Annotated in this window: 54 protein-coding genes and 1 rRNA gene; 50 read left to right on the top strand and 5 right to left on the bottom strand. The window is 37.7% G+C overall.

The window, feature by feature from the left end:
* Positions 1–41 precede the first annotated feature (41 nt).
* The 16 genes from mraZ (at position 42) to NFR44_RS02625 (ending at position 16,134) form a co-directional block, all read left to right on the top strand.
* Positions 42–476 (top strand): division/cell wall cluster transcriptional repressor MraZ, encoded by a 435-nt coding sequence (mraZ, locus tag NFR44_RS02700; RefSeq protein WP_503827358.1) that lies wholly within the window; start codon positions 42–44, stop codon positions 474–476.
* A gap of 49 nt (positions 477–525) precedes the next feature.
* The gene (rsmH, locus tag NFR44_RS02695; protein WP_251440932.1) at positions 526–1,458 is read left to right on the top strand and encodes a 16S rRNA (cytosine(1402)-N(4))-methyltransferase RsmH; all 933 of its coding nucleotides are present in this window, start codon (positions 526–528) and stop codon (positions 1,456–1,458) included.
* A gap of 22 nt (positions 1,459–1,480) precedes the next feature.
* Positions 1,481–1,897, top strand: a complete 417-nt coding sequence (gene ftsL / locus NFR44_RS02690; RefSeq protein WP_251440930.1) for a cell division protein FtsL — start codon at positions 1,481–1,483, stop codon at positions 1,895–1,897.
* A 61-nt stretch (positions 1,898–1,958) separates the two neighbouring features.
* Positions 1,959–3,443: a UDP-N-acetylmuramoyl-L-alanyl-D-glutamate--2,6-diaminopimelate ligase gene (locus NFR44_RS02685; RefSeq protein ID WP_251440929.1), complete on the top strand. Its 1,485-nt coding sequence runs from the start codon at positions 1,959–1,961 to the stop codon at positions 3,441–3,443.
* 2 nt (positions 3,444–3,445) lie between these two features.
* Positions 3,446–4,822: a UDP-N-acetylmuramoyl-tripeptide--D-alanyl-D-alanine ligase gene (locus NFR44_RS02680; RefSeq protein ID WP_251440927.1), complete on the top strand. Its 1,377-nt coding sequence runs from the start codon at positions 3,446–3,448 to the stop codon at positions 4,820–4,822.
* 205 nt (positions 4,823–5,027) lie between these two features.
* The gene (gene mraY, locus NFR44_RS02675; protein ID WP_251440925.1) at positions 5,028–5,990 is read left to right on the top strand and encodes a phospho-N-acetylmuramoyl-pentapeptide-transferase; all 963 of its coding nucleotides are present in this window, start codon (positions 5,028–5,030) and stop codon (positions 5,988–5,990) included.
* A gap of 12 nt (positions 5,991–6,002) precedes the next feature.
* Positions 6,003–7,400: a UDP-N-acetylmuramoyl-L-alanine--D-glutamate ligase gene (murD, locus tag NFR44_RS02670; protein ID WP_251440923.1), complete on the top strand. Its 1,398-nt coding sequence runs from the start codon at positions 6,003–6,005 to the stop codon at positions 7,398–7,400.
* A complete protein-coding gene (murG, locus tag NFR44_RS02665; RefSeq protein ID WP_251440920.1) occupies positions 7,397–8,503 on the top strand; it encodes an undecaprenyldiphospho-muramoylpentapeptide beta-N-acetylglucosaminyltransferase in 1,107 nt (368 codons plus the stop codon). Before murD ends, murG begins: the two co-directional genes overlap by 4 nt.
* A 21-nt stretch (positions 8,504–8,524) precedes the next feature.
* A complete protein-coding gene (gene murC, locus NFR44_RS02660; RefSeq protein ID WP_251440918.1) occupies positions 8,525–9,898 on the top strand; it encodes a UDP-N-acetylmuramate--L-alanine ligase in 1,374 nt (457 codons plus the stop codon).
* 2 nt (positions 9,899–9,900) lie between these two features.
* The gene (locus NFR44_RS02655; protein WP_251440915.1) at positions 9,901–10,833 is read left to right on the top strand and encodes a D-alanine--D-alanine ligase family protein; all 933 of its coding nucleotides are present in this window, start codon (positions 9,901–9,903) and stop codon (positions 10,831–10,833) included.
* 20 nt (positions 10,834–10,853) lie between these two features.
* Positions 10,854–11,816, top strand: a complete 963-nt coding sequence (locus NFR44_RS02650; protein ID WP_251440911.1) for a cell division protein FtsQ/DivIB — start codon at positions 10,854–10,856, stop codon at positions 11,814–11,816.
* 21 nt (positions 11,817–11,837) lie between these two features.
* Positions 11,838–12,533 (top strand): DUF881 domain-containing protein, encoded by a 696-nt coding sequence (locus NFR44_RS02645; protein ID WP_251440908.1) that lies wholly within the window; start codon positions 11,838–11,840, stop codon positions 12,531–12,533.
* On the top strand, positions 12,533–12,877 hold the full coding sequence (locus NFR44_RS02640; RefSeq protein ID WP_251440906.1) for a small basic family protein: 345 nt from the start codon (positions 12,533–12,535) through the stop codon (positions 12,875–12,877). Before NFR44_RS02645 ends, NFR44_RS02640 begins: the two co-directional genes overlap by 1 nt.
* Positions 12,878–13,021: 144 nt before the next feature.
* On the top strand, positions 13,022–14,026 hold the full coding sequence (gene ftsZ / locus NFR44_RS02635) for a cell division protein FtsZ (protein WP_251440903.1): 1,005 nt from the start codon (positions 13,022–13,024) through the stop codon (positions 14,024–14,026).
* A gap of 41 nt (positions 14,027–14,067) precedes the next feature.
* Positions 14,068–14,646 carry an outer membrane beta-barrel protein gene (locus NFR44_RS02630; RefSeq protein WP_251440900.1) on the top strand — a complete coding sequence of 193 codons (579 nt, stop codon included), beginning with the start codon at positions 14,068–14,070 and terminating at the stop codon, positions 14,644–14,646.
* Positions 14,647–14,883: 237 nt separating this feature from the next.
* Entirely contained in the window at positions 14,884–16,134 is a 1,251-nt protein-coding gene (locus tag NFR44_RS02625) for a pyridoxal phosphate-dependent aminotransferase (protein ID WP_251440897.1), read from the top strand.
* 156 nt (positions 16,135–16,290) lie between these two features.
* Here NFR44_RS02625 and NFR44_RS02620 read toward each other — a convergent pair whose 3' ends face one another.
* Positions 16,291–16,530 (bottom strand): DUF896 domain-containing protein, encoded by a 240-nt coding sequence (locus NFR44_RS02620; protein ID WP_251440895.1) that lies wholly within the window; start codon positions 16,528–16,530, stop codon positions 16,291–16,293.
* Positions 16,531–16,872: 342 nt separating this feature from the next.
* Between NFR44_RS02620 and nth the strand changes: the two genes are divergently transcribed.
* The 14 genes from nth (at position 16,873) to NFR44_RS02550 (ending at position 28,242) form a co-directional block, all read left to right on the top strand.
* On the top strand, positions 16,873–17,511 hold the full coding sequence (gene nth / locus NFR44_RS02615) for an endonuclease III (RefSeq protein WP_251440893.1): 639 nt from the start codon (positions 16,873–16,875) through the stop codon (positions 17,509–17,511).
* Positions 17,512–17,513: 2 nt separating this feature from the next.
* Positions 17,514–18,995 (top strand): hypothetical protein, encoded by a 1,482-nt coding sequence (locus NFR44_RS02610; protein WP_251440890.1) that lies wholly within the window; start codon positions 17,514–17,516, stop codon positions 18,993–18,995.
* A 50-nt stretch (positions 18,996–19,045) separates the two neighbouring features.
* Positions 19,046–19,351, top strand: a complete 306-nt coding sequence (locus tag NFR44_RS02605) for a YdbC family protein (RefSeq protein ID WP_251440888.1) — start codon at positions 19,046–19,048, stop codon at positions 19,349–19,351.
* A 99-nt stretch (positions 19,352–19,450) separates the two neighbouring features.
* Positions 19,451–19,648, top strand: coding sequence for a 50S ribosomal protein L31 (gene rpmE, locus NFR44_RS02600; protein WP_115309447.1), 198 nt, complete (start codon positions 19,451–19,453; stop codon positions 19,646–19,648).
* Positions 19,649–19,780: 132 nt separating this feature from the next.
* Positions 19,781–20,611, top strand: coding sequence for a DUF1385 domain-containing protein (locus NFR44_RS02595; RefSeq protein ID WP_371875174.1), 831 nt, complete (start codon positions 19,781–19,783; stop codon positions 20,609–20,611).
* Positions 20,612–20,744: 133 nt separating this feature from the next.
* Positions 20,745–21,830, top strand: coding sequence for a peptide chain release factor 1 (gene prfA / locus NFR44_RS02590; RefSeq protein WP_251440883.1), 1,086 nt, complete (start codon positions 20,745–20,747; stop codon positions 21,828–21,830).
* Complete coding sequence (prmC, locus tag NFR44_RS02585) at positions 21,823–22,704, top strand: peptide chain release factor N(5)-glutamine methyltransferase (RefSeq protein ID WP_251440881.1); 882 nt, start codon at positions 21,823–21,825, stop codon at positions 22,702–22,704. The genes prfA and prmC overlap by 8 nt, the downstream gene beginning before the upstream one ends.
* A 1-nt stretch (position 22,705) precedes the next feature.
* Positions 22,706–23,824 (top strand): L-threonylcarbamoyladenylate synthase, encoded by a 1,119-nt coding sequence (locus tag NFR44_RS02580; protein ID WP_251440879.1) that lies wholly within the window; start codon positions 22,706–22,708, stop codon positions 23,822–23,824.
* 37 nt (positions 23,825–23,861) lie between these two features.
* Complete coding sequence (locus NFR44_RS02575; protein ID WP_251440877.1) at positions 23,862–24,299, top strand: low molecular weight protein arginine phosphatase; 438 nt, start codon at positions 23,862–23,864, stop codon at positions 24,297–24,299.
* A gap of 223 nt (positions 24,300–24,522) precedes the next feature.
* On the top strand, positions 24,523–24,960 hold the full coding sequence (gene rpiB / locus NFR44_RS02570; protein ID WP_251440874.1) for a ribose 5-phosphate isomerase B: 438 nt from the start codon (positions 24,523–24,525) through the stop codon (positions 24,958–24,960).
* Positions 24,961–25,029: 69 nt separating this feature from the next.
* On the top strand, positions 25,030–26,271 hold the full coding sequence (gene glyA, locus NFR44_RS02565) for a serine hydroxymethyltransferase (protein ID WP_251440872.1): 1,242 nt from the start codon (positions 25,030–25,032) through the stop codon (positions 26,269–26,271).
* 129 nt (positions 26,272–26,400) lie between these two features.
* Positions 26,401–27,027 carry a uracil phosphoribosyltransferase gene (upp, locus tag NFR44_RS02560; RefSeq protein WP_251440869.1) on the top strand — a complete coding sequence of 209 codons (627 nt, stop codon included), beginning with the start codon at positions 26,401–26,403 and terminating at the stop codon, positions 27,025–27,027.
* A 132-nt stretch (positions 27,028–27,159) separates the two neighbouring features.
* A complete protein-coding gene (locus NFR44_RS02555) occupies positions 27,160–27,753 on the top strand; it encodes a lactate utilization protein (RefSeq protein WP_251440867.1) in 594 nt (197 codons plus the stop codon).
* A gap of 204 nt (positions 27,754–27,957) precedes the next feature.
* The gene (locus tag NFR44_RS02550) at positions 27,958–28,242 is read left to right on the top strand and encodes a PepSY domain-containing protein (protein ID WP_251440864.1); all 285 of its coding nucleotides are present in this window, start codon (positions 27,958–27,960) and stop codon (positions 28,240–28,242) included.
* Positions 28,243–28,350: 108 nt separating this feature from the next.
* Here the strand turns inward: NFR44_RS02550 and NFR44_RS02545 are convergent, their stop codons facing one another.
* Both NFR44_RS02545 and NFR44_RS02540 read right to left on the bottom strand, forming a co-directional pair.
* Positions 28,351–28,824, bottom strand: coding sequence for a YjiG family protein (locus NFR44_RS02545; RefSeq protein WP_251440860.1), 474 nt, complete (start codon positions 28,822–28,824; stop codon positions 28,351–28,353).
* Complete coding sequence (locus NFR44_RS02540) at positions 28,811–29,488, bottom strand: nucleoside recognition domain-containing protein (protein WP_251440857.1); 678 nt, start codon at positions 29,486–29,488, stop codon at positions 28,811–28,813. Before NFR44_RS02540 ends, NFR44_RS02545 begins: the two co-directional genes overlap by 14 nt.
* Before the next feature lie 209 nt (positions 29,489–29,697).
* On the opposite strand from NFR44_RS02540, the gene NFR44_RS02535 reads away from it, so the two are divergent.
* The 15 genes from NFR44_RS02535 to NFR44_RS02465 all read left to right on the top strand — a co-directional run bounded on the left by NFR44_RS02535 (position 29,698) and on the right by NFR44_RS02465 (position 50,824).
* Positions 29,698–30,807: an amidohydrolase gene (locus NFR44_RS02535; RefSeq protein WP_251440855.1), complete on the top strand. Its 1,110-nt coding sequence runs from the start codon at positions 29,698–29,700 to the stop codon at positions 30,805–30,807.
* A gap of 395 nt (positions 30,808–31,202) precedes the next feature.
* Positions 31,203–31,676 carry a carboxymuconolactone decarboxylase family protein gene (locus NFR44_RS02530; protein ID WP_251440852.1) on the top strand — a complete coding sequence of 158 codons (474 nt, stop codon included), beginning with the start codon at positions 31,203–31,205 and terminating at the stop codon, positions 31,674–31,676.
* Between the two features lie 523 nt (positions 31,677–32,199).
* The gene (locus tag NFR44_RS02525) at positions 32,200–33,225 is read left to right on the top strand and encodes a sugar-binding transcriptional regulator (RefSeq protein WP_251440850.1); all 1,026 of its coding nucleotides are present in this window, start codon (positions 32,200–32,202) and stop codon (positions 33,223–33,225) included.
* A 79-nt stretch (positions 33,226–33,304) separates the two neighbouring features.
* Positions 33,305–34,312, top strand: coding sequence for a type I glyceraldehyde-3-phosphate dehydrogenase (gap, locus tag NFR44_RS02520; protein WP_251440848.1), 1,008 nt, complete (start codon positions 33,305–33,307; stop codon positions 34,310–34,312).
* Positions 34,313–34,405: 93 nt separating this feature from the next.
* Positions 34,406–35,584 (top strand): phosphoglycerate kinase, encoded by a 1,179-nt coding sequence (locus NFR44_RS02515; RefSeq protein ID WP_277612529.1) that lies wholly within the window; start codon positions 34,406–34,408, stop codon positions 35,582–35,584.
* 10 nt (positions 35,585–35,594) lie between these two features.
* Entirely contained in the window at positions 35,595–36,347 is a 753-nt protein-coding gene (gene tpiA / locus NFR44_RS02510) for a triose-phosphate isomerase (RefSeq protein WP_251440844.1), read from the top strand.
* 82 nt (positions 36,348–36,429) lie between these two features.
* Complete coding sequence (gpmI, locus tag NFR44_RS02505) at positions 36,430–37,965, top strand: 2,3-bisphosphoglycerate-independent phosphoglycerate mutase (RefSeq protein ID WP_251440841.1); 1,536 nt, start codon at positions 36,430–36,432, stop codon at positions 37,963–37,965.
* Between the two features lie 51 nt (positions 37,966–38,016).
* Entirely contained in the window at positions 38,017–39,303 is a 1,287-nt protein-coding gene (eno, locus tag NFR44_RS02500; RefSeq protein ID WP_251440840.1) for a phosphopyruvate hydratase, read from the top strand.
* A gap of 239 nt (positions 39,304–39,542) precedes the next feature.
* Entirely contained in the window at positions 39,543–40,118 is a 576-nt protein-coding gene (locus NFR44_RS02495; protein ID WP_251440837.1) for an RNA methyltransferase, read from the top strand.
* 33 nt (positions 40,119–40,151) lie between these two features.
* Positions 40,152–40,886: a YebC/PmpR family DNA-binding transcriptional regulator gene (locus NFR44_RS02490; protein ID WP_251440834.1), complete on the top strand. Its 735-nt coding sequence runs from the start codon at positions 40,152–40,154 to the stop codon at positions 40,884–40,886.
* A gap of 493 nt (positions 40,887–41,379) precedes the next feature.
* On the top strand, positions 41,380–44,415 hold the full coding sequence (locus tag NFR44_RS02485) for an ATP-binding protein (protein ID WP_251440830.1): 3,036 nt from the start codon (positions 41,380–41,382) through the stop codon (positions 44,413–44,415).
* 310 nt (positions 44,416–44,725) lie between these two features.
* On the top strand, positions 44,726–46,030 hold the full coding sequence (locus NFR44_RS02480) for a Na+/H+ antiporter family protein (protein ID WP_251440828.1): 1,305 nt from the start codon (positions 44,726–44,728) through the stop codon (positions 46,028–46,030).
* 36 nt (positions 46,031–46,066) lie between these two features.
* Positions 46,067–47,620, top strand: coding sequence for a histidine ammonia-lyase (hutH, locus tag NFR44_RS02475; RefSeq protein WP_251440826.1), 1,554 nt, complete (start codon positions 46,067–46,069; stop codon positions 47,618–47,620).
* A gap of 265 nt (positions 47,621–47,885) precedes the next feature.
* Positions 47,886–49,403, top strand: a complete 1,518-nt coding sequence (locus NFR44_RS02470; RefSeq protein WP_251440822.1) for a dihydrolipoyl dehydrogenase family protein — start codon at positions 47,886–47,888, stop codon at positions 49,401–49,403.
* Between the two features lie 230 nt (positions 49,404–49,633).
* Positions 49,634–50,824, top strand: coding sequence for a cation diffusion facilitator family transporter (locus NFR44_RS02465; protein WP_251440819.1), 1,191 nt, complete (start codon positions 49,634–49,636; stop codon positions 50,822–50,824).
* Positions 50,825–50,969: 145 nt separating this feature from the next.
* Here NFR44_RS02465 and sstT read toward each other — a convergent pair whose 3' ends face one another.
* The gene (gene sstT / locus NFR44_RS02460; RefSeq protein WP_251440816.1) at positions 50,970–52,229 is read right to left on the bottom strand and encodes a serine/threonine transporter SstT; all 1,260 of its coding nucleotides are present in this window, start codon (positions 52,227–52,229) and stop codon (positions 50,970–50,972) included.
* A 282-nt stretch (positions 52,230–52,511) separates the two neighbouring features.
* Here sstT and NFR44_RS02455 point away from each other — a divergent pair, with 282 nt between their 5' ends.
* Complete coding sequence (locus NFR44_RS02455) at positions 52,512–53,261, top strand: class I SAM-dependent methyltransferase (protein ID WP_371875172.1); 750 nt, start codon at positions 52,512–52,514, stop codon at positions 53,259–53,261.
* Between the two features lie 152 nt (positions 53,262–53,413).
* Here NFR44_RS02455 and NFR44_RS02450 read toward each other — a convergent pair whose 3' ends face one another.
* The gene (locus NFR44_RS02450) at positions 53,414–54,160 is read right to left on the bottom strand and encodes an SIMPL domain-containing protein (RefSeq protein WP_251440813.1); all 747 of its coding nucleotides are present in this window, start codon (positions 54,158–54,160) and stop codon (positions 53,414–53,416) included.
* Positions 54,161–54,645: 485 nt separating this feature from the next.
* Between NFR44_RS02450 and NFR44_RS02445 the strand changes: the two genes are divergently transcribed.
* From NFR44_RS02445 to NFR44_RS02430, 4 genes are all read left to right on the top strand, one after another.
* Positions 54,646–55,032: a hypothetical protein gene (locus NFR44_RS02445; protein WP_251440810.1), complete on the top strand. Its 387-nt coding sequence runs from the start codon at positions 54,646–54,648 to the stop codon at positions 55,030–55,032.
* Positions 55,033–55,251: 219 nt separating this feature from the next.
* Positions 55,252–56,001, top strand: a complete 750-nt coding sequence (locus NFR44_RS02440) for an NADPH-dependent oxidoreductase (RefSeq protein WP_251440807.1) — start codon at positions 55,252–55,254, stop codon at positions 55,999–56,001.
* A 93-nt stretch (positions 56,002–56,094) separates the two neighbouring features.
* On the top strand, positions 56,095–56,967 hold the full coding sequence (locus tag NFR44_RS02435; protein WP_251440805.1) for an NAD(P)/FAD-dependent oxidoreductase: 873 nt from the start codon (positions 56,095–56,097) through the stop codon (positions 56,965–56,967).
* Between the two features lie 590 nt (positions 56,968–57,557).
* Positions 57,558–57,671: ribosomal RNA gene (locus NFR44_RS02430) — 16S ribosomal RNA — on the top strand; the annotation flags it as partial.

Raw genomic sequence — 57,671 nt, 5'->3', positions numbered from 1 at the left:
GTGGTGAATAAGATAGGGAACGTGTAAAAGGAGGTGAGACAATGATGTTCATGGGTGAATATTCACATACCATTGATACAAAAGGGCGATTAATTATTCCAGCTAAATTGCGTGAGCAATTAGGGGAGTCCTGTATTATGACCAAGAGCCTTGATAATTGTCTCGCCATTTATACGTACGAAACCTTTGAAGCCAAAGCAACTCAATTAGCGGCTCAATCTAATGGCAAGGCTAGTGTACGGGGTTTAAAACGTTCTATTTTTGCAAATGCAAATGAACTAGAGTTTGATAAACAAGGACGTATCTTAGTGCCTGCTAGCTTACGTAACTATGCGTTCTTAAAAAAAGAAGCTGTGGTTATCGGCGCTGGTGATCATGTAGAAATTTGGAGTCGTGAACATTGGGATGCTTATTCAGCAGATATGGATGCCAATATGGAAGCTTTAACTGAAAATATGGAAGGACTTATTTTCTAAAAGTTATAAGTTTTCAACAAAGTTTAGTTAGTAAAAGAAGGGAGGCCCTATGGAATTTCATCATGTCAGCGTGTTGCTTGACGAGACGGTACAAGCTGTTATTACGGATCCCCATGGGGTCTATGTAGATTGTACGCTTGGTGGTGCCGGTCATGCACACGCATTAGGTGAACAATTAGCTGAAGATGGATTACTTATTGGTCTGGACCAAGATGAAGTAGCCTTAGCTACAGCTACAGAGCGTTTGCAAGATTTGTCTTGTCAGGTTATGACTATTCCAACAAATTTTCGCCATTTAAAACAAGCTCTTACAGAGCGAGGCATTACAGCTGTTGATGGATTTATCTTTGACTTGGGCGTATCAAGCTATCAATTAGATACAGCTGAGCGAGGGTTTTCCTATATGCAGGATGGTCCTTTAGATATGCGGATGGATCAGCATAGTGACTTAACGGCCGCTAAGGTAGTTAACAGCTATAGTGAAGCTGATTTATACCGAATTATTCGTGATTATGGCGAAGAACGTTGGGCTAAACGAATTGCTCAATTTATTGTAGCTGCTCGAGAAGAAAGTCCGATTGAAACGACTGGTGAATTGACAACTATCATTAAGCAGGCGATTCCAGCTGGTGCTCGTCGTGAAGGTCCACATCCAGCTAAGCGGACATTTCAAGCGATTCGTATTGAAGTGAATCAAGAGTTAGCTATTTTACAAGATAGTTTTAAAGATGCTGTTGAATTATTAAAACCAGGTGGCCATATTGGTGTAATTACCTTCCATTCGTTAGAAGATAGAATTACTAAGCAAACTTTTAAAGAGTTGAGTACGGGCTGTGTTTGCCCGCCAGGTTTACCTGTGTGTGTGTGTCATCACAAGGCTAGTGTTAAAGCGCGCAATAAAGCGATTGAGCCTAGTGAAGAAGAAGTGGCTATTAATCCGAGATCTCGTAGTGCTAAATTACGGGTAGCTCAAAAGGTATAGATAGATTGTGGGGGTTGATTGTATGTTAGCGAGAAAAACAGTTGGTGTGAGAGTGGCTCAACCGACAGCGAGACCGTATATACCGACACGTGGGCGTTCAGCTAAACGAGCTGGCGTATTTAGTAATGCATCGCCAGAATTAAAGCAAGCGATGTTATTGGTTGGTATGCTTTGTGCTATTTGTTTTTCCATAGTTGGGGCTGAAGCAATAAAAGCAGGTGCTGGCTATCAATTGGTGAGTCTGCAAAAAGAGATGGTTCAACTTTCAAGAGATAACGATGAATTGAATTTAGAGGTGGCAGAATTAAAATCACCTACAAGAATTCAACAGATTGCGCAAGATAAATTGGGAATGGTTTTGCCCGATGCTTTTGTGTACAATAGCAAAGGTACTACTGTAGAACGAGATGTGAATGTAACACAGCACATCATGGAGTAACTACGGTATGAGGCAGCTCCGTAGGTGAGCTGCTTTCCTTGTTTGAAGTGGAGGTATTATTGTGAAAACAGTTCAAGAAATTATAGATGTAATTAAAGAGGTGACCGTTACAGGGCCCACTGATGTGGCTGTTTCACATATAACAGCTGATTCTCGGGAAGTTAAGCCTGGCAGTTTGTTTATTTGTTTGACTGGCGCCCATGTTAATGGTCATGATTATATAGCAAAAGCGATTGAAGCCGGTGCAGTGGCCTTACTGGTTTCACAGCCTGTAGCGGTGCCTGCCCATATAGCAGTTTTAACAGTAGGGGATACTCGTATTGCCATGCAACAATGTGTGCCATTTTTTTATGACTATCCAGGTTGTAAAATGCGCATGATTGGCGTAACGGGGACTAATGGAAAAACGACAACAACTCATATTATTGGCCATATTTTAAAGGCCCAAGGTTATAAAGTAGGGATTATTGGTACTGTTCATGTAATGATTGGCGATAAAACATATCCCATTCACAACACAACTCCCGATGTTGTAGATTTACAACATATTTTGGCGCGCATGGTAGCTGAAGGGGTAACTCATTGTATTATGGAAGTATCCTCTCATGCGTTAGCTTTAGGTCGTGTAGCTGGTGTAGAATACGATACGGCTGTATTTACTAACTTAACACAGGACCATTTAGATTTTCATAAGACTTTTGAAAACTATTTAGCGGCAAAGTGCAAGTTGTTTGAACAGGTAAGTATGTCTAAGCAGCATAAAACTAATAAAGGGGCGGTTATTAATATTGACGATCCTTATGGTAAACAAGTGATGGCCAAAAATTCAGCGCCGCTTATTACATATGGCACGAAGGGGCAGGGGACTTTAGAAGGTGAAAATCTTACAATTACCTCTAAAACGTCTGCTTATGATGTAGTGTACCAAGGGAAGTCATATCCTATTCATATGAGAATTACTGGGCTTTTCAATGTGTATAACACATTAGCCGCTATGGGGGCTTGCTTATTTGAAGGCATTTCCATGGAAGCTATTATTGAGGCCCTAAGTGATTTCACAGCTGTTCCAGGGCGCTTTGAATTAGTAGAAGAAGGACAACCGTTTGCAGTCGTAGTAGACTATGCACATACACCTGATGGTTTGGAAAATATTTTAGAAACGGCGCAAAAGATTGTTGACAATAAGATACTAGTTGTCTTTGGTTGTGGTGGTGACCGAGATGCTACTAAGCGACCTATCATGGGGCGTATAGCAGCGCAATATGGTGATAAAATTTTTGTAACGTCTGACAATCCTCGTACGGAAGATCCTAATCAGATTGTTGAGCAGGTAGCCGTAGGGGTAAAAGAAGCACTTCGACCAGATTCATCGTATGAAATTATTGTAGATCGACGTACTGCTATTCATGAAGCTATTAAGCAAGCTGAAGCTGGCGATGTAGTTATTATTGCTGGTAAAGGACATGAAGATTATCAGATTTTGAAAGATAAAACGATTCATTTTGATGATAGAGAAGTAGCACGCGAAGCATTGAAGGAGAGATAAGGATGGCAGAATTTACGCTCCAGGAGGTGTTAACCGTTACAGGTGGTACCTATGCTGGTGATTCAAAAAAACAAACAATGTTTACGAATGTGTCAACCGATACGCGTACCATTGAAGAAGGCTCTTTGTTTGTAGCTTTAACCGGTGATACCTTTGATGGCCATGACTTCTTAGAACAGGCCAAATCTAAGGGAGCGTTAGGTGCTTTAGTTGGGAAAGGACGAGGGATTAGTGATTTAATCTGCATCGAAGTAGATTCCCCCTTGTTAGCGTACCAACAACTAGCAAATTATCATCGCCGTCGCTTTGTGATTCCTGTAGTAGCTGTTACTGGTTCATCTGGTAAGACTACGACAAAAGAAATGATTGCTACTGTATTAGAAGCTAAATTTAAAGTGCTTAAAACTGAAAAGAATTTTAATAATGAAATTGGCTTACCAAAAACGCTGTTACAATTGACAGAAGAACATGAGGCCTGCGTGGTTGAAATGGGGATGCGAGGCCTAGGCCAAATTGATGAATTAGCTCGTATTGCTGAACCAACTGTAGGCGTTATTACAAATGTAGGTAATAGTCATATTGAATTGTTAGGTTCTCGAGAAAATATAGGCAAAGCTAAAAGTGAATTAATTCGTCATATTCCGCCAGAGGGAACAGCTATTTTAAATGAAGATGATGAATTAGTGCGACAAATGGCAACTTTAACGGAAGGTAAGACTATCTTTTACGGTATCAAAGAGAATGCTACCGTATCTGGTTTTCAGTTGCGCTATAAAAAAGATGGTATTAAATTTACTTGCCGTTGTTTTGATGAAGTATTTGATATATTTTTACCTATGATTGGGGATCATAATGTGTACGATGCGTTAGCCGCTGTTGCTGTAGGTCGTGCATTAGGCGTATCTTCACAAAAAATTACTAAAGCATTGGGTAGCTTTACTGGCATTCCTATGCGTCAAGAAATAGTTTCTTTTGGAGATATTGTGGCCCTTAATGATGCTTATAATGCGAATCCAGCCTCTATGGCAGAGTCTATTAAAGCTATGGGGCAATTAGAAGGTAAGCGAAAAATTGCTATGCTAGGGGATATGCTTGAATTAGGGGATTATACCGAAGCGAACCATCGTGAGATTGGGCGCTTATTAGTAGCTGAAGGTTATGACCAAGTATATACTTTTGGGGAAGCTGCCAAATTTATTGCACGGGAAGCTAAAACAGCAGGTATTCGGGTAGCTAAAATTTGTGATAGCCATTTAGATATGGTAAATACATACTGGGATGAACGAGCTAAAGGTGACGTAATTTTAGTGAAAGGATCACGAGGCTTACGAATGGAGCGCGTAGTTTCTGAATTAAGGGATAGAGAGTCTTTGAAATAGAGACGATTGTGCATAAAACATAAATAGTAAACGATATTTTTCAAAAAGGTCGAAATCTATTTGCATTACAGCCATAGATGTACTACCATAGATAACGGCCTTTATTTTTTACAGTCCCTTAGCGACTTAGAGGCTATGTTAGTTATGTATCTTGCAAGCCTTTGTTAGGAGGCTTTACACTTATCTTTAAGGAGCGATTGTTAGAATGACCATGCAATTATTGTTTGCGTTTATTACAACTTTAGTAATAACGTTAGTATTAGGAAAAGTAGGAATCCCTTTGTTACGCCGTTTACATGCGCAGCAGAGCATTCGTGAAGATGGACCACAGGCGCATTTAGCTAAGGCTGGGACCCCGACTATGGGTGGTCTTTTTATGCTGGCGGCTATGGTGATTAGCGTATTGATATTTTCACCATTTCATATGGCTACTTGGGTATTATTATTTTTGACATTAGGGCATGGTTTACTGGGTTTCTTAGATGATTTTATTAAATCAGTAAAAAAACGCAATTTAGGGCTTACAGCTAAACAGAAGTTTTTAGGCCAGATTATTATGTCAGCTATTTTCTGTTATATTGCTACCGAAATATTAGTGATTCCTACAACGGTGTGGATTCCTTTAACTGATATTACTGTTGACTTAGGTTGGTTCTACTATGTGTTAGTATTTATGATTATTGTAGGCACGACTAATGCTGTTAATTTGACTGATGGCTTAGATGGCTTAGCTTCTGGAACTTCAGCAGCGGCAGCCATTGCGTATACAGTCATTGGTATGTTGGCCTTTCAAACGAGTGTCGCCTTCTTTGGTATAATTCTTTGTGGTGCTGTATTAGGATTCTTATATTTTAATGCAAATCCAGCCAAGGTATTCATGGGCGATACTGGTTCCTTAGCGTTAGGCGGTGCTTTTGCAGGCATGGCAATCTTAACTAAGACAGAATTATTATTAGTAATTATTGGTGGGATTTTTGTTATGGAAGCACTGTCCGTAATTATTCAAGTGGCTTCTTTTAAAACACGAGGGGTACGCGTGTTTAAGATGAGTCCGATTCATCACCATTTTGAATTATCTGGGTGGAGCGAACAAAAAGTAGTATCTCGTTTCTGGCTTGGTAGCTGTGCATTTGCTGTTATTGGTTTATTGATGTATACATTGCGATAGGTAGGCGTTATTATGGAGTACAAGGGAAAACGAATTTTAGTACTGGGAGCAGGGCGCAGTGGGATTGGCGCGGCCCATGTACTCGGCCTATTAGGGGCTCAAGTGGTGTTAAATGATTATAAAGACGTGACTTTAACGGCTGCTGAAACAACGCTGTTAGCGCAAGGTCATGTAACCATTATTACAGGGCGTCAAGATGAAGATTTATTGGCTAATGTAGATCGCATTGTTGTGTCCCCAGGGATTGCATTGACGATTCCTATTTTGGTGGCTGCTAAACAACGAGGCATAGATATTGTAGGCGAAGTAGAAGTGGCCTATGATATTTCCAAAGCACCTATTTTAGGGGTAACTGGCACAAATGGCAAAACTACAACAACTACCTTATTAGGTGAAGTTATGGCGCAAACGGGCAAACCAATTAAAGTTGGTGGCAATATAGGAGCCTCTTTGAGTGAAGCTGCTTATGAAATTTCGGCTGATGGGTATTTAATCGCTGAATTATCTAGTTATCAGTTAGAAACAGTGAAGACTTTTAAGCCTGTAGGTGCGTTAGTGTTAAATATTACACCAGACCATTTACAACGGCATAAAACTATGGAAGCATATCAAGCGGCGAAAGAACAAATTTTTATGCATCAAACGGCGAGTGATTGTACGGTGCTTAATGTGGATGATCCCTTAGTAGCTAGTATGCAAACACGTGTACCGGGCAAAGTACTTTGCATCAGTCAGAACCATAGTGTGACGGATGGAGCGTATTTTGAAAATGGTCAGTGCTATGCAGTGCGTGAAGGTGTAGCTGAATTAATCATCGGAACAGATGAGATTCAATTACCAGGCCGTCACAATATTGAAAATATTTTGGCGGTTATTGCTTTGGCCTATGAGTTAGGCGTATCAGCTATGCAACTCCATACTGTAATTGCACAGTTTACTGGGGTAGAACATCGGTTAGAACCAGTAGCTCATATTGCTGGAGCTAGTTATTTTAATGATTCGAAGGCAACAAATACAGACTCTGCCATTAAAGCCATTGAAGCTTTTAAAGAGCCTATTATTTTATTAGCTGGGGGTCATGATAAAATGACTGATTTAAGTGAGTTTATGCAACTCGTTAAGGCGCGTGTTCGTGATTTAATCTTAATGGGGGAAGCGGCTCAACGTTTTGCTGAGGCAGCGAAAGTAGCTGGGGTAACGAATGTTTATCAAGTTCGTTCTATGGCGGAAGCTGTAGCTAAAGGGTATGAACTAGCTAAGCATGGAGACGTTGTTCTACTATCACCAGCTTGTTCTAGTTTTGACTGGTATCATTGTTTTGAAGAACGAGGCGATGATTTTAAAAATGAAGTATATGCTCTAAAAGAATTAGTTGAATCAACAGTAGAGAAGAAAGGGTCATTGTCATGAAGCGTATAATTATTTCCGGTGGTGGCACTGGAGGACATATTTATCCAGCCATTACGATTTATAAAGAAATAGCGTCCATGACAGAGGCTGAGTTTCTTTATATTGGTACTGAAAAGGGCTTGGAAGCTACTTTAGTACCTAAAGAAGGAATTCCTTTTAAAACATTGCCCGTAGAAGGACTAAACCGTAATCTTTCATTCCGTGCCTTGTTAACTTTGGGTAAAACATTAGGCTCTTTAGTAAAGGCCAATCGTATTATTTCAGAATTTAAACCAGACATTGTCATTGGTACTGGTGGCTATGTATGCGGTCCTATTTTGTTAGCTGCTGCTTTACGGCATGTGCCTACTTTAATTCAGGAACAAAATACGATTGGTGGCATTACTAATAAAATTTTAAGCCGCTTTGTAGATGTAGTAGCCGTTGGTTTTGCAGAGGCTGAAAAGGCTTTTGAAGGAGCTAAACGGATTGTTTATACAGGCAATCCTGTACGGCCAGAGGTACTTGTAGATACACGGGCAACGGGACGCGCCTTCTTTAATCTCAAAGAGGACGAATTTGCGGTGTTAATTGCTGGTGGTTCTCGCGGAGCTCGTAGTATTAATACAGCTATGATAGAGGTGCATAAGCATTTTAAAAATCGTAAAGGCATTAAGCTAATTCATGTAACAGGTACTGGTGAATATGAGCGTGTATTGTCTGCTTTAGGCATTGAGGATGGTCAAGCTTATAGCGATACGTCAGTGATTTTGCCATATTTACATGAAATGCCAAAAGCTTTAGCAGCTGCTGACTTAGCAGTGTTCCGTGCAGGGGCTGTAGGGTTAGCTGAATTAACAGTAAGAGGCATTCCCTCTATTTTAATTCCTTATCCCTATGCGGCTGAAGATCACCAAACCTATAATGCGCGAGCTTTAGTAAGTACTGGAGCAGCGCGTATGATAGTGGATAAAATGTTACAAGGAAATGATTTAATTGGGGAAATTGAATTTTTTATGGAAAATCCAGCGGAGCGTGCTCGTATGTCTGTAGCGGCCAAATCACTAGGCAAGCCACAGGCCGCACATGATATAGCTCAATTAGCCCTAGATATTGCAAAATAAATTATAAGGAGCGATTAGACCATGCTAGATGGTATTCATAAAATACATCTCATTGGCATTGCTGGCTCAGGAATGAGAGCTATTGCCAATATATTAATCAGTCAAGGTTTTGACGTATCTGGTTCTGATATTCAAGAATCAGCAGTAACTGAACGATTTCGTAAGATGGGCGCCACCATTCATATTGGTCATAATGCAGAGTATGTAAATGGAGTAGATGCTGTAGTTCGCTCAACGGCTATTCATGAGGATAATCCTGAATTAGTAGCAGCTAAAGCGCAGCACATTCCAATTTTACACCGTTCTGATATTGTAAAGGCAGTATTGGATATTACAAAAGGCATTGCTGTAGCTGGTGCTCATGGCAAGACAACTACGACCTCTATGTTAGGCCAAATCTTTGTGGAAGCAGGCCTAGATCCTACTGTTATTATTGGCGGTGAAGTAGATTATTTAGGTGGTAGCAGTCAGTGGGGACAGGGCGAATACAGTATTGCTGAGGCCGATGAAAGTGATGGATCTTTCTTAAAATTGAATCCTCATGAAATCGTCATCACTAACATTGAAAATGATCATATGGACCATTATGGGACTATGGAAAACTTATTAGTTGCCTTTGGTGAATTTGTTGGTAAGTTACCTGATACCGGTGTTGCTGTTGTATGTGGTGATAATTCAAATATTCAACAGATAATGACACAAGTGGCTCGTCAGTTTATCACCTATGGCTTAGCGCCAAGCAATGAATATACTGTACAGAATATTCGTTATGAAAAGGGTATTTTAGTGTATGATGCCTATCATACGTCTGAGCATATAGCTACGGTTCGTTTAAAAGTGCCTGGCACACATAATGCACTTAATTCTCTAGGGGCTTTAGTTATGGCAATTCGCTGTGGTATTCCTGTTGAGGTTGTTGTTGCCGGTTTAGCAAAATTTACAGGTGCTAAACGTCGTTTTGAAACGAAGGGACACAGTCAAGATGTGTGGGTTGTCGATGATTATGCCCATCATCCAACTGAGATTGCCGCTACCTTAGGGGCCGCTAAAGCTTTGAAATCTCATCGTGTAGTTTGTGTATTCCAGCCTCATCGTTTCACTCGAACAAATCTATTGTTAAAGGAATTTGGTCAGGCTTTTCAAAAAGCCGATGTGCTGTTTATTACTGATATTTATAGTGCTGGTGAAGATCCTATAGCAGGGATTGATGGACAATCTATTCCTAAGATGGTAGAGGCGACTACAGGACAGACCGTGCATTATATTGCTAATGTAGAGGATGTACCACAAGTAGTAAAAGCTGTATTGCAGCCTAATGATTTAGTCATTACTATGGGGGCTGGCAGTATTAGTCAATACGGTCCTAAGTTGTTAGCAACATTAGAAGAGGAATAATCATGAAGGATAAACAAATTATCGTATTAATGGGTGGTCCATCGAAAGAAGCAGAAGTTTCACGGCGTACCGGTGAAGCCATTGCTAAGGCTTTAGATGGTCTTGGCTATAAAGTTAAAACCCTAGAATTAGTACCAGAACAGGTATTGCAAGATATTAAAGCCCTTAAGGGAGATGTTGTATTTAATGCATTACATGGTAAGTTTGGGGAAGATGGTGCGTTACAAGGATTACTTGAAATGGCAGGCATCCCTTATACGGGCTCAGGTATTATGGCTCAAGCCGTAGGGATGAATAAGAAAATTAGTAAAGATGTTTTTGTTGGATCCCAGATTCCAACAGCACAAGCGGTATCATATAATCATGAACAGCAAAGTGAAGATGTTATTATAGCGCATATTAAGGCTAATTTTACGTACCCAGTTGTATTAAAACCGGCTACACAAGGTTCTAGTATTGGTGTAGTTATTGTTCGTCAAGAAACAGAGTTAGCAGCAGCGGTAAAAGAAGCGTTAGTTTTTGACCATATTTTAGTGGTTGAACAGTATTTAGATGGTCGTGAATTTACTGTGTCTGTATTAGATGGTAAAGCCTTGCCAGTGATTGAAATTCGCCCTCATTCTGGGGAATATGATTATGCTTCAAAGTATACGACTGGCGCAACCGATTATTTAGTGCCTGCACCAATTGATGAAAAGTTAACGGCTAGAATGCAATCCATTGGTGAAACTGTTTATAATGAATTACAATGTAGCGGTGTTATCCGTGTTGATATTATGACCAATAGCGCAGGTGAGCCATTTGTTTTAGAGTATAATACAGTGCCTGGTATGACGGCTACATCTTTGGTACCTAAGGCAGCTAATGCTATGGGGATTGATTTTCCAACCTTATGTGAAAAGATTTTATTATCTGCTGGTTTAGGTAAGTTTTAATTAAATGTGGAGATAACAAGATGAACGGAGAGACTCGTCAGTATTCATCTAGTTCAAATCAGCATATGCACAAAGGGCCCAATGAAACTAATTGGTCTCATTGGGCTGAGCAAAATAGTGATGATGTTGTAAAACCAAACCCTCAATCTCGCTTTATACCGCCACAGTCATCAGAGTTTGGTCAGTTGCATGATTTTCATCAGCCTAATGAGTTTGGCACTTATCAAGATGATATGGGTGGTTCTGGCAATTCAGAGGAACCGCCAGGCCCACCAAAACGACCTCATGCTTGGCGACGACGTGTTGTTTGGGGTGGTGGGGCGCTACTAATTATTTGGGCGCTATTATTTATGCTGCCTATTCCTTTTGGTACAATCCAAGTAGTCGGTAGTGATAAAGTGACGGTGTCTGATGTAATGGCAGCTGGTAATATTCGCTATCCTGTAAATTTATTACAGATTAATAGTGGGCAATTGGAAGAACGCTTACAACATGATTTACGCGTGGAAACAGCTAAAGTTACCTATGTATTACCTTTGACTTTACAAGTAAATATAACGGAACGTCAGGCTGCAGCTGTAGTGGCGACTCAATTTGGTTTTGCCACTTTAGATTCATCTGGGCGTGTTATTAATTTAGGACCAGCTATTGAAGATACATCCGCGCCCATTATTTCCGGAATTAAATTAGGAAATGTATTATTGGGAGATATGATTGATGTAGCTGTTATCAAAGGGACATTAACATATTTAGGTTCTATTAGTGCAGAGGGGCGTAAACAAATTGCTGAAATTAATGTAGGGGACACGCAACAATTAATTGCTTATACGGTAGATGGTTTACCATTGCACTTGGGGGATACGAGTGAACTAGATAAAAAAGGGCCTTTATCAGAAAATATGCTGCGAGATGTAAAGGCTCGTGGAGTAGCAGCACAATATTTAGATGTGAATGTAAAGGCGCCCTTTATTAAGACGCCTTAATATAATAATGGAAGAGGAAGCATGTTAAAGCAAGGTCGTTGGGCGATAGCCGCTGTAAGCATGTTGTTAGGCGTCATGTTGGTAGGGCAATATAAAATGACGCAAAGTATTGCGGCTAGCAACATTCATTTACAGCGTACAGGAGATTTAGCACGTGAACTGACGGCAGTTGAAAAGGAACGGGATGAACTACGTCAGCAATTAGAAGCAATACAAAAAAATAATGCCACTGCTAGTGCAGTGAGTGATATTAACTTATTAAAACAACGAGCGGGCCTCACTGATGTGAGTGGTCCAGGAGTAGTCATTACAATTAATGACAGTAAAGTTCCCGTAAAAGATAATGAAAATCCCAATCTCTATTTAATTCATGATGAAGATTTATTACGTGTTCTCAATGAATTGCGCGCTGGTGGTGCTGAGGCCATTGCTATTAATGATCAGCGCTTAGTAGGCACTTCAGAGGTACGTTGTGCAGGACCAACGGTTATGGTAAATGGTAAAGTATTTGCACCGCCTTTTGTTATTAAGGCCATTGGTGATCCAAAAACATTATCAGCCGCTTTAACCATGCGTGGTGGTGTAGTAGAATCTTTAAAATATTGGGGGATTGAATTAAAAATCCAAAAAGAAGATAACATTGTAGTACCTGCTTTTTCAGGAACCTTTAAGGAGGAACATTTAAAAGAGCTTAATCAAGGAGGCGGTAAAAAATAATGATGTATTTATTTATCGCTGGCGGGTTAATTTTGGGGATTGCTATTGGCGTGTTAACTCCATTAGAAATTTCACCTATTTATGCTAAATATACTTCGGTTGCCTTATTAGCCGCTTTGGATAGTGTATTTGGTGGCACTCGAGCAGCCTTAGAGCGTATCTTTAATTTATCTATCTTTTTGACCGGTTTCTTTTCAAATTCACTATTAGCCGCTTTGTTAGTATTCTTGGGCAATTTTGTTGGTATCGACCTCTATTATGTTGCATTAATCAGTTTTGGCTTACGATTGTTCCAAAATACCGCAGCAATTCGTCGATTACTTTTGTCAAGACGTACAAAATAAGGTATACTTTTACTTAAAAGAGTGGAAAAAATAAAAAAAATAGTGTAAAATGAAATGAAACTAGTTATAATAATATTGAATATAATCACTTAGTTTGAAATAAAGGGCATATAAATCTTACGGGCAACAGGAGGAGGAACGTAAATGTCGGAATTCGCAAGTATTAAAGTTATTGGTGTCGGTGGTGGCGGAAGCAACGCCGTAAATCGTATGATTGACAGTGGCCTTCAAGGTGTAGAGTTCTTGGTAGCCAATACAGAAACACAAGCATTAGATAATTCAAAAGCAACAACAAAAATCCAATTAGGTGAAAAATTGACTAAAGGTCTTGGTGCCGGTGCTAACCCAGAAGTAGGGGAAGAAGCTGCTCAAGAAAGTCGTGAAGAAATTACTAAAGCCCTTCAAGGTTCCGACATGGTATTTGTTACTGCTGGTATGGGTGGTGGCACTGGTACTGGTGCAGCGCCAATCGTAGCAGAATGTGCTCGTGAAATGGGTGCGTTAACTGTTGGTGTTGTAACAAAACCATTTACTTTTGAAGGTAAACGTCGTAAAAATCAAGCTGATAAAGGTATTGAAATGTTAACTAGCAAAGTAGATACAATTATTGTGATTCCTAATGATAAATTATTGCAAGTTGTGGATAAAAAGACTCCATTGAATGAAGCCTTCCGTACGGCTGACGATGTGCTTCGTCAAGGTATTAAAGGTATTTCTGATTTGATTACAGTACCAGGTCTTATTAACCTTGACTTTGCTGACGTTAAAACTATTATGACTAATCAAGGGGAAGCTTTGATGGGCATTGGTATCGGCGAAGGTGAAAACCGTGCTGTTGATGCTGCTAAAATGGCAATTAATAGCCCATTATTAGAAACTTCTATTGAAGGGGCTAAAGGCATTCTCTTGAATATTACTGGTAGCAATGATTTAAGCTTATTCGAAATTAACGAAGCGGCTGAAATCATTTCCGAAGCAGCGGATCCAGAAGCAAATATTATCTTTGGTTCCGTTATAGATGAAAACCTTGGAGATCGCGTACAAATTACTGTTGTAGCTACTGGCTTCGGGGCGCAACCTAAAACAGGTGTGACAAAATCTCCATTTGGAACCGTAGGGCCAGAAATTCCTACATTTATGAAACGCTAATTAAATAATTAGTTTTGTGTTGAGATTTGAGGAGGTACCTTATGAACAAGAAATTATTCGTGGCTACTTTAGCCTCTACTATGTTAACTGGCGCTGCTTTTGCAGCTGCTGTACCTGTAACTGACATTAACGAAGGTCAGAGCAAAGTGGGTGTTGAATACAGCTTTAACCAAAGCGTAACTGGCGAAAGCGGTCATGCTGATGGTTTTGGTGCTAACTTACAAACTGCTTTAAGCGATAAATGGGCTTTACAATATGCTTATAGCAAAGTAAATCTTGATGATCAGAGCGATTTGAAAGATCATCAATTAGCAGCTGTATATAAAATCCATCCAAATGTAAACGTATACGGTGCTGGTACATACATTAAAGCAGCTGGCGATCATGAAACTGGTATGCAAGCTGGTGTAATTGGTCATGTGCCATTAGCTGACAAACTTAATGGTTATGCTAAAATCGGTTTTGGTAATGACATCAAAAATACATATCAAATCGGTGCTGCTTATGAGTTAAACGAAGATTTAGATCTTAATGTATATTATCAATATGATAAATACAGTGTAGATGGCGATCGTGGCACTGTTAAAGGCTTACATGCTGGCGTAGGTTACAACTTCTAATATTATCTAGAGTTGTTACTACTAGGCAATAGCTAGTGATTAATCAAGTCCGTGACTATAGATTTCTATAGTCACGGGCTTTTTTAATCTAATTATTAGAAAAAATAGTATATAAAATAGACACAATAGTGTATACAATATTCTTTTGAAAAACAATGCATTTCCGCTTGTAAGAGACACCTATTTTAGTTATTATTAAGTAAGGAATTATTAACTTAAGATGGGATGGTGTTATAAATGACTATGAGTATGGCTGCTGCGCACGCCCGTGGCAAAAAAGCAAAAGATAATATTTTCGTCATGAATGCACGAGCACAGGAAGATGCTCGACAAAATGGGAAAGAAAATGTATTGAATGGCACCTTGGGTTCTATTATGGACGAAGAGGGGAATATTGTCTTCTTAAAAGCCGTAGAACATGAATACTTGCATTTACCACGCAATGAATATACTGCATATGCGCCTATTGCAGGCTTGCCAGAATTTTTAGAAGCTGCTCAAAAAGAGTGCTTTGGTGAATCAAGACCAGACGCTTTAATTTCAGCTGTGGCAACGGCTGGTGGTACTGGTGGGATTCATCATTTAGTTCATAATTATACTAACCCAGAAGATGTGGTTCTTACAGCCGATTGGTATTGGGGTGCTTATGAACAAATTTGTGGTGATAATCACCGTCGTTTAGAAACATATCCTTTGTTTGATGAAAGTTTGCATTTTAACTTCGAAGCTTTTAAAGCAAAAGCTTTAGAAGTAGCCGCTAATCAGGAAAATGTAGTGTTAATTTTCAATACACCTGGTAATAATCCTACAGGTTTTAGCTTAACGGATGAAGATTGGGATAAAGTCATTGGTTTTGCTAAGGAGTTAGTAGGCAGTGGCAAGAATAAAGTTATTATTGCTTGTGACGTTGCATATATTGATTACTCTGGTGAAAAGCAAACAGTACGTCGTTTCTTTAAAAAGTTTAGCCAATTACCAAAAGAAATTTTAGTAGTAGCTTGCTATAGTTTATCTAAAGGCTTTACTATGTATGGTCAGCGTGTTGGCGCGATGATTGGTATTACATCTGATAAAGATGTTAATAATGAATTTACAGAAATTAATGCTTTAACATCTCGTGCTACTTGGTCTAATATTTGTCGTCCAGCTATGCGCACTATGGCGAATATTGTAAATGATCCAGCTAAGTTGGCTGCTCATGAAAAAGAACGTGCTGAATATTGTGAATTGGTGCAAGAACGTGCTCATATTTTTACAGAAGAAGCGAAAGAATTGGGCGTTCCTTGCTTGCCATATTGTGGTGGTTTCTTCTTGACGATTCCTACTGAACATAGTAAAGAAATTGTTGAGGAATTAACAAAAGATCATGTGTATGTCATTGCTTTAAAACATGGTATTCGTATTGCTGCTTGTAGCATTCCTAAGCGTCAAATGCATGGTTTAGCTAAAACTGTATATAATGTAATGCATCGATTAGGTCATTTATAAAAGTAGTTATAAGTGAATTGATGTAAGATTTTCTCTATGTTTTCTATGGATATAGAGAAGATTTGAGAATATACAATGTAAGTAAGATGTTAATATAAAAATCCGGTAACTAATTTTTATAGGTTAGTTACCGGATTTTTTTTATGTTTATATAGTTTAATGAGTCTGTTTTTTAGCCTTAGCAGCTGCTAAATCTTTGGCCGGTGTAATAGTTCCCGTTTCTTCGTCGACAAATTGAACGCGGTCCAGTTGTGATTTTACTTGGCCCCGAATAAAGTCGAGATAAATACGGTATAATTCTTTTTTTTCAACCAATTCTGCCTCTGTTAAGGCTTGACCGGACTTCTTTTTATGAGCTAATTCATTGATACGAGCTAACACATCATTAATTTCCATACAATCCTCCCAAGTAGTAATATGTAATTATTATATCATATCGGTCAATGAGGTTCTATGCGAAACTATAAGATATAGGGGGCAATAGAAGGGGCTTTTTAGAAGGTGTGTTGTTTGATGTTTCCCTAATGTTAGTGATATAATTGTAAAAGTATGAGGTTTACTGATTGTTTATGGTACAATATGAATTAGAAGATTATATGCTATCAGTGTTAGAGATAGATTTTTAAAAGTATCTAATTTTTATTTTTAGAAGCAATTAATTCTTTAGCGGTCATGTAAGATATGAGTGATAGCACATAGTGAATAGGTATTCGATAATGGCATTAGGAGTCTATAATAATGCGTGTAACTAAAGCTATTAAAGCAGAACAAATTGAAATATTAGAAACTATATATAAAGATGCCAAGCCGGCACTACATTATAATAGTCCTTTTGAATTATTAGTGGCGGTTGTATTATCGGCACAGTGTACGGATGAGCGAGTTAATATTATTACGAATCGTTTATTTCCTACTTATAGTGATCCAGCTGACATGCTTGCCTTAGGTACTGCAAAGTTAGAAGTACTAATTCGTGATTGTGGTCTCTATCGGGCAAAAGCTGCTAATTTAATTAAAACTTGCGATATTTTGGTGCATACCTATGGTGGTGAAGTACCAGCAGATTTTGACAAATTGGTACAATTGCCAGGAGTAGGGCGTAAAACAGCGAATGTACTAATTTCTGTTTTGTTTGATATACCAGCTATTGCTGTAGATACGCATGTGTTTAGAGTGTCTAATCGCTTAGGCTTAGCACGTGGCAAGACACCTGAAGCGGTAGAAGAAAAACTTAAAAAAGCGATTCCCATGGAAAAATGGAGTGCGGCACATCATTGGTTGATTTGGCATGGTCGTAAAATATGCAAGGCCCGCAAACCTGTATGTGGTGAATGTCCGTTGGCTCATGTATGTCCGTCAGCGGGTAAGGAGGCATAAAATTGAAAGAAGCAATGCAAAGTATAATTAATAAATTTAAAGAGCTAGGAGTTACGGGAAGTGACGTAGTAACAGAACTTTTGCGCTTTCGTGTATTGGATCAAATATTACAAGGTAGTTCTGAAGTTCGTCAATGGGGGATTACTGGTGAAAAGCTATATGAATTAGCTACGCAGAGTACAGTAGAGGTTTTTGGTCCCATTCCTTATGATCAAGCGGGTTTTGAACGAGTGTATGGCCCATCGTTTGCAATAGAAGTGATGGATTTTATTAGTGAAACTGGTTATGTGGAAGGGATTGTAAGTGGTGAACAATGGCGTTTGCCATTTAAGGAAATTATTGAAACACATAAATCCACGGAAGGTATTATTTTACTTGCCTTTATTGAAGAATATGCTAGCTTAGCTGAAGAGATTCTACAAACTCTGCCAGTAGAGCGTTTATTATTGTATACGCCATCAGAGACATGCTATAACTTATTTAAGCAATTATATCCATTGGCACCAGTCATAAATGAATGGCCAGACGATGTAATTTTTGACCATATTATTGCGGCATCGACTGGTTTATTCCGAGCACCTGTACAGATAATGGAAGAGTTAGCAACCCGTGTAGGCAATATTACAGAATTAGGCACGGCTCATTATTTTATTCCTATTAGTGCGATTCAGGACCAGGTAGGCATGAATCGTATGGCAGTACAATATATGCTTTTACAAAAGCGTTTGCAAACTGTACGGGAATGGGCTCCTTTAGGGACATATGAGTTTGTATATACTAATTATGATGTAAAAAAAGTAGGATTGGAGATTCGTGAGGTTATAGACGATGGCTGGCGCAGTACACCATTTATTGCCTTGCCACATGAAGTATTAGCCTCTATGGATACGTTTTCGTTAGTGCAGTATGGTTTATCACTATGTGGTGTAGAACCTGCTATGAAGGCGCAATTGCCTACGTTAGGTGAAGATGGCTTTACCTCATTAGATCCTAAAGTGCCTTTATATGTGCAGAAGATTTTTAGTGCTTATGAAGCGACTCGTCTAGTAGTAGAACGTCAGGGCTTAGATGTGCAGTTAAAACTTGTTGAACAGCCTGGCCGTCCTAGCGGTGAAGCTTTGGATGAAGTGGCGTATGCAGAATTAGTCGAACAGGTGGATGTATCTCAGGACACAGACGCATATTGGTTATTTACGAATGCGCAAGCTGCCTATATTTGGTATACCTATTTCCGTAGTGAAAAAGGGAAAGCTGTATTAACTAAATTAGCTCAGATGGTTTTATCATCAGCGGCCTTATTGCAGTTGATGGGCAGTGTACGGCGTAGTGTTATTAAGGAAGAGGCCCTAGCTGAATTAGCCGGACAATTTGAAACAGCGCGAGAAGCACGTAAACAAGCCTTAGAAAAAGCAGACAAGGATTGGCAGACTGCTATTGAAACTATGGCGGCTGAAATTGTGCCACCGGCTGAAGTAACGAATTGACAGGATTGAGGAATTGGGATAAAGTAAAGGAATAGACTAGGAGGTACGTAATGGCTGTAGTAAATTTTGAGATTTATAAAGTACTTGGCACTTTATCTGAAAATAAAGATGGCTGGAAAAAGCAGTTAACTTGTACTAGTTGGGGACGTTATAACCCTAAATTTGATCTTCGCTCTTGGGACAGTGAGTACAATGGTATGACTAAGGGGATTACTTTGTCTCTAGAAGAAATTTTGGCGCTTCGCGATTTATTAAATGAAGTAGATTTAGAAGCGGCTTATGAAGAATCTGTAGCGGAACGTCAAGTTGCTAAAGCTGCTGAAAAGGCAGCTGAAAAAGATGGGGCCGACGAATAAGAAAAATTTTATCATTTTCAGTTGAATAAGTTGCATTAACTGATTCTCCATGATATAATCAATAAGCATAGTTTTGGACAGTGGAAAGAGGTGTATAGAATGAAAGAAGGAATTCATCCTAATTATGGTGAAGCTACCGTAACTTGCGGTTGTGGCAATACGTTTAAAACTGGTTCTGTTAAAAACGACCTTCGTGTAGACGTATGTTCCAAATGTCATCCGTTCTTCACAGGACAGCAACGTACTGCTCAGGCTCGCGGTCGTATCGAACAATTCAACAAGCGTTACGGTAAATAATTACTGTAGTCTAGCTATACAAATAATACGGCAGAGCTTCGGCTCTGCCTATATTTGTTTGAGAGAGGAGACGCTTTGGAAACAAAACGAGTTAAAAAATTTGTAGGTGGACAGGCGGTCATAGAAGGTGTTATGATGCGCGGCCCTAAGTATACAGCCACAGCGGTTAGAGAACCGAGTGGCCAGATTGTAGTCGATAGGACTACAACTAGTTCAATTAGTGAACAATATCCTATATTAAAGAAACCTTTATTGCGTGGTTGTGTAGCTTTATATGAGTCTTTAGTGATTGGTATGAAGGCGTTATCTTTTTCAGCTAAAGCGGCCGGAGAAGAGGAAGAAACAATGACGAATAAGGAAATAGCCATTACTATGGTTATTTCTACCTTATTAGCTATTGGATTATTTTTGGCTTTACCAACATATGCAGCTAAGTGGATTCCTGGTGTAGGAGATAATCATTTTGTATTGAATTTAATAGAAGGTGCTATCCGCTTACTTCTATTTTTGCTTTATATATGGGTTATTGGACAGACTAAAGATATTCGTCGAGTATTTCAATATCATGGTGCTGAACATAAGACCATTCATACCTATGAAAGTGATATGCCTTTAACGGTAGCGAATGTGCGTAATCATTCCCGGTTACATGCTCGTTGTGGCACTAACTTTTTACTCATTGTTATGGTAACAAGTATCTTTGTATTTGCTTTTTTAGGATGGCCTAGTTTATGGGAGCGTATCCTTTCACGGGTTGTTTTAATGCCCGTAGTAGCAGGGATTGCTTATGAAATGATTCGCTTAGCTGGTCGCAGTGATAACGCCTTGGTAAAACTCTTAATAACACCAGGCTTATGGTTGCAGTATATGACAACTCGAGAGCCCGAAGATGATCAAATTGAAGTGGCTATTCGCGCTCTTGAAGAAGTAAGACCTAGCGAAGAAGATGCTTATGAAGTGTAACTTTGTCTAGATAACGATAGTAGCTTATTAGTTATTAAGTAGAATATCAATTATTAATTAGTTATTAATTAGTTATTAATTCGTTATTAAGATGAAGAAATTGATAGAATTAACCTGAAAGGGGTACCCATTCATGGTATTAGTAGATAAATTACAAGTTATTGAAGATAAATATATGGACTTGGAGCAACGCATTAGTGACCCTGAAGTGATTGCTCGTCAACAAGAGTGGCAAAAATTAACACGTCAGCATGCTAGTCTTACTGAAACAGTACAAGCTTTTCGCGAGTATAAACAAGTGTTAACTGGCATTGATGAAGCACTTGAAGTATTAGAAGATAAAAGTCTTGATGAAGAGTTTCGTGAAATGGCACAAGAAGAATTAAAAGAGCTAAAAGAGCGTAAAGAAGATCTAGAAGAGCGTCTTCATATTCTATTGTTGCCTAAAGATCCTAATGATGAAAAGAATGTTATTGTGGAAATTCGTGGCGGTGCTGGTGGCGATGAAGCTGCTTTATTTGCTGGCGATTTATTCCGCATGTACACGAAATATGCAGAAGCACAGGGCTGGCGTTGTGAAATTATTGATGCGAATGCACCAGAATTGGGAGGCTTTAAAGAAGTCGTATTCTCCGTTGATGGCAATAGTGCGTATTCTAAATTGAAATTTGAAAGTGGTGTACATCGTGTGCAACGCGTACCAGAAACAGAATCGTCTGGTCGTATTCATACATCGACTGTAACAGTAGCTGTTTTACCAGAAGCAGAAGATGTAGACATTGAAATTAACGACAAGGACCTTCAAATTGACACTTATTGTGCCAGTGGCGCTGGTGGACAGCACGTTAACCGTACTGAATCAGCGGTTCGTATTACTCACAAACCAACTGGTATTGTAGTAGCTTGTCAAGATGAACGTTCCCAATTAAAAAATAAAGATAAGGCAATGCGCGTTTTACGTGCAAAGTTGCAAGATAAAGCAGAACAAGAAGCAGCTGCTAGTGTAGCCGCTGATCGTAAAAGTCAAGTAGGTACTGGTGACCGTAGTGAACGTATCCGTACCTATAATTTCCCTCAAGGCCGTGTTACTGATCATCGCATTAATTTAACTTTGTATAAGTTAGATGCCGTGCTTAATGGGGATTTAGACGAATTGATTCAAGCTTTAGTTGCGGCAGATCAAGCTGCTAAAATGCAGGAGGCTGATCAAAATGCCTAAGGAGCTATGGACGATTGGTCGTTTGCTCCAGTGGACAGAGCAGTATTTTCTCGGCAAAGGCGTCGAATCAAGTCGCCTTGATGGGGAAGTGCTGCTTTCTCATATATTGGGGAAAGATAGGATATATCTTTATACACATTATGATAAGCCGCTAACTAAGGCTGAATTAGATGCTTATCGTCCTTTAGTCATAGAGCGTGGTAAGGGTTATAGTGTAGCTGCTATTATTGGTGAAAAAGAATTTATGGGCCTTACTTTTTCAGTTACAAAAGATGTACTCATCCCAAGACCAGACACAGAAACGTTGGTAGAGGATATTTTAACAATTATCCCTAAGGAAGAAAGTTCTTATATTTTAGATGTATGTACAGGACCTGGGACTATTTTATATAGTTTGTTACATTATCTTCCTGAAGCGACTGGTTTAGGCCTTGATATTAGTAAAGAGGCCTTAACCGTAGCAGTGTCTAATCGGGAGCGATTACAGTTAGAAGAACGGGCTAAATTGTGCATGTCTGATTTATTTAGTGCTTTACAACAGGACTCACAATATGAAGAGGCTTTTGACATTATTGTGTCTAATCCGCCTTATATTCCTACTGAAGAAGTGAAAACATTAGCACCAGAAGTATTGCACGAGCCTATATTAGCGTTAGATGGAGGTGCTGATGGGCTTGATTTTTATCGGCGCTTAGTAGTAGAAGCTCCTCGGTATTTGAAAAAAGGCGGCTATTTAGCTGTTGAAATAGGGTATGATCAAGCGGAGAAAGTGATTGCTTTAGCTAATGCAGTAGGCTGTTATAGTGAAGTAGTGGCTAATGCGGATATTGCAGGGATTGTACGTGAATTACGGTGGCAGAAAATAGGTGATTAAAATGGCATTAGAAACTAAAATATATAGACAATTAGAAGACGCTGATATTGCTGAATTGGGCGCCCGCTTACGGGACGGTCAATTAGTAGCGATTCCGACGGAAACCGTATATGGCTTAGGGGCTAATGGGTTTGATGAAGTAGCTATGGCTCGTATTTATGAAGCCAAAGGTCGTCCGTCTGATAATCCATTAATTTTACATGTTCCTAATCAGGCTAGTGTTCTACCTTTAGTAAAGGAAATTCCACCTATTGCGAAACAATTAATGGATGCCTTTTGGCCAGGACCATTAACAATCATTTTGCCTAAGTCTGATAAAGTGCCACTTCGAGCTACTGGTGGTCTTGATAGTGTAGCAATCCGTTCTCCAGACCATGAAGTCTGTCGGGCTATTTTAGAAGCGGCTGGCGTGCCTATTGCGGCTCCTAGTGCTAATATTTCAGGCCGACCTAGCCCGACTACGGCTGAAGCTGTATACCACGATATGAAAGGGCGAATTGAGGCGATTGTTGATGCAGGTCCTTGCGAGGTAGGTGTGGAATCTACGATTGTAGAATGTGGTGAAGACAGCGTGACCATATTACGACCCGGTGGTGTAACTGACGCTATGCTACGTCAGGTGGTTAGTCAGGTAAATTTTGATGAAGCGTTGACAGCACCAGATGTGGCACCCAAAGCACCGGGAATGAAATATAAGCACTATGCACCAGATGGAGAAATGACTACTTATGTAGGCGTTCCTAAATTAATTAGTGAAGCTATGATTGAAGCTATGGAATCAATTCAAGCTGAATATAAAGCAAAGACGCAAGCTATGGCGGGTGAGCATAATATAAAACCATTACGATTTGGCTTCTTAATTAATGAGGAAGTGGCTCAATTCTTAGACATATATTTGGCTGATTTATCGGTGCCATTTGAATTTACTATTTATGGCAATGCGGCAGATTATCGAGGGTTAGCACGTTCATTATATGCCTCCTTATTGATGTTCAATGATGCTGGTGTGACTCATATATTTGCTACGGGCGTACCACGGCAAGGTTTTGGGCGAGCTATCATGAATCGCATGGATAAGGCGAGCGGCTATAAAATTGTAAATGCTATTCCTAAGCGATAATAATCAGGGCTTTAGTTATTAGGAAATGAGGTTTATTATGAATATTTTATTTGTTTGCACAGGCAATACTTGTCGCAGTCCAATGGCAGAAGGTTTATTGCGTGTAATGGCGGAAAAAGAAAATAAAGATATTACTACACTATCAGCGGGCTTATTTACAGCACCAGGGGGGCGGGTATCACCATATGCTGAAACGGCAGTTAAAGATATGGTAGATATTTCGATGCATCAGTCTCGACCACTCACTAAAGCGTTAATTGATGCGGCTGATTTAATATTAGGTCTTTCCTCTGATCATAAAAACGTATTACTTCGTCAATTCCCTGATTTGAAAGATAAAATAATGACCTTAGGTGAATGGGCTGGCACTCAGGAAGATGTAGCAGACCCATTTGGTGGCACACAAGAAGAATATGATGCCTGTGCCGCTCAAATTAAAACCTTATTAGCAAAAGGGTTAGCTAATTTAAAATAAGTTTACCTTAACTTTCATTGGTTAATTAATTTCTAATAATGTTACTTTTTAGAGATATTTATAGTTGTTGGTTAGTATTGATATTTTTAAATATAAATACTATTTTCTATAAATTGACAAGTATCTTTAGAATATGTACAAATGTCGTTGCTTGATTTAATACGACATAGTAAAATAGTGTGAGAGATATTTATATTTCAAAGTAGCGATTAGGAGGGATAGGATGAAAGTAGCCATTGGTGCAGACCATGGTGGAGTTCATTTAAAGGCTGCTGTAAAAGCGGTTCTTGATGAGCTTAACGTGGACTATACTGACTTCGGAACTGATTCTGAAGCATCAGTAGATTATCCAGACATTGCAGCTCCAGTAACTAAAGCGGTAGCAGCGGGTGAATATGATCGGGGCATTTTAATTTGTGGCACTGGTATTGGTATTGGTATTGCGGCTAATAAAGTAGCGGGTATTCGTGCGGCACTTTGTCATGATACATTTTCCGCGCATGCTTCGCGAGAGCATAATAATGCAAATATTCTTACTATGGGTGAACGGGTTATTGGCCCAGGTCTAGCAACAGATATCGTAAAAATTTGGCTAACTACTGAATTTGAAGGGGGCCGTCATGAACGGCGTGTTGCTAAAATTGCTGAATTAGAGGCGTAAGCCTTTATAATTTGGGAAACAACTTTTATTTCATAGGCACTATGAGTTGAGTGTGTAGGAGGTAATGCTATGAGCATTCTTAAAGGTCAAGATCCAGAATTAAAACAATGTATTGATTTAGAGTTGAGCCGTCAGCGTAATAAATTGGAAATGATTGCGTCTGAAAACTTTGTTTCAGAAGCCGTTATGGAAGCGCAAGGCAGTGTATTAACTAACAAATATGCAGAAGGTTATTCTGGTAAACGCTATTATGGTGGCTGTGAATATGTTGATATGGTAGAAGATTTAGCTATTGCACGAGCTAAAAAATTATTTGGCGCTGATCATGTAAACGTACAACCTCATTCTGGTTCTCAAGCTAACTTTGGGGTATATTTTGCACTATTAAAACCAGGTGATACTATTATGGGGATGAACTTATCTCATGGTGGTCACTTGACTCATGGTTCTCCTGTTAATGTATCAGGCACATATTTTAACATTGTACCGTACGGTGTGAATGCAGAAACACAACAAATCGACTATGATGAAATGCGTAGTATTGCTTTAGAAACTAAGCCAAAAATGATTATTGGCGGTGGTAGTGCATATTCCCGCATTATCGACTTTAAGAAAATGGCTGATATTGCTCATGAAGTAGGGGCTATTTTCATGGTTGATATGGCTCATTTTGCTGGTTTAGTAGCTGCTGGCTTACATCCAAATCCAGTGGAATATGCTGATGTAGTAACAACTACAACACATAAAACATTACGTGGTCCACGTGGTGGTATGATTCTTTGCAAAGAAGAATATGCAAAAGCTATTGATAAAGCAATCTTCCCTGGTATTCAAGGGGGGCCTTTGATGCATGTTATTGCAGCTAAAGCCGTTGCTTTTGGTGAAGCCTTACAGCCAGCTTTCAAAGAATATGCACAACAAGTTATCACTAACGCTAAAGTATTAGCAGCAGCACTTGAAAAAGAAGGGTTCTTAATTGTTTCTGGTGGTACAGATACTCATGTAATGTTAGTAGATGTACGTAGCTGTGGCTTAACTGGTAAAGTGGCAGAGTTCTTACTTGATGAAGTAGGGATTACTTGCAATAAAAATACAATTCCATTCGATCCAGAAAGTCCTTTTGTAACAAGTGGTATTCGTTTGGGTACACCAGCGTTAACAACTCGTGGCTTAAAAGAAGCTGATATGGAAGAAATTGCGTCTATTATTGCTTTAGTTCTTAAAAACTCAGAAGATAAAGCAAAACATGAAGAAGCGGCTAAACGAGTAGCTGCTCTTTGTGAAAAATATCCTATGTATCCTAATCTATAATACGAGTAGCAGAGAGAGAGAGTTTCACATAGTGTGAGCAGGTTATACATTAGAGACTAGATTGTAGTATAATGTATAGTACACACAAAGTAATGCACAGTATTTAGGCATAAGGAGGCACTAAATTTTATGAATGTTAATGTAATGACTCATCCCTTGATTCAACATAAAGTAACCTTGATTCGCAATGTAGAAACAGGGTCAAAAGATTTTCGTGAATTATTGGAAGAAATTACACTATTAATGGGTTACGAAATTACTCGTGACTTACCTTTGGAAGATGTAGAAGTTCAGACACCATTAGTAAAAGCAATTGGTAAACAAATTGCTGGTAAAAAATTAGGGATTATTCCTATTTTACGTGCTGGCTTGGGCATGGTTAATGGCTTGTTGGAATTAATGCCAATGGCTAAGGTGGGGCATGTAGGTTTATATCGTGATCCTGAAACCTTAAAACCAGTTGAATATTACTGCAAATTGCCTTCTGATTTAGCAGGTCGTCGTATTATTGTGACTGACCCTATGCTTGCTACTGGTGGTAGTGCATCAGCAGCTATTACGCTTTTAAAAGAAAAAGGGGCTCGTGATATTCAGTTGATGTGTCTTGTTGCGGCCCCACAAGGGGTAGAAGTAGTCAATAAAGAGCATCCTGATGTGCGCATTTATGTGGCAGCTCTTGATGAAGACTTAAATGAACATGGCTATATCTTACCTGGTCTTGGTGATGCAGGGGACCGTATTTTTGGTACTAAATAATGTTCCTACAATACGAGAAATAGCTGTTAGCGTATATAGTGTATAAAATTAAATAGTTTGACAATAGAACAAGAATTGGTAGCCAATTCTTGTTCTATTTGTATATATAGGTCTTAAAGGCAGGTGTCTTATATGGATTTTACAAAGATTACTGAGAATTTAAAAACTCGTGGCTATACAGTTAAAAGATTTGCTACTGGTAAAGAAGCAGCACAATACTTAAATGAGGTTATTAATGGGGTGTCAGTTGGCATTGGTGGTTCTGCTACAGTAAGAGATATCGGGTTATTTGAATTATTAGAAACACATAATATTGTATATTGGCACTGGCAACAAGAACCAGATAAAGCACGGCATGGGGCAATGGATACAGAGATTTATATTGCTTCTGTGAATGGGATTGCTGAAACGGGTGAGATTGTTAATATTGACGGCAATGGAAATCGCTTAGCTTCCATGATGTTTGGACATAAAAAGTTATATCTAGTTGTTGGTAAGAATAAAATTACAAAGACTTATGAGGATGCTGTATGGCGAGCTAGAAATATTGCAGCGCCACAGCGAGCTCAACAATTGAAGGTAAAAACTCCATGTGCCATTAAGGGAGATCGGTGTTATGATTGTAAAAGTCCAGAACGAATTTGTCGTGGTATGGTAACTATGTGGGGCCCTACTAGCAGTATGGCTTGTGAAATTATTTTTATTGATGAAGAGTTAGGTTTATAAGAAGAGCAGTTAGCTGTGAATAACTTTCTGTAAAAAACATAGCTTAAAAAATAATTAATCATTACTTAAATGCATAGAATATGATTTTTTATCATTGGACATATATCTATATATCGAATATAATAGATGTATAGAAAACAGTAAATAACATAATATATTTATGCATAGTTTATATTTGATGTTTAACGTAAAGAGAGGTAACTAATGAAAATGAACAAGTCTTTAAAAGTATTAACATTATCTTTGGTAGCTGCAGGTGCATTTACGTTTGCACAAGCTAATGGTGAAATTACTTTAGATCAAGCTACAGAAATCGCATTGGCAAAAGTGCCTGGTGCTAATGCATCTCATGTTTATAAAGCACATCCAGATTGGGAAGATGGCCGTAAAGTATATGAAGGTAAAATCTTCTTCAATGGCGTAGAATATGAATTTGAAATTGATGCAGCTACAGGCCAAATTACAGAGTGGGATATTGACCGCGACTAATAGAATAAAAGATAATTTTAATTCTAATTTATAAATAATAAAAGAGCCCCTAATTAGGGGCTCTTTTATTATTTGTTATTTTTTGTAAGGATATTTAGTGTTATAGGATTAAAACATTAATGTTAAGAAACGCATAATAAACATGGCAACTATAGCATTAACTACACTTAGTAATATAAGAAGAGGCCAATATTTAACAGGTATATCAGCAACGCCTAACAAGCGTCCCATATATTGTAATTGAGAGCCTATTAAGAAGATTGCCGGCATTAAGATAGTTGCACCTGTACCATCTAGTATGCCTTGTCCCATTAAACTTACCGCTATTCCTACGCCAGCAGAAGAAGATAACCAAGAGGTTAGTAATACCGTAATAGCTTCACCAGGGAGACCAAAGACAGCCATAATTGGCCCAAATATAACACCTACTAAATCTAATATGCCTAATAGTTTTAATATAAGCGCTAGGGTATAGGCCATTAATACATTTGGTAATAAATTAGTGGTACCTACTGTAAATCCTTTACGGGCACCAATGATAAAAATATCGAAAGGATTTTTACTTGTTTTATTGTTGCTCATTAGTGAAGTCCCCCTTATAAATGGTATTTAAGGCGATACGGCAAAGTACTGCACCTAAGAATTTTAAAATAAAAATACATACTAATGGTATTGATAAAGGGAGAACTAATACTCCAAAAAGAGCGGCTCCATTTGAAAAGTAATTTGATATCATACCAGCTCCACTATATTGCCATTGAGCAATGATTATGAGTTCTTTTAAAGTAACTTGTTTATTATCGAAAAGTTCTTTAGTGAGGGCTGCGCCAGCATCAGTGCTTTGTAAATCAGTGATTAAAGCTAAGCCAGTTCTACCTGGTACTCGCATAATAGGATATAAGAGCGGAGTTAATAGTTTGTGAGCAGCACGGATTGCACCATATTCAGTTAATACTTCTAGAATACCAAGGGCAAGCATAATAGATGGAATAAGTGATAAAGCAAAAATAAAACCTTGTCGTGCACCTTCACCTTTTACACCTAGGAAGTTTAATTTACTTCCTTCACCACTAATGATACCAAATTTGCCACCTAATGTAGTAAAGTCGAAAGCGCCAAGCCAAGCATGGCCTTGAACTTTCATAAAAATTCCCGAGAAAAATAAGATTGCTACGGCTAAAGCAATGTAGTCAGTCCATTTTGTTTTGGGGTTCCAATCAGTTTGGTTTTGTTCTTGAATTTTCATTTGTAGCCCTCCTTTGAACAAATATACTTGTATAGTAGATGAAAATATTATAATATAGAGTCATGGACTCTTTCAATCCCTATTACTAAAATTTTTTAAAAATTTAATCAAAATGTTTATCTGTTATGTGAAGTTATTGATTAAGTATTTATAAGAATAATAGCTTTTGGAAAAGTTTTGTCTGTTTAATTATTTAAGGAGGGACTTATATGAGTAATGTACTAACATACTATAATTATTTACATACTATACCAGAATTAGGTTTTGAAGAGGTTAAGACATCTAAATTTATTGCTGATAAATTAGTTGAATTTGGTTTTGACAAAGTTGAGACTAATGTGGGCGGAACAACAGGTGTAGTAGCGACATTGGATAGTGGAAATCCTGGTCCAACAGTGTTATTGCGTGCTGATATGGATTGTTTAGCACATAATATTAATGGTGAGGTAGTCCTTAGACATACATGTGGACATGATAGTCATTCTTCAATGCTTTTAGCAACTGCTGAAGAAGTGATTAAAAACTATTCTGTTAAGCAGGGAAAACTTAAATTTTTATTTCAACCAGCTGAAGAACTTGGAACAGGAGCTCATGCAATTGCTGATGCCGGTGTTTTAGAAGGAGTAGATTATGCTTTTGGTGCTCATGTACGGCCGTTAGAGGAAGCTAGCAATGGACAAGCTGTTGCGGCAATATATTATGCATCTTCAGCTACTATTCAAGCGACATTTACTGGGGTTACTAGTCATGCTGCACGACCTCATTTAGGAGTTAATGCATTAGATGCTGCAGTTCTTGCAATTAATGCTGTTAATACTATTCATTTGCGTCCTACAGAGTCCTACAGTGTAAAGGCTACACAGATTCATGCAGATAGTGGAGTAACTAATAGCATTCCTGGAAGTGCAGCTGTAACATGGGATTTGAGAGCTCAGTTAAATCCAACAATGAAGGAACTTCATAGTAAAGTTATACAGGCTATTACTAATGCGGGAACTGCTAATGGATGTACGGTTGCATATGATGACAGTAAAATGTTAACAGCTGCAGAGCATAATGAAGAATGTATTGAGTTATTAAAAGCAGCGATTATTGATGTATTAGGTGAAGAAAATATGGTGCCAGAGGTAGTAACTCCTGGTGGTGAAGATTTTTGGGTGTATACAAATCGTTATCCTAATTTAAAAGCAGGCTTTTTTGGTTTAGGATGTGATTTAAAGCCCGGTCTTCATCATCCTGATATGAGTTTTGATACTAGTGCCTTAGAAAATGGAGTGAAAATATATTTAGCAACACTTAAACATTTGAAAACTATTTAATATATAAATTAGTTAAATAGTTAAACTTTAAATTTAAAATTATATGAGTGGTAAGAGAAGGACATGCGATGATATAGTTATTGCATGTCCTTTTTATATGGATTAATAGTATAGCTAGATTTGTGATATGATCTAACTTTTAGGATATGTTTTAACTTTAGTAAGTAAGAGCTAGAAATAAATTACTTTTGTTTATGTGTTAGTTTTAATTAATTTTGTAAGTTAAGGATTTCGTTAATAGAATAATATTAATATAAGAGTTTGTTGGTAAATTATAATTAAACTTCTTGACTTGAAGTTGGCTCCAAGGTATAGAGTAATCATATGAGTAAGACGAATACATATTGTCTTTCATGGGAAAGGAAGCGAACGTTAAGTAGAAGGAGTGAATATTGATGAAAGTGAAGCGAATTTTGGCAATTACTTGTTTAATTGTGAGTACAGCTATGACAAGTATAGCTGCTAATGAAGTGAGTTCTCATATGACAGGAGGCAGTACTATGAAAGTTTCAGATTCAGAAATGGTGACTACATCAGGGAAGGTTGTACCAAAGCAAACAGCTGGGCGTAAAGTATTAGGAGAATTTGCTCCTACTTTTGCCCATTTAAATGATGATGTATTATTTGGTGAAGTATGGAGTCGTGATTTAGAATTATCAGCTAAACAACGTTCAATTATTACTATTACTGCATTAGTTTCTCAAGGATTAACTGGTGAAGCTCTAAAAGCACATTTGCAAATGGGTAAAGCAAATGGAATTACTAAGGATGAAATTGCTGAAATTTTAACACATATTGCCTTCTATGCAGGTTGGCCTAAAGTATGGGCAGCCTTTCCTATGGCACAAGACATATGGTCCGATAAATAAGAAATACAGTTAAAAGTAACAAAAAGGAAGACACTCTGCAAGCAAATAGTTAAATCGAAGACTTTTTGACTTTACGCCACTGAGCTTATATTCTTGACTCAATGATAGTGTCAACATAGGTACTCTTAAAAATAAAGTTAAGGAATTTGTACAACGGAAAGTCGAAAAGGGAAGACACTCTGCAAGCAAACACTTAAATCGAAGACTTTTGGACTTTACGTTACCGAGCTTATATTCTCGACTCAATGATAGTGTCACCATAGGCATTCTTAATAAAATAAAGTAGAGGAATTTGTACAAAGGATAAGTCGGAAAGGGAAGACACTCTGCAAGCAAACACTTAAATCGAAGATTTTGGTTTGCGGTAGAGTGTCTTTCCTTTCTCCACACATCTGTAAATTCCTTAACAATATTTTGTAAAATCACTTGCGCGACACTACCATATGAGGTAGAATATAGGCGAGGATATTTTTTTATCAACGCTGGGACATAATCTGCACCGGCGGGATGAAAGAGGTACAGCATGAAAGATTTATCGGAGGTGTATCAACGAATAGCTCCGGAGTTAATGCGAATTGTTGAAGAACGCTATATACTGCTGAATCACATATCATATGCTCAACCTATTGGTAGACGCATGTTAGCTATCCTTAGCAAATTATCAGAACGAGTTGTACGATCACACGTGGAGATTATGAAAGATAATGGCCTTGTGGGATTTACACAACAGGGAATGATTTTAACTGAAGAAGGTAAGGAATTATTGCCTCAGTTAAATTCATCTATGCACGAGTTAAATAAAATTAGTGAGTTAGAAGCTAAATTAAAGGAAATACTCAACATAGATGAAGTGATTATTACTAATGGTGGTGGCGAAACAGATATGGATCGCAAGGAACTTGGGTTCCAAGCGGCCAAAGCGCTACAAGGGATTTTGCAAAATGGTAGTGTCTTAGCTGTAAGTGGCGGTAGCACTATGGCAACGATGGCGGAAGCGTTGCCAGCCAAAAAATGTCAAGCTACAGTAATCCCCGCTCGAGGTGGTATTGGTGAGCGTGTGGAGTATCAGGCTAATGTAATTGCATCTGTTATTGCCGATAAAATTGGCAGTACTTATAAAATGCTACATTTACCTGATGGGCTATCACAAGAGGCCCTAAACATTCTCATGACGATGGAACCGCAAATTAAAGAAGTCATTGAATTGGCTCACCAAACAGATATATTGATGTTTGGTATTGGCGAAGCTTTGCACATGGCTGAACAACGTCACATTACAGACGCACAAAGGGCTGTTTTACGGACTAAGCGAGCTGTAGGTGAAGCGTTGGGCTATTATTGTGATATTGGTGGCAATATTGTGTATACTACGAACAATGTAGGTATCACATTGACGGATATTGTCAACATTCCTCATGTAATTGCCGTAGCTGGTGGTGCTGGTAAAGCGAAAGCTATTATTGGTGTTATGCGAGCTTGCCGTAAAGGTACACTGATTATTGATGAAAGTGCAGCTGAAGCAATGGCTGCTTTATTACAGATTAGCTAGTAAATATATAGATGTTGGACATATCTATATAGTAGATTGTAACTATTGTAGGTAGATTGTTTATCTAGGAGGAACTATCATGGCAGTAAAAATTGGTATTAATGGATTTGGTCGTATTGGTAAATGTGTAATGCGTGCAACTTTGAATAATCCTGATGTAGAAGTAGTGGCGATTAATAATATTGGGGACATTGAAGGAGCGGCGCTTCTTTTCAAATATGATTCCGTACATGGCAATTTGAAAGAAGATGTAAAAGTAGATGGCGACTATTTAGTTGTAGATGGCAAACGAGTTCGTGTATTTGAAGATCGTAACCCAGCTAATCTTGATTGGTCTTCTGAAGGGGTAGAAATCGTTGTAGAAGCAACTGGCCGTTTCCGTAAACGTGATGAAGCAGCACAACATTTAGGTGGTACTGTTAAAAAAGTTATCATTTCAGCACCAGCTAAAGAAGAAGATATTACAATTGTAATGGGTGTAAACCAAGATAAATATGATCCAGCAAATCATCACATTATTTCTAATGCAAGTTGCACAACTAACTGCTTAGCTCCATTTGCTAAAGTATTAAATGATAAATTTGGTATTAAACGTGGTTTAATGACGACAGTTCATTCCTACACTAATGACCAACGCATTTTGGATACACCACATAGTGATCCACGTCGTGCTCGTGCAGCGGCTTTATCTATTATTCCAACAACTACAGGGGCAGCTAAAGCGGTTGCTTTAGTATTGCCTGAATTAAAAGGCAAATTGAACGGGTTTGCACTTCGTGTACCAACTCCAAATGTGTCTATTACTGATTTGGTAGCTGAATTAGATAAAGAAACTACTAAAGAAGAAATTAATGCAGCTCTTCGTGAAGCGGCACAAGGCGAATTAAAAGGTATTTTAGGCGTTTCTGATTTACCACTCGTATCTCATGACTTCAACGGCGATTCTCGCAGTTCTATCGTTGATGCTGATTTGACGATGACGATGGAAGGGAATATGGTAAAAGTTGTTTCCTGGTACGATAATGAATGGGGCTATTCTAACCGTATTGTAGACTTAGCTAAATTCATTGCTGACAAAGGCTTATAATATTAACAGGGGACTATGTATATAGTCCCCTATTTTACATGTCTTTTGGGATTATATGTTACTAGGTAAGTATTACTACTATCGGAGGTTATGATGAAACAGACGATTGAATCTATAGATGTAGCTAATAAACGTGTATTTGTCCGTGTAGATTTTAATGTACCTTTAAAAGAGGGCGTTATTACTGATGATACTCGTATTCGTGCAACATTGCCAACCATTAATTATTTAATTAGTAAAGGGGCAAAAGTGATTTTAGCCTCTCATTTAGGTCGTCCAAAAGGGGAGCGTAAACCTGAGTTTACCTTGAAACCTTGTGCCGAACGATTAAGCGAATTATTAGGTAAGTCTGTTGCTTTTGCTGATGACTGTGTAGGCGAAGCTGCTCGCAAAGCAGTAGAGGCACTACATGATGGTGACGTATTATTATTAGAAAATCTTCGCTATCATAAAGAAGAAGAAAAGAATGGTGAAGAATTTGCTAAGGCGTTAGCAAGTTTAGCTGAAGTTGGGGTTAATGATGCATTTGGGGTATCTCATCGGGCACATGCATCGGTAGAAGGTATCACTCAATTTTTACCAATGGTAGCGGGCTACTTATTAGAAAAAGAAATTAAATATGTAGGTGGTGCTGTTGAACATCCAGAGCATCCTTTTGCTGCTATTATTGGTGGCGCAAAAGTAAGCGATAAAATCGAAGTTATTTCTAATTTATTACCAAAAGTAGAAGTTCTTATTATTGGTGGAGGTATGGCCAATACCTTTATCGCTGCTAAAGGCTATCCTACAGGGGCATCTTTAGTGGAAGCTGATAAAATTGAATTAGCAGCTTCCTTAATTAAACAGGCTGCTGAAACTAATACGAACCTTCTATTACCTAGTGACTTTGTAGTGGCTGATGCATTTAGTAATGAGGCCAATCATAAAGTAGTACCTGCTGATGGTATTGAAGATGGTTGGATGGCTTTAGATATTGGACCTGCTAGCCAAAAAGCCTTTGCAGATGCATTGAAACCAATGAAAATGATTGTTTGGAATGGGCCAATGGGCGTATTTGAAATGGATAATTTTGCAGCTGGTACTAATGCAGTAGCTAAAGCTGTGGCAGAAGCCGATGCAACGACTATTGTAGGTGGTGGGGATTCAGTAGCTGCTATTGAAAAGAGTGGTTTAGCGGCTAAGATTTCTCATATTTCCACTGGCGGTGGTGCTTCATTAGAATACTTAGAAGGCAAAGCACTTCCAGGGATTGTAGCATTGGCTGATAAATAAGGAGGCTCTCATGCGTAAACAAATTATTGCTGGCAATTGGAAAATGCATACTAATTTAGCAGAAGCAACCATTTTGGTGGAAGGGATTAAAGAAGCCTTAGCTAAGACTTCAGTCGAACGAGAAGTTGTTGTCTGCCCCCCGTTTACAGGACTTGGTATAGTAGCTGATTTAATTGATGAAACTACCATTGGTTTAGGTGCTCAAAATATGTATTTTGAAGCTTCTGGTGCTTTTACGGGCGAAGTGTCTCCGTTAATGCTTACTGACGTAGGCTGTCATTATGTTATTTTAGGTCATTCTGAACGTCGTCAATATTTTGGTGAAAGCGATGCTTTGATTAATCAGAAAATTAAAGCAGCTTTTACGTATGATTTAGTGCCTATTCTTTGTGTTGGTGAAAGTTTAGCACAAAGAGAAGCTAATGAAACACAGGCTTTTATAGATAGTCAATTAACCGTTGCCTTAGCTGAGTTAACGGCTGCCCAAGTTAGTCAAATGGTCATTGCCTATGAACCTATTTGGGCAATTGGTACGGGTAAAACAGCCACAGCAGAACAAGCTGGTGAAGTATGTACGGCTATTCGTCAAAAAGTGGCGCGTTTATTTGATGAAGCTACAGCTGAGGCAGTTCGTATTCAATATGGTGGCAGTGTTAAAGGCAGTAATGCGCAAGAAATTTTATCACAACCAGATATTGATGGTGCTTTAGTTGGTGGTGCAGCATTAAAAGCAGATGATTTCATGGCTATTATCAATGCTTAAAATTAAATATACAGTAAGCCTGATTATTGCATAATATATTTGTGAAATTAGGTAGTCAATATAGATTTGAAAGGAATTGTGTATGGCAAAATTGAAAGCCCCAGTAATGCTAACTATTTTAGATGGTTTTGGCATTGGGGATATAAATGACCCTACGAATGCAGTGGTACAGGCAAAGCCAGAGAACTTTTTAAAACTTTGGGAAACCTATCCTCACACTCAATTACAAGCGTCTGGTCTTGCAGTTGGTTTGCCAGAAGGGCAAATGGGGAACTCTGAAGTAGGGCACTTAAATATTGGTGCTGGTCGTATTGTATATCAAGAGTTAACCCGTATTACTAAAGATACGGAAGATGGTAGTTTTTTCAATCGACCAGTAATAAAAGAGCTGTATGAGCACGCAAAAGCAAGTCGTTTGCAAGTCTTAGGCCTGTTATCTGATGGAGGCGTTCACAGTTCTTTAGATCATATAAAAGCGATTATAAAAGGCGCTAAAGAGGCTGGAGTTACTGAATTATATGTACATGCTTTGTTGGATGGCCGTGATGTACCACCACAAAGTGCCTTAACCTATTTAACTGATTTAGAAACGTATATGCAACAAATTGGTCTAGGAACGATTGCGACTATTGGTGGTCGTTATTATGGCATGGACCGAGATAAACGATGGGAACGCATTGAAAAAGCCTATGAAGCTATCGTAGATGGTGTTGGTGTAACAGCTAGTTCTACTAAAGAAGCTATTGAGGCATCTTATAATAATGAGGTTGTAGATGAGTTTGTTGTACCGGTGGTATTGAATGCAGATGGCGCTATTGCAGCGAATGATGCCGTTATATTTGCAAATTTCCGTCCTGATAGAGCACGCCAGTTGACTCGTGCGTTAGTAGATCCAGAGTTTGCAGGGTTTACTCGTAAAAAAGGTTTATTGCCACTTTATATGGCGACTATGACTAAGTATGAAGATGGTTTACCAACTCACATTGTGTATGAGAAAGAAGTGCTTACTAATACGCTAGGACAAGTGCTAGCTGATGGTGGGTATACGCAACTTCGTATTGCTGAGACAGAGAAATATGCTCATGTTACCTATTTCTTTAATGGTGGTGAAGAAGTGCCATTTGCAGGGGAAGAACGGATTTTAGTACCTTCACCAAAAGTGGCAACCTATGATTTGCAACCTGAAATGAGTGCCTTAGAGGTGACCGACAAGGTAGTGGCAGCTATAGAAGGTGGTCAATTTGATATGATCATTTTAAATTTTGCTAATCCTGATATGGTAGGTCATACCGGCGTTTTAGAAGCAGCTGAAAAAGCAGTACAAACAGTGGATGCTTGCTTAGGGCGCATTGTTGAGGCTATTAATAAAGTGCAAGGACATTTATTGGTAACGGCAGATCATGGTAACTCTGAAATGATGGTAGATCATACTACAGGAGTTCCACATACGGCACATACAACCAATCCTGTGCCACTCATTTTAGTGAGTGAAGCTTATAAAAATGCACAGCTTACAGCTGGTAAACTATGTGATTTAGCGCCTACTATGCTTGATTTAGGTGGCATAGTACAACCGGCTGATATGACGGGCCAAAGTTTATTAGTAAAAGAAAAATAATATATATTTATAGAGTAGATTAATTGATGTTCCTTTAAGGAGGTAACTATTATGGCAATGATTACAGATGTATACGCAAGAGAAATTTTAGACTCTCGTGGCAATCCTACCGTTGAAGTAGAAGTATATTTAGAAGATGGTACAATTGGTACTGCAGCTGTTCCTTCTGGCGCTTCTACAGGTATGTTTGAAGCAGTAGAACTTCGTGATGGCGACAAAGGTCGTTATCTTGGTAAAGGGGTAGAACAAGCAGTAGCTAATGTAAATGATGTAATTGGACCAGAAATTATTGGTTTTGACGCATCAGAACAAGTAGCTATTGACAACTTAATGATTGAATTGGACGGTACTCCAAACAAAGCTAAATTAGGCGCTAACGCAATTTTAGGTGTGTCTATGGCGGTAGCAAAAGCAGCAGCTGCTTCTTATGATTTGCCATTATTCCAGTATCTTGGTGGAACAAATGCTAAAGAATTACCAGTGCCTATGATGAACATTTTAAATGGTGGTGCTCATGCTGATAATAATGTAGATATTCAAGAATTCATGATTATGCCAGTAGGTGCTGAATCCTTTAAAGAAGGTCTTCGGGCTTGTGCTGAAGTGTACCATACATTGAAAAATGTATTGAAAGAAAAAGGCCTAGCTACTGGTGTAGGTGATGAAGGTGGTTTTGCTCCTAACCTTGGTTCTAATGAAGAAGCCCTTCAAGTTATTTGTGAAGCCATTAAAGCTGCTGGTTATGAACCAGGCAGTGATTTTAAACTAGCAATTGATGCTGCTTCTTCTGAATTCTATAAAGATGGCAAATACAATTTAGCTGGCGAAGGCAAAGTGAAAACAGCCGCAGAAATGGTAGAATTCTATGCTGATTTAGTAGAAAAATATCCTATTATTTCTATTGAAGATGGCTTAGCAGAAGAAGATTGGGAAGGTTGGAAGCTATTAACTGACCGCATTGGTAAAAAAGTTCAACTAGTGGGCGATGATTTATTCGTAACAAATACAGAACGTTTGGCAAAAGGTATTGTAGCTGATACAGCCAATGCTATTTTAATTAAAGTAAATCAAATTGGTACGTTAACAGAAACTTTTGATGCTATTGAAATGGCTAAACGTGCTGGTTATACTTGTGTTATTTCTCATCGTTCTGGTGAAACAGAAGATGCTACTATTGCTGATATTGCTGTGGCAGTTAATGCAGGACAAATCAAAACAGGTGCTCCAGCTCGTAGTGAACGTGTTGCTAAATACAATCAATTATTGCGCATTGAAGACCTATTAGCTGAAACTGCTCAATACCGTGGTCTTGATGTATTTTACAATATTAAGAAATAAGCTATAATAGCAGAGTCTATTAACTGATTAAACCTTTGAGGAAAGGCTATGTTTTATGAGATGATTTAGCTCATAAAGCACTCTTTTCTCAAAGGTTTTTATAATTCAGTAATAGTCCTTTTATTTTTATTAGCTGACTATTTTCTAGTGAATATAAAGGTAAAATTTTAACTTTTTATTGCTAGGAGCCCTATAATTCATTATAATGGAGAGTAGCGAATAAAAAGGGAGGTATAGCCTTGGCAAATTTATATATAGGCTTAGTTCATTATCCTATTTATAATAAGCATGGCGAAGTCATTACAACAGCGATTACAAATTATGATATTCATGATATAGCTAGAGTAGCCATTACCTATGATGTAAGCCGTTATTTTGTGATTCATAATATTCCTGCTCAACGTGACTTGGCCAAGCAGATTATGTCTCATTGGCAAACGGGGTTCGGAAGTACATATAATCCTGATCGTAAAGATGCTTTTGAGGAAGTAGTACTTGTTAATTCCATTCGTAGTGCTATTGAGGAAGTGACTAAGTTAGAAGGTCAGCCGCCATTAATCGCCACAACCGATGCTCGTACTTATCCTAATACAGTAAGCTATGCTTGGATGCGTAACACCCTTGAAAAGGGTCAGCAGCCTGTGTTAGTATTATTTGGTACCGGCTATGGTATGACGAAAGAAACTATGGAAGACTTTGATTATATTTTAGAACCTGTATATGGACATGGGGATTATAATCACCTTTCCGTTCGCAGTGCTGTTTCCATCATTTTAGATCGCTTGCGCGGTGAAGCTTGGTGGGAAAAGAACTGATATAAACACAGGATATTTTTAGGAGGTTTTAGTATGTCTGGACATTCCAAATGGGCCAATATTAAACATAAAAAAGGTAAAACAGATGCTTTAAAAGCAAAAATTACGACTAAGATTAGCCGTGAGATTACAGTAGCTGCTCGTATGGGCGGTGGTGATCCAGTAGGTAATATGCGTTTGAAATTGGCTTTACAAAAAGCACGTGAAAACAATGTGCCAAAAGATAATATCCAACGAGCAATCGCTAAAGGTGTTGGCGCTACTGATATGGATAATTACGAAGAAATTACCTATGAAGGGTATGGTCCTGGCGGGGTAGCGTTAACTGTAGAATGTTTGACTGATAATCGCAATCGTACCGCTGCAGATGTACGTCATGCGTTTTCTAAAAACGGCGGTAATTTAGGTGAAACTGGTTGTGTGGCCTGGATGTTTAACCGCAAAGGTGTATTTGTCATTGATAGTGAAGGTCATGATGAAGAAGAATTGACTTTATTGGCTTTAGAAGCTGGTGCTGAAGACTTGAAAGTTGAAGAAGATACTTTTGTTATCTATACTGCACCAGATGATTATGATGCGGTAGAATCAGCTTTAGCAGAGGCTAATATTGAAACTGTTGTAAGTAAGATTACAATGGTACCAGATAATACGATTGCCCTAGAAGGGGACAATGCTGTAAAAATGCAGAAAATGTTAGATGCGTTGGATGATCTTGACGATGTGCAAGACGTATATCATAATGCGGAGCTTCCTGAGGAAGACGAATAATCCCAATGAAATAAGCGCTATTACTGAACTTTTGAAGTTTGGTAATGGCGTTTTTTCTTTTTACTATACTTTTTACTCGTGGCTATATAATGGCTACATTATATATAGTGGCTACATTAGTTATTATAAATTTTGTCGTTTATTCAATTTTCGATGGTTTACTTCATTTTGTTTTCGGTTTAAGTTTGTCGGTAATTTTATTTTAGTGTGTTAGAGGTTTTTCAAACTGTGAAATATTGTCTATTATTGATAGGGTGCATATGGAAAGTAAAAATACGGTGAATTATGCATAATTGCTATATCTATTTTGCGAAAAATTGATTAATTAAGATGTATTATACAAGTCTTTATTGTATAATAAAAAGTGTCAAAAAACTTTTTAAAAATTTTAAAATCGTTAAATTATTATATCTAAATGTTTGACGATTTATTGGACGATACTATTTGACGGAACAGAATTGACGCCAAATAGGTCCTAGGCAGAGGGATTATTATGGCAGCTAAATTGGAAGTACGATTTCTGGGAACACCAGCAATCTTAAAAGACGGGGAGGAAGTATTCTTCTCTTATAACAAGGTCAATGCCTTGGTCTATTATATTCTAGTTCGTGGCACAGTAATGCGTGATGAGTTAAGTGGCATTTTATGGGCAGACAAACCAGATGCAGTAGCACGTAAAAATTTGCGTAATGCTATTTATGAAGCAAAAAAAAATCTAGGCGCTGATACATTTATTTCACCGCGTAAAGCGATAATTAAAGTTAACCCCGCCGTTGATGTAATCATTGATAGTAAATTATTTGAAGCCGATCCTGTAGGACAATTAGAACTATATAAAGGTGATTTTCTACAAGGCTTCTTTATTAAAGATTCCGTAGAGTATGAAGATTGGTATTTAGCTGAACGGAATCGATTAAAAAACTTGTACATGGACGCTATTAGCTCTAAATTACAAAGTGCAGTAGCAGATAAAGATTATAGTACGATTGAACGTCATGGGAAGCTTTTAATTTCTCAAAATCCATATGATGAAAGTGTATATGCTATTGTTTTGCGGGCTTACTGCGAGCAAGGTAAAATGCAACAAGCTATGGAATTGTATGAGGAAATGAAAGCCCTTTTCAAGAAAGAGTTGCAGTCTGATGTATTAGCAGAAATTGATGCTATTATTAAGGATGCTTTGCAACAAGAAGAAAAGAAATTTCAGAATCGGTCTCACCATATTGCAGTCCCTATTGGGCGAGAACGTGAATTAGAAGATATGACAGCTCATATTTGGTCTTTTATGCGTGGGCGAGCTGGAGAAGCATTGATTTTATTAGGCGATGCGGGTAGCGGCAAAAGCACTTTGAAGGACATAGCCTTAGAGAGCTTACAAGATGAAGTAGCAGTCATTCAAACTAATTGCTATCAATTAGAACGAAACTTCTTACTACATCCTTGGACGGAAATCGTTAATGGCTTAGTGCGTTTATTAGAAGCCAATGGTACGATGATTCCTGATTTTGAGTTAAACCGAATTTATGCATTATTTCCTCAAATGGATATGAGTATTGATCGAGATTTAGGTTTAGTAGAAATTAAGGATATTTTAAAATTTGACTCTATATTCCATACATTGTCGACGGTACTTGATGTAGCATCTGCCAATAAAAAATTAATTATTGTATTTGAAGATATTCAGTGGATGGATCCATTGAGTTTGTCTTTATTAAGTACGTTGATTTTACGAAAACAGTCCGATAGAATTTTATTTTTGCTCACAGGGCGAGACTCGCGTGAAAAGGATTTCCAGCATTTTATAACATCTATTGCTGTATATAAACGGCTTCATGTGACTCAGCTTAATCCATTGAATAAAAAGGACATTCGTCGCTATGTTGAAGCAGCCAACTTACCAATGGTGGTAGACGAAGCTTTATTGCAACAATTGCAAATTGAAACAGAGGGGAATTTATTTTTACTAACAGAGTGTTTAAATTCCTTAAAGACTACGGGTACTTTAGATAAATTGACTAATAATATGGCCACTGTTTTTAAAGCTAACTATCTTTCTTTATCTGAAGAACAGCAGAAAATCATTGACTTTATTTCCCTATTCTATAATGGCGCTCCTATCGCTATGATTGGGGAATATATGAAAATGGATACGTTGCGTTTGTTGGAATATTTAGAAGGCTTAGAAGCAAAGAATTTAGTAACGCCATTTTCACAACAAGCAGATGTTCTTTATGAAATTAGTCAGCAGAAGTTAAAAGAGTTCATTCAGCAGCAATTATCGCCTGAAAAATGGAAAATCTTGCATGGTTATTTAGGCTCTTTATGGGAAAAGAAATTAACTCACTCTAAAAAAGACGTAGTTATTTATAAGCATTTAGAATATCACTACGAACAAGCTGGTGAACTTGTTAAAATGGGGCATTATAAACTAAAGGGACTTATGTATTATTTGAACTTTAGTCATGAATTATTCCCTGTATTAAGTTTATCTGAGCCAATGCAAACAGGTGGTGCTAGCTATTTTACAGAAGCTGATACATTGCAGTATTTGAATGATGTTGAAAAAATGATGGAACGCATTCGTGAAACCTGCGGTGCTACAGCGGATGTAAAAAATCTAGAACTCATGTATTTACATTTAATTGGGCGTTATTTTATCCGCGAAGGTAAATATGAAAAAGGTGTTCGCTATATCCTCGATTTAATTGAACAAGCCTTAGAAATGCATAATCGTGATTATACCTTGATGGGGTATAAGCAAATGATTTACTATGACATTCAAACTGGTAATGCGAATGAAATGAAGAATTATCTTGAAATAGCACTCGATTTAGCGGTTGAATGTAATTATCATAAAGAAGTAGGCATTCTTTTGCGTCTTAAAGGGCTTAATATGATTATGCAAGGTGATTTTGATGAGGCGGAACGTCTTTTAAATGAATCTATTGCTACCTTTATGGTGACGCAAACTGTGGCACGGCGCTATGCGTTAAATATTGCGGCTGCTTACAATTACATTGGTGAAATTCGCCGTGGTCGTGGTCAGTTTGAAGAAGCCATTGAATACTATGACAAGGCACTAGCTATTTGTAATGATCAACAAGCTTATAGTTCTTGGGTTGTATTCTCTTGTAATGCAGGGATTGCAGCTTATAATTTGGAGCAATATGAAAAAGCTCAAATTTATTTTGAACAAGCTTACGAATTCTTTAATCGTTATGATTTTTACTGGCGTCGGCCGATTGTTGAATCCTATTTGGCTTTATTGGCTATGCGTGAAGGGCAAGAATCAGCGGCTATACAATATATTGATGATGCTATGGCTAAATTGACGATGATGAATAACCCGCAAGAAGTAGGGTATGTAAATATGGTGATTGCTTTAATTAAAGCTGAATATCCACAATCTGAGATTAGCAAACATTATCGAGGGAGTATAGGCATGTATTCGGGAAGAGCGTTGCGATATCTTGATGTATATCGTGATACGCATGAACGAGCTCGTTTAGAATCCATTAATGAAGGCTAAGTATTCAGTTTTCAAAGAGATAGATGATATCATCTATCTCTTTTTTTGCTTTCTCAATTTAGCCTGATAGAGAAGTAGTTAGTTACCTTAATAAAAAACGTCGAAAAAAGGTCTATTTATCAAGTAGAAAATTATCATTCTCATAAGTTATATTAATAATCTTTTTATTGAAATTTGATGACAAATTATTTATACTTAAAAAAGTTTGACAATTTTACGACAAACGAGAGGTATACTATAGAAAAGTAAATATTTACTAAAGCCGGACTTTTTTCATTGTAAATTATTGTAGTAAAGGAGTTGAACGTGTATGGATATTTTATTGAATCCCATAGTGGTATCAGTTATTGTGATGTCAGCCGTTTGTTTAATGAAAATGAACGTGCTACTAGCTGTTATCATTGCTGCTCTTGTAGCAGGCACTATTGGTGGTATGTCAATTAGTGACACCGTAGGATCCTTGATTAATGGGATGGGTGGCAACTCTGAAACAGCTCTAAGCTATATCTTATTAGGGGCATTAGCTGTAGCAATTGGCCGCTCTGGTTTAGCTGCTGTAGTATCTCGTAAGATTACGCAAGTAGTAGGTAGTAAGAAAATTGCTTTCACATTCTTAATTGCCTTTGTAGCTTGTTTTTCTCAAAACTTGATTCCAGTACACATTGCATTTATTCCTATTTTAATTCCACCATTATTAGCTTTAATGAATCATATGAAATTGGACCGTCGTGCAGTAGCTTGTGCGTTAACATTTGGTTTAAAAGCGCCATATGTTAGTTTGCCAGTTGGTTTTGGTCTCTTATTTATGACAATTCTTAAAGACCAAATGGTAGCCAATGGGGTAGATGTTTCCATCAGCGATATATCTTCAGTTATGTGGATTGGCGGTTTATCTATGTTAGTTGGCTTAATTTTAGCCGTATTCTTCTATGCTAAAGATCGTCATTACGAAGATTTACCAGTTATTGGTGCTGATGAAAATCCTGAAGATGTAACTATGACAAAAGATTGCTGGCTAGCATTATTAGGGGCGGCGGTAGCCTTTGTAGCGCAATTATATTTCAAATCCTTACCAATTGGTGCTATGTGTGGTTTAGGTGTTATGATTGTAACTGGTGGCATCAAATGGAAAGATATGGATAATATGATGGACGGCGGCGTACGCATGATGGGCTTCATCGCATTTGTAATGTTAGTTGCAGCTGGCTATGCTAATGTGCTTCGTGAAACACAATCTGTTCAAACTTTAGTTGAAGCAACTACAGCTATTATTGATACAAAATTTGCTGGTGCTTTACTTATGTTATTAGTTGGTCTCTTAATTACTATGGGTATTGGTACTTCTTTTGGTACAATTCCAGTTATCGCGTCTATTTACATTCCAATGGGGACGCAATTAGGATTTGGTGTACCTGCTATTATCCTTCTTATTGGTATTGCAGCCGCTTTAGGTGATGCTGGTTCACCAGCTTCTGACTCTACATTAGGACCAACTTCTGGTTTAAATGCGGATGGTCAGCATAATCATATTTGGGATACTTGTGTACCAACCTTTATATTCTATGATATTACTTTAATTATCGGTGGTGTTATCGGGGCATTAATGCTCGGATAAGTTTAATTAACTAGGCATAATTAGGAGATAATTGTAATGATAAAAACTGTTAAAGCAATTAAAGAAGTAGTATTAACTGGCAATGATTTAACCTTAGCTGAATTAATGGCGGTAGCTCGTTATGATGCTAAAGTTGTATTACCAGAATCAACAATTGAAAATATTAAAGCCTCTCGTGCTATTGTAGATAATATTGTGAACAGCAATGCTGTAGTATATGGTATTACAACCGGTTTTGGTTCTTTATGTCGTGTACATATTTCTAAAGAAGATTGCTCCCAATTACAAGAAAACTTAATTCGTACACATGCTTGTGGTTTTGGTAAGCCATTTAGTCGTGAAGCGACTCGAGCTATGATGTTAATTCGTGCTAATGCATTAGTAAAAGGGTATTCAGGGATTCGTTTAGAAACCTTAGAAACCTTAATTGCTATGATTAATAAAGGTGTGCATCCATACATTCCTGAAAAAGGATCTTTAGGTGCATCTGGTGACTTAGCACCATTATCTCATATGGTATTGCCAATGCTTGGCCTTGGTGATGCAGAATTTGAAGGACAAGTTGTGCCAGGTAAAGACGCAATGGCTAAAGCAGGGATTCCTATTATTGCGTTAGAAGCTAAAGAAGGCTTGGCACTTATTAATGGCACGCCAGTACTAACTGCAGCAGGGGCGTTGGCTCTTTGGGAAGGTTTATGCCTTCTAAAATTAAGCGATATTGCAGCTGCTTTATCAGCGGAAGCTATGCGTGGTATTATTAATGCGTATGACGAACGGATTCATACGATTCGTCCTCATAAAGGGCAATTAGACACAGCACGTAATATGCGCGAATTATTAAAGGGAAGTACATCAATTACACAGCAAGGTGAATTGCGAGTTCAAGATCCATATTCCTTGCGTTGTGTACCACAAGTACATGGTGCTTCTAAGGACGCGTTAGCTTTTGTTAAAGAAAAAGTGGATATTGAAATTAACTCTGTTACAGATAATCCAATTATTTTACCAGATGGTGATGTTATTTCTGGTGGTAACTTCCACGGACAGCCAATGGCACTTCCATTTGACTTCCTTGGCATTGGTTTAGCTGAAATTGCCAATATTTCAGAACGCCGTTTAGAACGATTACTCAATAATTCATTGAGTGGCTTCCCATCATTCTTAGTAAAACATTCTGGCTTAAATTCCGGCTTTATGATTACTCAATATGCAGCGGCTGCTTTAGTAAGTGAAAATAAAGTGTTGGCTCATCCTGCTTCCGTTGACTCCATTCCTTCGTGTGAAAATCAGGAAGATTTGGTAAGTATGGGCGCTCATGCAGCTCGCAAAGCAGGGGAAATTGCTGATAATGTACGACGTGTAGTGGCTACTGAAATTTTAGCTGCTTGTCAAGCCATTGACCTTCGTGAAGATGAATTTACTTTAGGTGTTGGCACAGCAGCGGCTTATAAAGCTGTTCGTGCAAGCAATAAATTTATCGACTATGATAAAGATATTGAAATGTTTAAAGAGTTAGAAAAAATAACTGCTATTGTAGCTGATGGTACTTTACTAGAAGCTGTAGAAGATGTAGTAACTCTTGAAATTTAATATAACTTACTAATTACTTGCCCTCAAGTAAGATAGAAGAACTCCTTAGGCCATCGCTATTTATTGTTAGGACCATAGCGTGATTGGCATAGGGAGTTCTTTATTTATAAGTATCGATATGATATAATTGATTTGTAATTGATTATGGTTATTGATTGTAATTTTTGTTTATATAAATTGGTAAACAAAAATTCATAAATAGTTGAATCATGTATAGTAGGTAATCATACATTGTAAGTGTATATAATATATGGAGGAGTCATAGATGAAAACATATGATATTATTGTTGTTGGTACTGGCGGTGCTACAATTGTAGCTGATGCGGCCATTAGCAAAGGTAAACGGGTAGCCATTATTGAAAAAGGCAAATTTGGTGGCACTTGTTTAACTCGTGGCTGCATTCCTACAAAGGTAATGGTTACTGTGGCCGATGCAGTTCGTGAAATTGAAGAATTACCTAAAATTGGGGTAAAAGTTCAGCCAGCGATCATTGATTGGGAATTGATGTCAAAACGTGTATGGCAAAAAATTGATGAAAGTAAAGGGGTAGAAGCATATTACGATAAGTTTGATAATGTAGATGTGTATCGTGGTGCCGCTACGTTTGTAAAAGATAAAGTATTGACCGTGACATTAAATACAGGAGAAGTGACCGAAGAAATTACAGCACCTATTATTGTTTTAGGTGTTGGGGGCCATACCAAAGTAAATCCTATTAAAGGCTTAGAAGAAGCTGGTTATATGAGTAGTGAAAGCCTATTCGGCCATAAATATCCGCAGACTCCACTTAAATCCTTAGTAGTTATGGGTGGGGGCCCGATTGGGACTGAATTTGCTCATGTATTTGCTGCTGCAGGGACGAAGGTTACTTTAATTCAGCATAATGTACGTTTGTTACCTAAAGAAGATGCCGAAATTTCTGAACAGATTTATAAAGATATTACACGTTTAGGTATTGATGTTATTTTAAATCAAGAACCTGAAGAAGTGCGTGTAGAAAATGGCGAAAAGGTTGTTGTAATTCGTGATCGTAAGACTGGTGAAGTTCGTGAAATACGTGGGGAAGAAATTCTTATGGCTTCTGGCATTAAACCAGCTACTGAAGAACTTAAACTTGAGAATACATCAATTCAAACCAAACGAGGTGGTTGGATTGTTACTAATGAATTTTTAGAAACTTCTGTAGATGGTGTGTATGCTTTAGGTGATGTGAATGGGGAGGCGCCATTCCGTCATAAAGCCAATTATGAAGCTGATATTTTAGCGCATAATTTATATCATGCCACAAGTCCACAAGACTTCCGTTGGGCTCGCTATGATTTAGTGCCAGCAGTAACCTTTACATATCCTCAAGTAGGTCATGTTGGTTTAACAGAGCAAGAAGCCATTGAAAAAGGCTATGAAGTTAAAACGGGTAAGAACTTCTACTCATCTTCTGCTAAGGGATTTGCCATGGGTTTTGATCCAGGCGATGAGAATGATGGCTTTGTAAAAATTGTGGTCGATACAAAAACAAATCACATTTTAGGCGTTCATGTTATTGGTCCACAGGCGTCGATTTTGTTCCAGCCATTTGTTAACTTACTCAATAGCGGAGATACACCATTAGTGCCTATTAATGAGGAAATTGGTTCTACTTTGACTAAACAACTTCGTCAAGAGGGCTTAGTTCGTAAGATGGATCCTCATTCAGTGATTACAGTTGGCGAAACAATGTCGCCACATCCAACCTTGTCAGAGGTTATTATGTGGACTCAAGTATACTATGAGCATCGTTGGTAAGATACACTTTGTAAAAAGACTGTAATATTTGAATATATAAAATACCTTTCTTAGTTTGTTTGATTCTTGATGCTAGCTTATTGTAAGCTAGTTATTTAGAAATATAAAAACTGAGAAAGGTATTTTTTACATTATTTTGTATTGATAATCGATGAGAAAAGATGTATACTAGGGATACTGATTAGAGCATGAATTTATGGATGTATTGAAGAATACAGTAGGAGAAGGGTATGCAAGAACAATTAATTCGATGGTTTGTTAAAGACTATGATTGTATTAAAGCGCCTGCAGTGCGTACACGGTATGGCAATTTAACAAGTATAGTTGGTATTGTCACTAATTTAATCATTTCATTGGGTGAATTAATTGTAGGCTTTTTAATTGGCTCTATTGCAATGGTCAGCGATGCTATTCATGATTTAGCTGATGCTGGGGGATCTACTATATCGTTGCTAAGTTTTAGATTTTCTGCCAAAAAAGCTGACCAAGAGCATCCTTATGGTCATGGGCGTATAGAATATTTGTTATCAATAGGATTTTCTATATTGCTTTTTGTGGTAGCTATACAACTACTGATTGAGTCAGTAGGGCGTATTTTTAAACCTGAAATTGTGGATTTCTCCATTTGGGCTTTACTTGTTATGCTCTGTGCTATGGGGTTAAAAGTTTGGTTATATACCTTTTTTAAATCTATTGGCGAGCGGATTAATTCTCCCATATTAAAAGCCAATGGCTTGGAGTATTTATCTGATGTATGGGCTACCTTAGGTATTACGATTGGCTTAGTTGTAGGTGGCCTTTTTAAAATTCCTGTAGATGGTTATTTAGGCGCTATTGTCTCCTTGATGATTGGTCGTGCGGGGTATCATGTGTTGGCTGATGCTATTAGTCGATTGTTAGGCAATGAGCCGAGTCCTGAGATGGTAAAGGATATTGCTAATTTTGTGAAATCATATCCTGGTGTTTTGGGAATTCATGATTTAATGATTCATGACTATGGTCCAGGCCATGTATTTGCTAGCATTCATGTGGAAGTAGATGCTAAAGAAGATGTAATTAAAAGTCATAGTTTAATTGATAGAATTGAACGAGATGCGCAAAAAGAATTATATCTTCAGTTAACCATTCATATGGATCCTCTATTAATAACTAAAGAGTCGATGGCATTATATGATAAAATTCATACTGTAGTTAAAGCGTATGATGAAAAATTGAGTATTCATGACTTACGGGCTGTAAAGAGTGATGATAAAACGCATATTTTATTTGATTTAGTCGTGCCTTATTCGGATAGACAACGAATGGATACCATTGCACAAGCGATTAAGAAAATTTTAGAAGCCATGGATCCTACCTTTGAGATTACTATTACAGCTGAACATAGTTATACAGGCGATGAAAATATTCATGATTATGATTAAATTATGTTTAAAGCATAACAAAAGAGGCGCTCTCTTAAGAGAGCGCCTCTTTTGTTGTAAGAATATTATTTAGTAGTTTATGACTACTGCAAACACGGAGAACGATTATAAATCTATAAGATTAGCTATCTTTTTACATTTAAATTTATTCAGCTAATTCAGGTTTAATTGTTTCTACACGACCTGCGTTTAAATCTTCTGGATATCCATTTTTAGCAAAATCAGCTGCTGCTACAAATAGAATATCGGTGGAGGAGTTAAGGGCTGTTTCAGTGGAGTCTTGTAATACCCCAATAATAAAGCCAACACCAACAACTTGCATTGCAATATCGTTAGAAATGCCAAATAAACTACATGCTAATGGAATAAGTAATAGGGAACCACCGGCCACTCCAGAAGCACCACAAGAACCAATAGTGGCAATAATACTTAATAAAATGGCTGTACTAAAATCAACTGGAATTTGTAATGTATTAACGGCTGCTAATGTCATAATAGTGATTGTAATAGCAGCACCGGCCATATTAATAGTGGCACCTAGTGGAATTGCAATTGAGTATAAATCAGGGGATAGACCAAGTCGTTTAGCCATATTCATATTTACAGGAATATTGGCTGCGGAACTACGGGTAAAGAAGGCCGTAATGCCAGATTCACGCAAACACTTAAACGTAAGAGGGAATGGATTACGTTTCATAACAGCAAATACAATAATTGGATTTACAACTAAGGCAACAAAGAACATACTTCCTAGTAAAGTGCCTAGTAATACAGCGTATTCAAGTAATGCTTCAATACCATTAGTGGCAATAGATTCAGCTACTAAGCCCATGATACCAAATGGTGCTAAACGAATAACCCATTGTACTACTGTTGTAATTGCATCTGAAATACCAACAAAGACATCTTTAATTTCATCTTTAGCATGACGAAGGGCAAACCCGATAACTACAGACCAGCCGAGAATACCAATATAGTTACCAGTCATGATTGCATGAAGTGGATTATCGACAATATTACGTAAAAGAGTAATTAATACTTCTGCAATCCCTTCTGGTGCTTTGGTATCTTGTGTTACAGCAGTTAAATGCAAGGTTGCAGGGAATAAATAACTGGCAAATACAGCAATTAAAGCAGATAAGAACATACCAATCACATACATGCTGATAATTTGCTTCATTCCAGAGCTTTGTCCTGCTTTGTGACGACATACAGCCGCAATAACTAAGAAAAATACAAGTAACGGTGCAATTCCTTTTAATGCACCAACAAAAATAATGCCTAATAAAGATAAATCCTTGCCAATGTCAGGGTTAATTAGGGAAATACAAATCCCTATTACGAGGCCAACCATAATTTGATAAATTAATGGGACTCGGTTAAAAATCTGCAAAATTTGTTTCATAATCATCTCTCCTTACATATAAAGAATGTTTCATTCATGATGGACATATGTCATTATAATACGGACAAAAAATAATAGCAAGAGGAAATTTAAAAATTTTTTGTCTTTTTTTACAAGTTTAAATTTTTCTTTAGTAACGCCGTATATATAGGCTATATTGTATTCAAAATGCAGGGACTAACTTTACAAATAACCATATCATTAGGTATACTAAAAGAATATACAAGAAGGTATGAAGAAGTTAGGTAGTATAGGTTTGGCAGAATGAGAGTGAAGAAGGATATGGATGGGAATACAACGAGACAATCGTTACAATTTACAAATCATGCAGAGAAAGAAGTATTTGTACAAGGCGTATTTTCTCATATTGCAAAGCATTATGATTTGATGAACTCATTGTTGAGTTTCCATCAAGATGCCTATTGGCGTCGTTTTGCAGTAGAAAAGTTAGGCTTAGCAGAGGGTATGCAGCTATTAGATGTGGCTTGTGGCACAGGGATGCTTACTAAGGAAGCTTTGCGGCAGATGCCTTCTTTACATATTGAAGCGTTAGATTTTAGTCCTGAAATGTTGGCTCAAGGGGAAGTGCGCTTGCATGAAGCGGGGTTACTTGATCGAGTCAACTTAGTGGAAGGGGATGCTATGAATTTACCTTACGAGGCGAATTCATTTGATTGTGCAATGAGTGCATTTGCCCTTCGTAATGTACCCGATATAATTAAAACATTAAGTGAAATGAAGCGTGTTGTAAAACCGGGTGGTCGTGTCGTTACTTTAGAGCTAGCGAAACCGACTGCTTTAGGATTTAAACAATTATATTATTTATATTTTGAAAAGATATTGCCTATTTTAGGAAAACTTAGTAAGGATAATTCTTCCTATGCGTGGTTACCTGAATCTTTACGGCGGTATCCTCATCAATCCAAAGTTCTAGAGTATTTTAAAGAAGTTGGTTTTGAAGAGGCTGCTTATTATGAATTGACTGGTGGAATTGTAGCTGTTCATGTAGGGATAGTACCTGAGAAGAAATAATAAATTAATAATAAATAATTAGTGTAATAGTAAAAAGGCTGTAACCTGAATGTGGAATAAATCCGCATTTGGTTACAGCCTTTATTTTACTTATTTAGTTTATGTAGCTGATTTAGTTTGTGTAATTATCAGTTAATAGTTACAGCTCTAAATTAATATACGTAGAATGTAAGATCTACATCTTTACTTACAGTAATATCACCTTGTTCTACTGGTGTTGAAGAACTTAAAGCAGCATCAGCCATTTTGTACATGCGTAAGGACGTATTTTCCATAGTGTAAGTATTAGTTGAACCTACGGAAGCATCTTTAATGCTGCCAAGTTGTTGGCCTAATGCATTAGCAATTACTTCGGCTTGATAGCGACCATTTTTTACTGCTTCCGCAGTTAATTGGTCTGTTAAGCTTTGATCTACATCAGCTTGGAAGCTAAGTGATTGGATATTATTAGCGCCAGCAGCTACTGCATTATCAATGGTTTGGCTAATTTTGTTTAAATCATTGATGCGTACAGTAACGGTATTGGAAATTACATAGGATGTAATTTTTTCTTGTTGCTCATTGTTTTTAAGTGGGCGATATTCTGTGCGTGGGGATACAGAGAAATTGGAAGTTTGGATTAAGTTTTTATTAATACCAAGATTTGTTAAACGAGAAATTAAATCGCTCATTACACGATCATTAGTAGTTTTAGCAGCGTTAACAGTAGCAGCTTCACTAGTAATACCTAAACGCAACAAAGCATAGTTTGGCGCTACAGAACGAGTAGCAGTGCCACTAACATGAATTTGTGCACCAGTATCAGCTGGAGCAGCGGCTAATGCAGAACCTGTAAAGCCAGCAGCTAAAGCGGCGATTAATAAACCACGAGTTACAGTTTTTTTCAATTGAAGTTTCATAATAGACTCCTTTTTAATTCATAGACTTATTTACATTCGTAGAATGTGTTTTTATGAATCACTGATATAGAATCTACTCAGTGAGGACATAATTACACTTCTAAATTGATAGTAGGTTTTAGCTAACCTATTAATAGTATAGCAAAAATAAGGAGTTTAGCCAAATTTAATATGACTTTTACTCATATTGAAGAATAAAAAAGACTTAATATGCCCATATAGTATGGACATTTTTAGTGGATATCTATAGAGAGATGACATATATTTTTGAATCATGACGTTTTATTTATAACGATAAGTTAAAATTAAATGAATTATTAAAATAAGCATTAAAACAAGAAGAAATTTTAAAATTATATCACATATAAAGCTGTGACTATAAGTAATTTGACATTTTCCTTAAATTTATTATAATTTTATATAACTTATATAATTAAAATTTGTTTTTGTGTTTTTTGTGTAAAATTTTTAAAAGAGGTGTTAGTATGAAGTCATGGAAAAAATATGTTGCTGTGTTAGGTGTAGTTAGTGCTTTGGGGCTAGGCGTTAATGCAGTAGAGGCAGCTGATTGGTATTATGTAGGGGAAAGTGCTAGTGGGGATCAAATTTCCATTGACAATAGCACTGTGCAAAAAGATTCCGATTTAGCTGTGCTGTGGGTGCGTATTAATGAGCCAAGTGGTGAATATTATTATGAGCGCATGCGCTTAAATCGTCATGACTATACAATTCAGACATTAGAATTGCAACCATACTATGCTGATGGTACTCCATATGCAGAAGATGAGTACGAATATGATCAAACTGAAGATACTATTGTGCCTGATAGCGTTGGGGAAGAACTATATCAGTTGGTTTGGGGCCATAGATAAGTAGCTTGGAAAAATAGTAATATACTCAGTTGTGTTATGTAATGGTATTTCTCAAATGAAAGTTATACTATTTGATATCTTTTGGTTTAGTTAAATTACTTAGTGGAGAAGTTTTTCTTAGTGAGGGTGTAAGTTGGGCTAAGGGTAGACAATTTTATAAAATAGTGGTACTGTAGAAAGAGATATTTCGATATATTTAGATATAAAGGAGTCAGTTTTATGAACCCTATTGATGTATTATTAAATCACCGAACTATTCGTGAATTTAAATCAAGTCCAATTCCACCTCAACAATTGAGTATTTTATTAGATGTAGCTAAGCGTACAGCTAGTAGTCAAGGTATGCAAAGTTTTAGTATTATCCGTATTGTGGATCCATCACTGAAAGCACAAATTTCTGAAATTTGTAATCAGGAATATGTAGCACGGGTGCCAGAATTATTTATATTTTTAGTAGATGCGTACCGTAATTCTAGAATTGCGCGTGAACAAGGGGTTGTATCTGATACGGAACGTGATAGTGATCGCTTTTTCCAGGGCTGGACAGATGCTAGTTTAGCTGCGCAGAATATGGTGGCTGCTGCTGAAATGGCAGGGTTCGGTACGGTTTACTTTGGCAGCATTTTAAATAATGTGCCAAAAATGATTGAATTGTTAAAATTGCCAGAGCTAACATTCCCTATGCTAGGCTTAGGGATTGGCGTACCAAATCAAAAGCCACAATTAAAGCCGAGAATGCCACGTGAGGCTAATGTATTTGATGATTCCTATACAGTATTTGATTCGTATAAGGAATTATTAGAAGATTATGATGAGGAAATGGAGCAATATTACGATATGCGTGATACCAATCGTCGTGTTGATTCTTTTTCTAAACAGATTGCTAGCAAACAGCCAGTGCCAATGCGTCAAAAATTGATTCAACAAGCAGAAGCACAAGGTTTTAAATTTTCTGATGTAAAAAATTAATAGACCTTTATAACCGTTTGGTTTAGCACATGAAGATGCTGGCTACTTGCAAATGGCGAGTAGCCAGTTTTTATTAAATAATAGAGGAAGTATATGACTGTATATGATATTGCTATTGTAGGTGGTGGCCCAGCAGGACTTTCAGCAGCTCTTACAGCGCGTGTCCATAATAAATCTGTTATTCTTTTCGAAGCCGCTGGATTTAGTGATAAGTTGCGTAGAGCGCACCGAATTGATAATTATCCTGGAATTATGACCATTAGTGGTCCTGATTTTATGGATCAATTGTTAGAACAAACGTTGGCGTACGAACCTACTATTGCAAAAGAACGAGTGCAATCTGTTTTTATAGGGGCGCCGTTCACAATTATGACTGATGAAAATGTATATCAAGCAAAAAGTGTAATTCTAGCTACTGGTGTTACTATGAGTAAAACTGTGCCAGGCGAGCGTGCTTTATTAGGACGCGGGGTAAGTTATTGTGCTAGCTGTGATGGTCATTTTTTTGAAAACAAAGATATTGCTGTATATATAAATACATTAGCGTATCAACAAGATGTAGAGTTATTAGCTTCATTAGCAAAAACAATTAATTTGTATATTGGTGGAGCTTTACAGTTACCTGCAGAGTGGTTAGCCGCGTTGCCAGCTTCAGTTGTTGTGCATAAGCGAGCTATCGTAAACGGCGTTGTAGGTGAACAAAAGGTAACTGCTATTGAAACCAATGAGGGGACTAAAGATGTAGATGGCGTGTTTTTCTTGCGTGATGCTTGTCCACCTGAAAATATTGTAGAAGGTGTTCATTTAGATGGAACGTCTGTGGCAGTAGGACGCAATATGGAAACGAACTATAAAGGTCTTTTTGCAGCTGGTGATGTGGCTGGAACACCATTACAAGTTGCGAAAGCTGTTGGTGAGGGGCAAATGGCTGCTTTTAGTGCAGTAGCCTTTGCTAGTGCCAACTAGTAATTGGTAATATTTTTTTAGAAGTGGTCTGGAGAGCATATTCTCTGGGCCATTTTTTATAAGAGATTTGGGATATTTTTTATAAGGAGTTTTAGCGGCAAGGTATTTTAGTGTTTGTTTAAAGACACATAGGGTGCCTTTAAGTAAATAAAAGAGCCTAAATGTTAATCGTATCTGTATAGTGGTTGAAGGTATAAGGTTATTTTAGAAAATTTTGTAAAAAATAAAATTTAGGGGTTGACGACATGTCAATAAATCGGTATACTAATCAAGTCGCTGTTACTGAGACATTATTAAACACCAAAATACAAAGAATTATTCGAATTTAATTGTTAAAATAAATGATTAAAAATTCTTTGAAAAAGTGGTTGACATGATGTTTCTGACGTGGTAGTATATACAAGACGTCGCAACAAGCGATGTAGCAGATCTTTGAAAACTGAACAATGTAAGGTAATCATTTCTAACGAAATGAACATAGCCAGAGTGCGGGTTTCAACAACGTTGAAACCAACCAAATAAATTCTAAGTTAGATAACTTCGGTTAAGCTAACAACAACGAAAAACGAGCTAGCAGATAGCTCCAAGATATCTTGGAGAGTTTGATCCTGGCTCAGGACGAACGCTGGCGGCGTGCTTAACACATGCAAGTCGAACGGAGAGCGATGGAAGCTTGCTTCTATCAATCTTAGTGGCGAACGGGT

Origin of the sequence: Veillonella intestinalis (assembly GCF_943193155.1) — a bacterium.
Taxonomy (GTDB): domain Bacteria; phylum Bacillota; class Negativicutes; order Veillonellales; family Veillonellaceae; genus Veillonella_A; species Veillonella_A intestinalis.
This window is presented reverse-complemented; position numbering and strand designations above follow the sequence as displayed.

Excerpts from the sequence above, each read along its gene's own strand:
- mraZ (WP_503827358.1), top strand. The coding sequence starts at position 42 with ATGATGTTCATGGGTGAATATTCACATACCATTGATACAAAAGGGCGA.
- rsmH (WP_251440932.1), top strand. The coding sequence starts at position 526 with ATGGAATTTCATCATGTCAGCGTGTTGCTTGACGAGACGGTACAAGCT.
- ftsL (WP_251440930.1), top strand. The coding sequence starts at position 1,481 with ATGTTAGCGAGAAAAACAGTTGGTGTGAGAGTGGCTCAACCGACAGCG.
- NFR44_RS02680 (WP_251440927.1), top strand. The coding sequence starts at position 3,446 with ATGGCAGAATTTACGCTCCAGGAGGTGTTAACCGTTACAGGTGGTACC.
- mraY (WP_251440925.1), top strand. The coding sequence starts at position 5,028 with ATGACCATGCAATTATTGTTTGCGTTTATTACAACTTTAGTAATAACG.
- murD (WP_251440923.1), top strand. The coding sequence starts at position 6,003 with ATGGAGTACAAGGGAAAACGAATTTTAGTACTGGGAGCAGGGCGCAGT.
- murG (WP_251440920.1), top strand. The coding sequence starts at position 7,397 with ATGAAGCGTATAATTATTTCCGGTGGTGGCACTGGAGGACATATTTAT.
- murC (WP_251440918.1), top strand. The coding sequence starts at position 8,525 with ATGCTAGATGGTATTCATAAAATACATCTCATTGGCATTGCTGGCTCA.
- NFR44_RS02655 (WP_251440915.1), top strand. The coding sequence starts at position 9,901 with ATGAAGGATAAACAAATTATCGTATTAATGGGTGGTCCATCGAAAGAA.
- NFR44_RS02650 (WP_251440911.1), top strand. The coding sequence starts at position 10,854 with ATGAACGGAGAGACTCGTCAGTATTCATCTAGTTCAAATCAGCATATG.
- NFR44_RS02645 (WP_251440908.1), top strand. The coding sequence starts at position 11,838 with ATGTTAAAGCAAGGTCGTTGGGCGATAGCCGCTGTAAGCATGTTGTTA.
- NFR44_RS02640 (WP_251440906.1), top strand. The coding sequence starts at position 12,533 with ATGATGTATTTATTTATCGCTGGCGGGTTAATTTTGGGGATTGCTATT.
- ftsZ (WP_251440903.1), top strand. The coding sequence starts at position 13,022 with ATGTCGGAATTCGCAAGTATTAAAGTTATTGGTGTCGGTGGTGGCGGA.
- NFR44_RS02630 (WP_251440900.1), top strand. The coding sequence starts at position 14,068 with ATGAACAAGAAATTATTCGTGGCTACTTTAGCCTCTACTATGTTAACT.
- NFR44_RS02625 (WP_251440897.1), top strand. The coding sequence starts at position 14,884 with ATGACTATGAGTATGGCTGCTGCGCACGCCCGTGGCAAAAAAGCAAAA.
- NFR44_RS02620 (WP_251440895.1), bottom strand. The coding sequence starts at position 16,530 with ATGGAAATTAATGATGTGTTAGCTCGTATCAATGAATTAGCTCATAAA.
- nth (WP_251440893.1), top strand. The coding sequence starts at position 16,873 with ATGCGTGTAACTAAAGCTATTAAAGCAGAACAAATTGAAATATTAGAA.
- NFR44_RS02605 (WP_251440888.1), top strand. The coding sequence starts at position 19,046 with ATGGCTGTAGTAAATTTTGAGATTTATAAAGTACTTGGCACTTTATCT.
- rpmE (WP_115309447.1), top strand. The coding sequence starts at position 19,451 with ATGAAAGAAGGAATTCATCCTAATTATGGTGAAGCTACCGTAACTTGC.
- NFR44_RS02595 (WP_371875174.1), top strand. The coding sequence starts at position 19,781 with ATGATGCGCGGCCCTAAGTATACAGCCACAGCGGTTAGAGAACCGAGT.
- prfA (WP_251440883.1), top strand. The coding sequence starts at position 20,745 with ATGGTATTAGTAGATAAATTACAAGTTATTGAAGATAAATATATGGAC.
- prmC (WP_251440881.1), top strand. The coding sequence starts at position 21,823 with ATGCCTAAGGAGCTATGGACGATTGGTCGTTTGCTCCAGTGGACAGAG.
- NFR44_RS02580 (WP_251440879.1), top strand. The coding sequence starts at position 22,706 with ATGGCATTAGAAACTAAAATATATAGACAATTAGAAGACGCTGATATT.
- NFR44_RS02575 (WP_251440877.1), top strand. The coding sequence starts at position 23,862 with ATGAATATTTTATTTGTTTGCACAGGCAATACTTGTCGCAGTCCAATG.
- rpiB (WP_251440874.1), top strand. The coding sequence starts at position 24,523 with ATGAAAGTAGCCATTGGTGCAGACCATGGTGGAGTTCATTTAAAGGCT.
- glyA (WP_251440872.1), top strand. The coding sequence starts at position 25,030 with ATGAGCATTCTTAAAGGTCAAGATCCAGAATTAAAACAATGTATTGAT.
- upp (WP_251440869.1), top strand. The coding sequence starts at position 26,401 with ATGAATGTTAATGTAATGACTCATCCCTTGATTCAACATAAAGTAACC.
- NFR44_RS02555 (WP_251440867.1), top strand. The coding sequence starts at position 27,160 with ATGGATTTTACAAAGATTACTGAGAATTTAAAAACTCGTGGCTATACA.
- NFR44_RS02550 (WP_251440864.1), top strand. The coding sequence starts at position 27,958 with ATGAAAATGAACAAGTCTTTAAAAGTATTAACATTATCTTTGGTAGCT.
- NFR44_RS02545 (WP_251440860.1), bottom strand. The coding sequence starts at position 28,824 with ATGAGCAACAATAAAACAAGTAAAAATCCTTTCGATATTTTTATCATT.
- NFR44_RS02540 (WP_251440857.1), bottom strand. The coding sequence starts at position 29,488 with ATGAAAATTCAAGAACAAAACCAAACTGATTGGAACCCCAAAACAAAA.
- NFR44_RS02535 (WP_251440855.1), top strand. The coding sequence starts at position 29,698 with ATGAGTAATGTACTAACATACTATAATTATTTACATACTATACCAGAA.
- NFR44_RS02530 (WP_251440852.1), top strand. The coding sequence starts at position 31,203 with ATGAAAGTGAAGCGAATTTTGGCAATTACTTGTTTAATTGTGAGTACA.
- NFR44_RS02525 (WP_251440850.1), top strand. The coding sequence starts at position 32,200 with ATGAAAGATTTATCGGAGGTGTATCAACGAATAGCTCCGGAGTTAATG.
- gap (WP_251440848.1), top strand. The coding sequence starts at position 33,305 with ATGGCAGTAAAAATTGGTATTAATGGATTTGGTCGTATTGGTAAATGT.
- NFR44_RS02515 (WP_277612529.1), top strand. The coding sequence starts at position 34,406 with ATGAAACAGACGATTGAATCTATAGATGTAGCTAATAAACGTGTATTT.
- tpiA (WP_251440844.1), top strand. The coding sequence starts at position 35,595 with ATGCGTAAACAAATTATTGCTGGCAATTGGAAAATGCATACTAATTTA.
- gpmI (WP_251440841.1), top strand. The coding sequence starts at position 36,430 with ATGGCAAAATTGAAAGCCCCAGTAATGCTAACTATTTTAGATGGTTTT.
- eno (WP_251440840.1), top strand. The coding sequence starts at position 38,017 with ATGGCAATGATTACAGATGTATACGCAAGAGAAATTTTAGACTCTCGT.
- NFR44_RS02490 (WP_251440834.1), top strand. The coding sequence starts at position 40,152 with ATGTCTGGACATTCCAAATGGGCCAATATTAAACATAAAAAAGGTAAA.
- NFR44_RS02485 (WP_251440830.1), top strand. The coding sequence starts at position 41,380 with ATGGCAGCTAAATTGGAAGTACGATTTCTGGGAACACCAGCAATCTTA.
- NFR44_RS02480 (WP_251440828.1), top strand. The coding sequence starts at position 44,726 with ATGGATATTTTATTGAATCCCATAGTGGTATCAGTTATTGTGATGTCA.
- hutH (WP_251440826.1), top strand. The coding sequence starts at position 46,067 with ATGATAAAAACTGTTAAAGCAATTAAAGAAGTAGTATTAACTGGCAAT.
- NFR44_RS02470 (WP_251440822.1), top strand. The coding sequence starts at position 47,886 with ATGAAAACATATGATATTATTGTTGTTGGTACTGGCGGTGCTACAATT.
- NFR44_RS02465 (WP_251440819.1), top strand. The coding sequence starts at position 49,634 with ATGCAAGAACAATTAATTCGATGGTTTGTTAAAGACTATGATTGTATT.
- sstT (WP_251440816.1), bottom strand. The coding sequence starts at position 52,229 with ATGAAACAAATTTTGCAGATTTTTAACCGAGTCCCATTAATTTATCAA.
- NFR44_RS02455 (WP_371875172.1), top strand. The coding sequence starts at position 52,512 with ATGGATGGGAATACAACGAGACAATCGTTACAATTTACAAATCATGCA.
- NFR44_RS02450 (WP_251440813.1), bottom strand. The coding sequence starts at position 54,160 with ATGAAACTTCAATTGAAAAAAACTGTAACTCGTGGTTTATTAATCGCC.
- NFR44_RS02445 (WP_251440810.1), top strand. The coding sequence starts at position 54,646 with ATGAAGTCATGGAAAAAATATGTTGCTGTGTTAGGTGTAGTTAGTGCT.
- NFR44_RS02440 (WP_251440807.1), top strand. The coding sequence starts at position 55,252 with ATGAACCCTATTGATGTATTATTAAATCACCGAACTATTCGTGAATTT.
- NFR44_RS02435 (WP_251440805.1), top strand. The coding sequence starts at position 56,095 with ATGACTGTATATGATATTGCTATTGTAGGTGGTGGCCCAGCAGGACTT.